We start from the raw sequence: 57,671 nt of genomic DNA, 5'->3' as shown, positions 1-57,671 counted from the left end.
ATTGCAACAACAGGAATACCTAGGTTGTTAGCTTCACGGATAGCAATGTGCTCGTGGTCAGCATCGATAACAAAGATCGCGTCTGGAAGACCGCCCATGTTTTTGATACCACCAAGGCTCTTTTCAAGCTTTTCCATTTCGCGGTTAAGCATTAACGTTTCTTTCTTAGTTAATTTCTCGAAAGTACCGTCTTGGCTTTGGATTTCAAGGTCTTTAAGACGCTTGATTGATTGACGTACTGTTTTCCAGTTAGTCAACATGCCACCTAACCAGCGGTGGTTAACGTAAAACTGATCGCTTGCGATAGCAGCTTCTTTAACTGCGTCGCTTGCTGCGCGCTTAGTACCAACGAAAAGAACTTTACCTTTGTTTGCAGCAGCGCCACTTAAAAACTTAAGTGCGTTGTTGAACATTGGTACAGTTTGCTCAAGGTTGATGATATGTACACGGTTACGAGTGCCGAAGATGAAAGGCTTCATCTTAGGGTTCCAGTAACGTGCTTGGTGACCAAAGTGAACACCAGCTTGAAGCATGTCGCGCATTGAAACGTTTGCCATTTTATAGATCCTCTATAGTTGTTTAGGGTTAGGCCTCCACATATCCCATAGCACCAACACCGAAGTATTTAAACTTCTAATGCACCCAAGTGTATGTGACGATACGTGTGTGTGTTAAAATCAAATTGTGTTTGCCTTAAATACAAAAAATCATTTAAGAATTTATTTGTAAAAAGACGGCGCGCTTTATACCATATTAAAATTAAATACTCAACATCGCGTGCAAAAATTATGCAGCGATAAAATGTTAGAAACGCAACTTTGGAGCCTCAATGAGCGCTATTATCAAGACCCCTGAAGAAATAGAGAAAATGCGTGTAGCTGGGCGTTTAGCAGCAGACGTACTTGAAATGATCGGCCCACATGTCGTGCCGGGGATCACCACTGATGAGCTAAATACTATTTGTCATGATTATATTGTTAACGAGCAAAAAGCAGTTCCTGCTCCTTTAAACTATCATGGTTTTCCAAAATCAATTTGCACCTCTGTTAACCATGTAATTTGTCATGGTATTCCTAACGACAAACCGTTAAAAGAAGGTGACAGCGTAAATATCGACATCACTGTTATCAAAGATGGCTACCACGGCGATACATCTAAAATGTTTCACGTAGGTAAACCAAACATTCAAGGTAAGCGTTTGGCTGAAGTAACACAAGAAAGCTTATATCTTGCCATTAAAATGGTAAAGCCGGGTGTACGTTTAGGTGATATTGGCGAAGCAATTCAAAAATACGCCGAGAGCTTCAACTACTCAATAGTACGTGAATATTGCGGCCATGGTATTGGTAGCGAATTTCACGAAGAACCACAGGTTATGCATTACGGTAAAGCCGGTACCGGTGAAACATTAAAAGCGGGTATGTGTTTAACTATTGAGCCTATGGTTAATGCGGGCAAGCGCCAATGTAAACTGCTTAAAGATGAGTGGACGGTTGTAACACGCGACCGCAGTTTGTCTGCACAGTGGGAACACACGTTATTAGTGACTGAAAATGGTGTTGAAATTTTAACGCTACGATCAGATGATACTATCGACAGGATTATCGAACACTAATAAACCTACGCAGTTGATAGTACGTTTATCAATGTGGAAGGTTCAATGAGGAGCCAGCCCACGTGGCATTACCCAACAAAGTAAAAAAGTTGCTTAGCGATGCTGAGCAACTAAGTGACTATCGCGATTGTTCCAGCTATTTTTACAAATGGTTGCATAACGAATTTTCAAAACAACCAGTTGGTAATTTAATTAATGCCCGGGCTGAGTTTATCGACCGCCTGTTGATCAAATTATTTCATGTTTATGATCTATCTCATGAGCCTGATTTAGCGCTGATTGCCGTAGGCGGTTACGGACGGGGTGAGCTTCACCCTTATTCAGATATCGACTTCTTACTGCTTGTAACAGAGCAACCAAATGAAGCGGTATGTGAAAAAATAGGTCAATTTGTCACTATGCTGTGGGATCTTAACTTAGAGATTGGCCACAGCGTTCGTACAATTGATCAAGCAATAGAGCAAAAACGCGAAGACGTCACTTTTGCCACCAGCTTGCTCGAAAGCCGACTAATTTTTGGTAATCATATTGAGTTTGAAAAGCTTAAAAACTTTATACTCGAGACGCCAGTATGGGGCTCTAACGACTTTTTTGAGGCCAAAGTACAAGAGCAAAATCTGCGTCACCGTAAATGTCACGGAACAGCTTACAACTTAGAGCCAAACATAAAAGAAAACCCAGGTGGTCTCCGCGATTTACAAACTATTATTTGGGTAGCCAAAAAGCATTTTAGAGCCGAAACCCTCCAAGAGCTCATAAACCATGGCTACTTAACCCATGAAGAGTTTCAAGAGCTTTCAGAGTGTTTAGAGAACCTATGGAACATTCGCTTTGCCCTGCACTTAGCTGCAGGACGATCAGAAAACCGTTTACTATTTGATCACCAACCCCTTGCTGCAGAAATACTTGGCTTTGGTAGCGATGGTAAAGCGTCGGTTGAACGTATGATGAAGCGCTTATTTCGTATAATGAGCCGTGTACGCGAACTTAACCAAATGCTGCTTTCGTATTTTGAGCAAAGTATTTCGCCACTAAGCAACGAAGCCGTTGTTGAAGTACTCGACAGAAATTTTGAGCGTGTTGGCCATCAAATTCGTGTTAAAGACCCATCTGTATTTTTTAGGCGCGATCAACTTTTTGTTCTGTTTGAGCACATTGCTGAAAATCCTGAAATTACCCATATTTACCCAAGCACTATACGCACTATTCGCCAAGTACGCCGTCGTTTGTTGGGTGACCTGCAAGATTACGCGGCCTGTCGTGAGGCCTTCTTACGTTTGGTAAAACACCCTAACGGTATGGGCCGCGCATTCACATTAATGCATAAGCACGGCATGCTGGCAGCATATTTACCGCAATGGCGTAATATTTTTGGGCAAATGCAGTTTGATTTATTTCATGCCTACACGGTAGACGAGCACACCCACAAATTAATCAATAATATTTACCAATACTTTGATAAAACGGGCGTGAGTGAGTTTCCAATTTGTAGTGAAATAGTCACTCGAATGGATAAACCCGAGCTTTTATATTTAGCCGGTATTTTTCATGATATTGCGAAAGGCCGTGGTGGCGATCACTCAGAGCTAGGGTCGGTCGATGCTATTGCATTTGCTAAGTTACATGGGTTCTCATCATCCGATGGCAAGCTTATCGCATGGCTTGTTGGTAATCACTTACTTATGTCGGTAACTGCACAAAGAAAAGACATAAACGACCCTACAGTAATCAAAGACTTTGCAACACGTGTAAAAACAGAGCGCCAACTCGATTACCTTTATTGTTTAACTGTGGCAGATATTCGTGCCACTAACGACAACCTATGGAACGATTGGAAAAACACCTTATTGCGCGAACTTTATTTGCACACACAACGTGCATTGCGTTTGGGCCTTGAAAACCCAATGGACCAACGCGACCAAATTCGTGATAAAAAGCACCAAGCAAAACAACGCCTGCTTAATTTAGGGTACCTTGAAGAAAAAATTGACTTAATTTGGAGCCGCTTTAAAGCAAACTACTTTACTGCATTTAGCGAGCAGCAAATATCGTGGCAAACCGAGCATTTAGTAAATAGCACCGATTTAAGTCAACCGAGTGTAATTGTGTCGAATGCGCCTATGCACGGCGGCACGCAAGTGTTTGTTTACAGCCCATACTCGGGTGCCCTATTCGCCCGTTTAGTAAACATAATTGGTACTAAAAAGGCACAGATCCAACACGCACAAGTACTGACCACCAAAGACGGTTATGTACTGTTTAGCTTTGTTATTCTTGAAGTTAGCGGCGACCCTATCGCAAGTAGCCGCGCGCAATCGATTAAACGCGGCCTTGAGCAAGCACTTAACGATCCGCGTAAAAAAATTCGCTTTAAAAAGAGTCGCTCACAACGTTTTAAAGACTTTAATATCAAACCCAAAATTGTGCTGCGCCCACATGCTAGAAAAGATCGCAGCTTAATTGAAATACAAGCGGTTGATATACCCGGTCTACTAACCAAAATAGCCGAAGTTTTCCAAGCACATTTACTCCATATTCATGCAGCCCGCATAACAACGGTAGGTGAACGTGCAGAGGATTTCTTTGTCGTATCAAATAACGAATACCAAGCCCTGACTGATGAAGAACAAGCAAAAATTCATCAGGCACTACGTAAAAAATTCAACGCCGAAACAGAATAAGAGGACACACATGTCAGATTTAAAAACAATGATCGAAAACGCATGGGATAACCGCGACAGCATTAGCCCAAGCACTGTATCTAGCGATGTAAAACAAGCTATTATTGACGCTCTAGAACTACTTGATAGCGGTGCTGCCCGTGTTGCTGAAAAAATATCAGGCGAATGGGTTGTACACCAATGGCTTAAAAAAGCAGTGTTACTATCTTTTCGTATTCGCGACAACCAACCAATGAACGACGGCGTTAATCAGTTTTACGACAAAGTACCGCTTAAATTTAGCGACTACACGCCAGAGCAATTTCAACAAGGCGGCATGCGCGTAGTGCCTAACGCAGTAGCACGTAAAGGCAGCTTTGTAGGTAAAAACGTCGTACTTATGCCTTCGTACGTAAACATTGGCGCATACGTTGACGAGGGCACCATGGTTGATACATGGGCCACTGTTGGCTCATGTGCACAAATTGGTAAGAACGTACACTTATCTGGCGGCGTTGGCATAGGCGGCGTTTTAGAGCCACTACAAGCTAACCCAACCATCATTGAAGACAATTGTTTTATTGGCGCACGTTCTGAAATTGTTGAAGGTGTAGTAGTAGAAGAAGGCGCTGTTATTTCAATGGGCGTTTATATCAGCCAAAGCACTCGTATTTACGACCGTGAAACCGGCGAAATTCACTACGGCCGCGTACCTGCAGGCGCAGTAGTTGTACCAGGTGCACTACCATCAAAAGATGGCACACACAGCCTTTACGCTGCAATCATTGTGAAAAAAGTAGATCAACAAACACGCGAAAAAGTAGGCATCAACGCCCTACTTCGCTCGATTGATGATTAAATAGAAAACAATGGCATTAGTATAAATTATTGATGAAAAAATAAGGCTCTGAACCTTTGTAGATTTAGAGCCTTACATTCTTTTAAAGTGTTCGTTTATATACGTTAATTCCCTAAAGCTACATCTACCATTTTGAATAGTGATCTTCTGCTAAGCCCCACTGCCCGTTAAGTGTTATCACTTCATTAGGAAGCGTTATTTGACCGAAATAACGACCGATTTTTTGTGTGAAATTCGTGGCCACAATGAGTAAATTAGTTTTATCAAAACGTTGGCTTACAGGTTCAAAAGTAAGATTAATCAGGCCGTCGTTTGAGTGGAGTTCCCACTTGTCACAATCAATTTCGTTACCATAACGATTAAACTTAAAATCAACCATATCAATTTTGTATAGCTTTCCGTCAAGCCAAATAGCATTTTCAGTAAATCCTGTTTCAATTACACCTGCTGAAAGGTTTACTCCCAAGTAGCGCCCATCAGGTAATTTGCAGGCAAGGCTTGCCCAATTCCAAAATGTTTCACGACGCATATAGCCTGCACTCCAATCTACACAGGCCAATGCGTTCATATGGCTAAAATCGTAGCGGGTATTTTTTAATAGAAGCGTGCCAGAGCAATTTAGCGCGGCCGATTTTTGGGTGAAATGGAAACCAGTATAACCAGCTCGAGCACATACACTCAAAGGAAGGTAATTATCTGACTCGTTAATTATTGCATCAAGGATCAGCGTGGTACTTATTTTAACTGTTACCTTTCGTTCACCGGGTCTATCTGTGGTATTAACGTAAACGCTGTTATCACCCTTTTTAAAATAACTATTGCCAGAATTTGGCAGCGGCTCAATTAATGTGTTTTTAGAAAATAAATTTACAAAGCTGTGCTCGTCTAACTGCTCTGTTTTTAAATTGTAAACATAAACAAAACAGTTGCTGGCAATTTTTAAATCAACGATTGCAAGCCCAATAACTAATTCATCGCAAGTAATGCTTATAAACTGAAACTGGTTAAACTTAAATCTTTTTGCAAGTTTACCGCATGGCTTATCCATTGCGTTTCTTAAATCAAAATCTAAGTAATTAATATGCTCAATCCCCTGTGGGAATAAACCAAAGTTAGCCTGACCATCAGGGTTAATCAGCTGCAGTTTTTTTGGCATGTAACTTATCCTTTCATTTACAGCCTATATTATTCTCGGGCATAAAATAATCAACCTAAGAAGATAATTACATGGTAAATATTCGTTTTGTTATCCATATGCTTTTCTCGTAACAATTTTGATAATAAAAGGCGGTAGTTTACCAACACAAATAAAAAAGCACTTATAAAAATAAGTGCTTTTAGGTTTGCTCAATTAATTTTTAATTACAGCGCGTTAAATACATCGTCTGTTTTAGCTGCACAAATAAAATCGTTTTTGTGCAAGCCTTTAATTGAATGGCTCCACCACGTTACAGTTACTTTGCCCCACTCGGTTAATAAACCAGGATGGTGGCCTTCGTCTTCTGCCATGTCGCCTACTTTGTTAGTAAACGCGATAGCTTGTTTAAAGTTTTTAAATTTATAAACACGCTCTAGCTGCATAATGCCGTCGCGTACTTCTGGTACCCAGTCTGGTATTTTTGTAATAAGCTGTGCAAGCTCTTCGTCAGACACTTTTGGTGCATCTACGTGGCAAGCTTCGCATTTTTGTTCACTTAATGAAGACATTTTAAATCCTTACTTTAGCGTTTCTTTTAAATTAAAGTTAACTGGCTAATTTTTCTTTTGGTGGAAATTTTGGGTCATGCAAGCCAAGCTCTTTAGCTTGCTCAACCAAAGTCATAATATCCATTTGCGATATATCAAACAGATCATGAATCGAATTAATGGTGTAGTACTGCGGTTGCATAATATCAATGCGATAAGGCGTACGCAGTACATCAATTACGCTCATAGGCGTTATTTCTGGTGTATCTGAATACACATACTGCGTTTCACCCGGGCTTGATAAAATTCCGCCACCGTAAATACGCAGGCCGTTTTCGGTTTGCATTAAACCAAACTCAACGGTAAACCAGTACATGCGTGCTAGGTAAACACGATCTTTTTTCTGCGCTGCGTACCCTAATTGCCCGTATTTGTGTGTGAACTCGGCAAAATCAGGGTTTGTTAGCATGGCGCAGTGGCCAAATATTTCATGAAAAATATCTGGCTCTTGAAGATAGTCAAACTCTTCACGGCTTCGAATAAACGTGGCAACCGGAAACTGTTTATTTGCTAACAATCTAAAAAACTCATCAAAATCGATAAGTGCAGGCACAGGCTCTACTTGCCAACCGGTGGTGGCAAGAAGTACCTCGTTAAGCTCGCTTAGTTGCGGTATACGGTCGTGTGGAAGATTTATTTTTTTAAGTCCTTCCATATACTCATCGCAGGCCTTGCCCTCTATGCACGCAAGTTGGCGTGCTACAAGCTCAGACCAAATTTTATTTTCTTCATCACTCCAATGTATAACACCATTTTCGTCTGGTGTTTTGGATGTGTATTTACTTGCTTTAGCCATAAGTACCTTCTGGGTTGTGAGCCCTAAATCGGTGTCAGTGTGATACTCAAACCTATTGAATATCGAGTGACCCCATACTATGTAAAAGTGAAGAAAAGTTTAATAGACAAGCTAACATCTGTACTTGGCGCGATCACCTCATTCGTAAAGTTAAAATTACACATGTGGCACATTAAAATTACAGCCACACATATAAAGGCTTTACAAGAAGTTTTATGTGTAAACAAATAAATACAGCTAAAAGATTTGAGTAAACGCCTGGTCTAAATCACTAATAATGTCGTTAACATCTTCAAGCCCAACAGAGAGCCTGATCAACCCGTCACTGATACCAGCGGCGGCTCTCTCTTCTGGTGAATAAGGAGAATGGGTCATAGATGCAGGATGCTGAATCAGTGTTTCGGCATCGCCTAGGCTTACAGCAAGTGTACAAAGCTTCATGCTATCAATAAATTGCGCACCTTGTTGTAAAGTACCTTTTATTTCAAACGCAATCACGCCACCTGCAGCTTTCATTTGATTACCAATAAATTTATTTCCTGGATGTGATTTAAGGCCGGGGTAATAAACAATATTAACTTGATGATGCGCCTCTAGGTATTCAGCCACTGTTTGTGCACTCTGACAGTGACGCTCCATGCGTATGGCTAAGGTTTTTAATCCGCGATTTATAAGCCATGCGTCGTGTGGGCTTATGGTTGCACCAATGTCTTTTAGTACGGTCATTTTTATCAAGGTAATATGCTCAAGCGATCCACACACAAGTCCTGCCACCACATCGCCATGGCCATTTATGTATTTGGTTGCACTGTGCATAATGATATCAATGCCATATTGTTTTGGTGATTGCAGCAATGGCGTTAAAAAAGTGTTGTCTACCACGCTAATTAAGCTGTGCTGTTTAGCGATAGCGCCAATAAGTGCTAAATCAATCACAGCCATTGTTGGGTTTATCGGTGTTTCTACAAATATCATTTTGGAATTAGGTTTAATGGCAGCCCGAAGCTCGTCCTCGCAGGTCATATCAACAAACGTAACTTCAATTCCCCAACGCGGTAACATGTGTGCAAAAAACGCGAACGTACAACCATATAATGCACTTGATGCTACAAGATGGTCGCCCTGTGATAAAAAGCTCAATACCGATGCCGATACAGCGCCCATGCCTGTAGCCGTTGCCGCAGCGGCTTCGCAGCCCTCTAGCTGTGCTATCTTTTGTTCAAGTTCGGTGGTCGTTGGGTTACCTAAACGGGTGTAAATATAACCGGGTTCTTCACCTGCAAAACGTGCAGCACCTTGTGCTGCATTTTCAAAATGAAAGGTGGAGGTTTGATATAAAGGCGACGTAAGTGCGCCATGCGGGTCGTTTGCTTTTTGCGGGCCATGGATACATTGTGTATGAAGATGATGCTTGGTCATTATCTTTGTGCTCATTTTTATTATGTGTTGTTAGTGACATAGATAAAAACGTACCACAGTTTAAATCACAAGCATGCCGGATGCTCAGATGGCTATTTGTGCAAAGTTTACCCACTTACCTGTACACAAATATTTCCATGTTATTGTATGGGCTCTGTTTTCCCTCGTTTTAAAATTTTACCTGCAATGCTCTGAACGGTCCCTTTCAACAGGCTGCGCTTGTGTTCTAGTTTAGGTAATGGGCGACTTAACTCCATTGCTTTATAGCCAATTCGCGCTGTAAAAATCCCTGCACTCACACCTTGCGCGGCTCGCCCAGATAGCTTACCAAGCAATTCTGCACTGAGCGCAGTGGCTGCTAAATCAGAGATAAGCTCTGCACTGCCTACAAACATCACTTGTTTTATAAGCATACGGTAAAGCTTAATCCGGCTTGCGTAACCAAAACCAATACCATAAATTTTACCTATTTGCTCAATTAACTTAGTACCACGCCAAAGCACAGCCATCATATCCACCAGGGCAATGGGGCTCAGTGCAACTAATAAAGCTGACTCTGTTGCAAAACGGTTTATAAGCTTTTTAGCTTGCGTGTCTTGCGTTATAAGCAAGCTATTTGCGTAAAGGGTCATTATTTCTTTATCACTGTGATGCTGTGCAACTTGCTTTTTAAAGCTGTCAAAATTATTAAGCTTTTGGTGCTTGTTTAGTTTTTCAAGCCACGGTAATGCGCCACCTACTTGCTCGCTATTTAAAAGTCTGTCGGCTTCGTGGCGGTGTAACTGATTACGCTTAAGGCTGCGCAACATTCTATATTCGCGCCATAACATGCGCCCAATAAGAAGCACACCACTTACCACTGCGGTTAAATACACACCGCCTAAAACAATCGACTGTTGAAATGCAAACACTAATGAATAAGCAAATTCAAGTAACACCAGTACTAAAAAGCTTATGGCAAACACACCTTTAAGCGTTTGCCATTTTGACTTTTTATATACTGGCTCTAGGTCTATTTCATCTTCTATAAACTCTTCATCAGGCTCTTCAATGTATTCACTTTGACCCTGGGTAATTATTTTTGCAGGAGCAAGCGTAGGCTCAACTTGCTCATCTGCTTGGGTATCAATTCGCCTACCTGCTTGAAAAGTTTGCTGTGTGTCGCTCATGATAATTTGTCTCCTAATAGATACTGCATCACATGATCAAGGCGAATATGTTTAAGTTGCTTGTCGGGGGTTGGCATAGGCGCAAACGACAAAAACTCAAATCCCTGCGCTGGCCACTCATTTTTATTAAGCATGCGGTTAGGTGGTTGTGGGGGTAAGTAGGTTAGCCAATCTTGCTCGTTAAGTGGCTTGCCATAAATACACTCTAGCGTTTGGCCTTTATCGGTAACTTGACGCGGCTGCGTTGCAGTAATTGACGACATAGCCATTGTTTCTATTTGTACGCCATCAAATTTTAAATAGTTAGTTTGCTCATGCACTAGCGAATCAAGTAGAAGTGCTAAGTCTTTGTGGTGCTTGGCACTTATGTGATCTGACTTATTGGCAGCAAAGAGTATTTTATCTATGTTGGGTTTAAATAAACGCTTAAAAAAGCCCGATTCGCCGTAATTAAAGTGAGCGAGTAATTGGTTGATTACGCTACTTTGCTCTTGTAGTGTTTCGTGGCCTTCGTTTAAAGCACTTAATACATCAACTAACACAATTTGGCGGTCAAAATGTTTAAAGTGCTCGTTATAAAAAGGCTTAACTACTTCTTTTACATAGGCATTAAAGCGCTTAATGAGATGCTCTAAATTAGACCCCGCAATAATATCATCGCTATTAACCTGCTTAAAATTAACAGGGAAAAACAATAATAGCGGCGCGCCTTTTAAATCACCAGGCATAAGCATTCGCCCAGGTTGTAACATAGCTAGTTTGGTGTCTTTTTTGAGACCCACAAGCATACTTTGATAAAGTTCAGCAATTTGCGCAAGTACGCTCTCATCTACAGGTGCGTTTAAATCAAGCTGATCAAGCGCATTTAAAAATTCACTAGAGGTGTTCACACGCGGGTGCTGTAATAACAGCGGGTACTGCTGCTCGCACCACTGGCTATAACTTTGCTCAAGCATAGGTAAATCAAGTAGCCATTCACCAGGGTAGTCAATAATATCTAAATACAACGTAGATTGTGGTGAAAAGTGCCCACGCAACCCTGAAGCACTTTGGTATTTTATTGCCAAACGCAAGGTGTTAATACGCTCGGTTGATGCAGGCCATGTAGGCATCCCATCACTTGGGAGTAAAGCATTGAGTGCTCGCGGATAGTCAAACGTAGGGACCTTTAACGCCTCTTGCGGTACAACTTTAGTGGCTATGTGGCGCTGCTCTCGCATTACATCAAAAAAAGGGAGGTTTTTATCGTTAGCTTGTGTAGTTAACTGCTTGACTAGAGCTGTAATAAAGGCGGTTTTACCGCTACCGCTTAACCCAGTTACAGCCAATTTTACATGCTGATCTAAACTACGGTGAAGGGCTTTTTGGGCATTGCCTTTAATACTTTTAAAGGTCTTTTTAGCAAATGAAGTACGACTCATAATGGGCTAGCACTTCATTGATGCTTAATCACCGAACAAAGTGCTATTAAATCCTTTAAAGTTTGTTGATTTCACGGCTTACCGTAAACTCGCTTGAGGTAACATGGCGTTCCATATCCTGAAGGCGTGTATCTACTCGCGCTAAACGCTCTTTTAAATCTTGTAAAGCGCGGCGCGGTGGCTCACCCTTTTGCCATACTTTAAATTTTACCTCTAACGGATCGTCAGCTTTTGTTGAGCTGCTCGCATGTGCAGTCGTTGGCTCTTTTTTGTCTAATATAAACCACGCTGCAATATACGCTACCACAAACAATGGGCCACCTGCTAGCAGTACCGCACTAACAAATATAATGCGAACTAACCATAACTCCATATTAAAGTAGTCACTTAATCCCGCACATACTCCGGCTATTTTACCGCGTTGTGGGTCTCTTAATAATTCGCGTTTGGCATTCATACTTTGCGTCTCCATTGTGGTGACTCTTGATCTAGCAATGCTTCAAGTGTTTCGACTCTATCAGCCATACGTTCAGCTTTGTGTGCTAGTTCTAATAACTGGCGATGTTCGTGCTCACTTAACCCTTGGCTTACTTGTTTTTTGCTACGGTAGTGTAAAATTAACCACAGTGGCGCAACAAAAATCATAAACAAGATAAATGGTGCAACTAGTATCTCTGGATCAAACATAACCCTCTCCTGACAATCCGTTCAAATATGTTAAGCAGTGGGGCACATTACATGCCCCTGCGTAAATTACTTATCAGCAAGCTTCTTTTTAAGTTCAGCTAGCTCATCATCAATTTTTTCATTTTTTTGTAAATCAGCAATTTCGTCTGCTAACGTTTGCTTACCTAAATCGTAAGACTCTATTTGAGATTCTAGTCCATCAATTTTAGTTTCGTAACGTTCAAAGCGATTAAGTGCATCTTCTACCTTCGAGCTATCAAGTGCTTTTTTCACTTCTAGGCGCGACTCAGCTGAACGCTGACGAAGAATTATTGCCTTTTGACGTGATTTAGCATCAGCTAACTTTTCTTGTAACGTGGTCACTTCTTGCTGAAGCTTCTCAATATGAGACTCTACATGCTCAAGTTCACCTTCAACAGCCGTCACTGCATCTGCCGACTTTTGCTTTTCGAGCAATGCTGAACGAGCTAAATCTTCGCGGTCTTTACTAAGTGCTAACTCAGCTTTTTCTTGCCAGTCACTTACTTGAACTTTAAGTGTATCTAGGCGGCGAACAATTTCTTTTTTCTCTGCCAGAGTTTTAGCTGACGTAGAGCGAACCTCTACTAGTGTATCTTCCATTTCTTGGATAATCAGACGCACCATTTTTTCTGGGTCTTCTGCTTTATCTAAAATGGCATTGATATTAGAATTAACAATATCTGCAAAACGTGAAAAAATTCCCATAACATTTACCTCTGTAATTAAAACTTAGTTAGTCTGCTTTAACTAGTATCAATATGCTTGCCAACTTTTTAAAAACTAAAATACACTGTATTTTCATTAAGTTAAACTAAATATACAAATTACTTTAGTTATTCACAATTATGAAATACACTAACAGTTAGTAAAAATGACTAAGACTTAGGGAATATGAGCCAATATCGCCAACAAGACAATTTACTGGGCCAATCAGACAGCTTTTTATCTGTGTTGGATCAAGTATCGCAACTAGCTAATCTAGATAAGCCGGTGCTTATTATTGGCGAACGAGGCACAGGTAAAGAGCTTATAGCTGCCCGCCTGCATTTTTTATCTAAACGTTGGGATCAAAACTACGTAAAACTAAATTGTGCTGCATTGAACGAGAACCTGCTCGAAAGTGAATTGTTTGGTCATGAAAGCGGCGCATTTACGGGGGCCAGTAAACGTCACGAAGGCCGTTTTGAACGAGCTAACAGCGGTACACTATTTTTGGATGAATTAGCAAATACTTCCGCCATGGTGCAAGAAAAACTCCTACGCGTTATAGAGTATGGTGAGTTTGAACGTGTTGGCGGCAAGCAAACTGTAAAAGTAGATACTCGCCTAGTATGCGCCACCAATGAAGACTTACCACACCTTGCTGAACAAGGTGAGTTTAGAAGTGATTTACTTGATAGATTAGCATTTGATGTAATAACGCTTCCCCCACTGCGTGAACGTCAAGACGATATTATGCTGCTTGCAGAGCAATTTGCGATGAACATGGCACGCGATTTAGAGTGGGAGTTATTCAGCGGGTTTACTCGAAGCGCTACAGAAACGCTTTTATCGTATAACTGGCCTGGTAATATTCGTGAGCTTAAAAATGTGGTTGAACGTAGCTTATATCGCCACGGAAGTGAACATATTCCCGTTCACCAGATTATTTTAGACCCATTCGAAAGTCCATTTAGACCTAAAGCGCGTATTAAAGCACCAATAACCACTCAACATGTTAGTGCTGAGCCTGTTTCTGTTGCAGCGCCTGTAAACGTTTCTGAGCAAAAAGTTGAAGCCAATATTCAATTTCCTTGTAGCTTAAAAGAACGCTCAAATGAATTTGAAATAAATATGATTAACAAAGCGCTGGAGCATAGCCAATTTAATCAAAAGAAAACTGCAGAAGTCCTTGGTTTAACGTATCATCAATTACGTGGGTATCTAAAAAAATACAATTTGTTGGATCAACAATAGTTAGAGGTTATGCGTGTGCATAAATTTTTACTTGCTTTACTAGCAGGCACTTTAGTTGGCTGCTTAGATAGTGAAGAACGCGTTATTGAAGAAAAAAACCAAGGCTTGGTCTATTGCGCCGAGGCAAACCCTGTGTCGTTTAACCCACAAGTGACAACCACAGGCTCAACTATTGATATTATTGCCAATCAGCTTTATGACCGCTTAATAAGTATTGATCCGGTTACTGCTGAGTTTCAAAGCGAACTCGCAACAGATTGGAAAGTAAGTAAAGATGGTAAATCGGTCACCTTTACTCTTCGAAAAGACGTACCATTTCATACCACCGCGTACTTTACACCTAGCCGCACTTTTAACGCCGATGACGTAATTTTTACCTTTAGCCGCTTATTTGATGTGTACAACCCTTATCATTTTGTGGGTGATGCCAGTTACCCTTATTTTCAAAGTGTAGGCGTTGATCAGCTTATTCGTAAAATTGTTCGCGTGTCTGACCACCAAGTTAGATTTGAGTTGTTTAATGCTGAAAGTAGTTTTTTAGCTAACATGGCCACTGACTTTGCGGTTGTTTTATCGGCCGAGTATGCAATGAAACGTAAAGCTGCAGAGCAAGAAGAATTTTTTGATCAATACCCTGTAGGCACTGGTCCTTATATTTATCGTGAATATCGCCGTGATAATTTAGTCCGCTTTTACCGTAACCCCGATTATTGGAAACACGACGTTGCCCTTGAACAACTCGTTTACGACATTACCCCTAATGGCACAGCCCGAATCGCAAAACTCCTTACTAAAGAGTGTGACTTAGCCGCTCATCCTAGTAGTGCTCAGTTGAGTATTTTAGCCCAGCGTGAAGATATTAATATTGAAAAAGAAACCAACCTCAATGTTGGATACTGGGCTTTTAACACAGAACGCCCACCTTTTGACGACATTCGAGTTCGCAAGGCGCTTGCACATGCAATTGATACAGATAAAATAATGCAAGCGGTATATTACGGTAATGGAACACGTGCCGAATCGATGTTACCACCAACCTCATGGGCTTTTAACGCTCAAACAAGTATGCCATCATTTGACCCTGACCTTGCTAAAAAGCTACTCGCTGAAGCCGGCTTTTCTGATGGGTTTGATATGAATATTTGGGCCATGCCAGTGAGTCGTATTTATAACCCCAATGCACGTAAAATGGCTGAATTAATGCAAAGTGACTTACGCAAAGTAGGTGTTAACGTCAGTATTGTAGAATACGAGTGGAATACGTTTATTCAGAGAATTGGAGAGCACAGACACGATAGCGTGCTCCTCGGCTGGGCAGCAGATACGCCAGACCCCGATAACTTCTTTAGCCCGTTATTAAGCTGCTCAGCAACATTTAGTGGCAAAAACCCAGCCAATTGGTGCAACCCTAAATTTGATTTATTACTGGCGCAAGCACTCGATACGACAGACTTAAATATGCGAAAAAAATACTACGCAGATGTGCAGTCGCTTATCATGGATGAATTACCCTTGTTGCCCATTGCTCATGGGTTACGGTTTCAAGCAAGCAGTGCCGATGTAGACGGCATAGAGCTTGGCCCATTTGGGGCTATTTCGTTAGCCAATGCGAGGAAAAAGTAATGATCCTCGATTATATTTTACGCCGCCTTGGTTTATTACTTTTTATGTTGCTCATGCTCAGCATTTTTACATTTTCGTTGGCGTACTTATTCCCTGGTGATCCATTAAGTAATTTAAGTGGGGTTCCGAGTAATAATTTTTCTCAAAATACGCAATTAGAAGATAAATACTTTTATAACAGTAATTATTTTATGCAATACCTCGCCTTTTTAGGGCGAGTTTTTCAGGGTGATTGGGGATTATCGTTTGCCTCTGGCGACAATGTTTTTTCACATATTCTTGATTTATTACCAGCGACGTTAGAGCTTAGTGTCTATGCACTTATTGTGTCTATATTTGTTGGCGTGCCTGCAGGTATTATAGGCTCAGCGTATTACAATCGCTGGCCAGATAAGCTTATTAATTCAACCACTATTGTGGGCTATTCTATGCCTGTATTCTGGTTAGCTTTATTACTAATTATGATTTTTTCGCTCAAATTGGGGTGGTTTCCTATGTCGGGTAGAATGGGGCTTCTTTATGAAATTCCAGCAGCCAGCGGGTTTATGCTCATTGATATCATGCTTGCCGGCTTTCCGTATAAAGGAATGGCATTTGTAGATGCATTACACCACTTAACACTGCCCACAATTGTGCTTGCCACATACCCAACCACCGTGCTTGTAAGATTTACCCGCGAATCAATGTTGAAAATAATGGATCAAAATTTTATTAAAACAGCACGCGCGAAGGGATTAAACAGACGCCAATTAATCATGCATCATGCACTGCGCAATGCGCTTTTACCGGTAATTAAAAAAATTGGCCTGCAATTCAGTACACTAATAACACTTGCTATGATCACCGAAGTTATTTTTTCGTGGCCTGGTATTGGCCGCTGGTTGATAGACAGTATTTACCAGCGCGACTTTCCTGCAATTCAGGGAGGCCTAATGGCTGTATCCTTATTTGTTATTTTAGCCACTATAACAACCGAACTTCTTTATAGTTTATTCGACCCACTCTCACGGAACCAAGCCCATGGCAAAGTTTAAGGTATTTTCTGAAGAGTCGAATAAATCGCCACTGGCGCGATTTTGGCGAAAATTTAAAAACAACCACCCTGCCCTTGTTGGTTTATGGGTGTTTTTGGCATTTGCCTTACTCGCTGCCAGCGCACCATTTTTAGCGCCTTATGGGGTAAACCAGCAGCACAGTGATGCGCTACTTATTCCACCCTCGTGGCGAGAAATGGGCGATGTGCGTTTTATTTTAGGCACTGATGATTTAGGACGTGATGTGTTGTCGCGTTTAATGAACGGCGCAACCTATACATTTGGTTTATCGGTCGTCGCTGCATTATTGACCACCATAATTGGTGTATTAGTCGGCACATTTGCTGGCATTAGTCGAGGTATGCGTTCAAGCTTTTTGAACCACTTACTTGATATCACTCTTTCAATACCGTCTTTATTATTGGCTATTATCATTATTGCAGTATTAGGCCCGGGCTTGATGAATACAGTATGGGCTATTATTTTAGCCTTACTACCGCAGTTTATTCACTCGATTAGAAACCTAATAGTAGAAGAGCTAAGCAAAGATTACATTACGGCTTTTAAGCTCGACGGCGCTTCAAATTGGCATATTATATCGCGCGGTATTTTTCCTAATATTTACGAACACATAGTGGTTATTTTTACTATGGCACTGTCTACGGCCATACTAGATATTTCTGCTTTGGGTTTTTTAAAGTTAGGCGCACAACCCCCAACCACTGAATGGGGTGCCATATTGGCAGAAAACCTTGGCCTAATTTATTTAGCACCTTGGACGGTTGCCTTACCAGGCGTATTATTATTTTTAGCGGTATTATCGACCAATTTAGTAGGCGATGGACTTAGACAAGTGCTAAAAGAGCGCAAGGCCGATTAAATGCAATTATTAGATGTTAGAAATTTAACCATTGAACTGCGCACTTCAGAAACAGTTATAAGAGCAGTTGACAGGGTCAGCTTTAGCTTAAAAGAAGGTGAAGTGCATGCGCTTGTAGGTGAGTCAGGCTCAGGTAAAAGCCTAATCGCAAAAGCAATCGTTGGTGTATTAAACGAACGCTGGAATATAACCGCTGATAGAATTCACTGGCGTGGTGTTGACCTAATGCGCCTCACTCCGGAGCAACGCAGACAAACGGTTAGCAAAGATATTGCAATGATCTATCAAGATCCTAGCCGTTGCCTTGACCCTACAGCGAAAATTTTTAATCAAATTGCTGAAACCTTACCTGAAGTCGCTCGCAAGGGGTTCTTTTTAAAACGAAATCGCGAACGAAAAGACCGCGTTAAAGCACTTATCCATAAAGTTGGTATCAAAAACCATGAAGCGGTACTAGACAGCTACCCTCATGAGCTCTCAGAAGGTGTGTGCCAAAAGGTAATGATTGCAATGGCAATTGCCCGAACACCTAAGCTATTGATTGCTGATGAGCCGACTACAGCACTTGAGAGTACTACCCGTGCGCAAGTGTTTAGGTTATTAAAAAGCCTTAATCAACTCAAGAATATGTCTATTTTAATGATTTCACACGAGCTTGAAGAGATTGCTGATTGGTCTCATGGGATTCATGTTTTATATTGCGGGCAAATGGTTGAAGCAGGTCCAACTCATAAAATATTTAAGCAACCTCGCCATCCATACACACAAGCACTTTTGAAAAGCTTGCCAGATTACGAGCAGGGCTTGGCTCATAAAGAACCGTTTTATGCGCTTAAAGGTACTATTCCTACTTTACAACATTTACCAATTGGTTGCCGACTTGGGCCACGTTGCCCACAAGCACAAAAAGATTGTGTAGTTACACCTGTCCTCACTAAACACAGTGGGCACAGCTACGCTTGTCACTTTCCGCTTATAAAGGAGGTGAAGTAATGCAGCCTACTCTTAAAGTACAAGCGCTATCTAAAACATTTGATGTGCGAGCGGGTTTATTTAAACGCAAAAAATTTGAAGTGCTAAAAAACATTTCTTTTTGTATTGGTAAAGGTGAAACCATTGCCGTAATTGGTGAAACAGGCTCGGGGAAAAGTACGTTAGCTAAGTTACTTGCCGGTGCCGATAACGCAAACACTGGGCAAATATTACTTGAAGGCAATGTAATAGAAGATAACGGTATTCGTGATAACCAATGTCGTCACATTAGAATGATTTTTCAAGACTCAGGGGCGTCGTTAAACCCAGGTTTAACTATTGGCGACATGCTTGATGATTGCTTGCAATACAATACGGACTTTGATGAAGAAGAGCGCTCAGAAAAAATAAATACAACACTCTCTAAAGTTGGATTGCTAGTCGATCACCAACATTACTATCCACATATGTTCAGTGTTGGACAATTACAACGTGTGGCTTTTGCCAGGGCGCTTATTTTAGATCCTAAGGTGATGGTACTCGATGAAGCCGTATCGTCTTTAGACCCATCTATACGAGCCCAAATAGTAAATTTATTACTCAAGTTACAACGTGAAACGGGTTTAACTTATGTCATGATCACCCATCACCTTAGTTTAGTACGCCATATTAGTGATCAAGTCATAGTGCTAGATAAAGGCGAGGTGGTTGAGTATGGTTTAACAGAAAATGTATTTAATAACCCTCAGTCAAAAATAACGCAGCGTCTATTAAGCTGTTAATGCAATTTTTTGTTATGTAAGTGCATTTTAGAAGGTCTTGTTATTAACTTTTACTTTTTAACAAGGCCACTCCATGCTCAAACACACACTACTTAGTATTACTCCCCTACTGATTTTATCAGCCTCTGCTATTGCCGAGCCCTCTAACAAAGTTAAAAACTGGGTTGGCGGAATTGATCATTTAGGTTTAACTGTTTCAGATTTAAATTCATCTAAAGCGTTTTTTACTGATGTGCTTGGTTTTAAAGTGCTGGGAAATGATCCAACTTATCCTGCGTACTTTTTATCTAATAAAAAAACAACCATTACATTGTGGCGAATTAAGAATAATGAAAAACGTGTAGAGTTTAATCGAGCAAAAAATGTGGGCCTGCACCATTTAGCACTCAGTGTTGAGAGTATTGAAAAGTTAAGCAAGCTGCATAAGCACTTAAAAATGCAAAATAATATTACTATAGAATTTGCACCAGAGAATTTGGGTAAAGGCCCTGCGCAGCACATGATGATAAGAGAGCCTAGCGGTAACCGTATTGAATTTATTGCAAGGCCTATCTAGCGCCCTAAAATGATTAGTATTATGACGCAGTGGTATAAGCACACCCGAATTTAAAGCAATAAAAAAGGCGCTCAGAGGCGCCTTTTTTAATAACCAAAATTAACTTATTCAGCAGCTTGTTCAACTACTGGTAAATTAAGTTCAGCTTTAGCTTTAAGCGACTCTATGAAAACCATATAGTTTTTGTTTGCTTGAGCCATTGTAATGCTTTGTTTAGCTTGTGGGTCAATATCAGCGGTTACTGTAGCATCTGTCACTGAGTTAAGTGCAACAATCGCTGCATCACCGTTATTTAAGTCAACAACATCTATCACTGCAGTGTCTGCTGGGTGAGCCATTTTAAATGCCTGAGTAACAATCGCAGGCGACACAGCAAAACTTTGACGATTTAGTTGTGACTCTTGACGAAGCGTTAAGTCTTGCTCAGTTGCAATATCATTCAAACTTTTACCTGCTTGAATTTCAGCAAACAAACTACGCGCTTTATCTTTGGCAAGCTCAGAGGTCTTGTCATTTACCAAGCGTGTTTTAATCTGTTCACTTACATCACTTAAAGGTTTGGTTGACGCTGGCTGATGCTCGTTAATACGCACGATAACAATGTGCTCATCGCCCAACTCAATAACTTCAGAGTTAACTCTGTCTTCAAGTAAGTCAACAGATGTTAGTGCAGTAATAACAGCCGGTGTATTTAACGGCTCAGGTAAAGCGTTCAATGCTAAAAGAGGGGTTGACTGAACTTCTAGTTCAGCAACTTCTGCTGCATCATCTAAACGATCTGAAATTTCAAACGCGATTGCACCCATTTCGGTTTGCTTATCGTAAAACGCATCAATTTTTTCAGCACGCTCTAATTCAGCACGTAAGTCCGCTTTTACATCATCAAATGGTTTAACTTGTTGTGGCTGAATATCAGTCAGTTTAATGATGTGATAACCGAACTCTGACGCAACCACTTCTGAAAAATCACCTTTCGCTTCAAGTGAAAATGCTGCATCTTCAAATGCAGGATCCATTACATCACGTTCAATCCAATCAATGTCACCGCCCATCTCTGCGCTAACGATATCATCAGATGAAGACTCTGCGAGTTCAGCAAAGTCTGCACCTTGTTGAAGCTCAGCATAAAGCGCATCGACTTTAGCTTTAGCTGCATCATCGTCTTCACTATTATCTATTAATATGTGTGACACACGGCGTTTTTCAGGCTCAACATATTGCGCCTTATTTTGCTCATAAGACGCTTTCACATCTTCTTCAGTCACTGAACCAACAACAATATTTTCAGCTTTCAATTCGACATAGTTCACCGAGATAAGTTCTGGTGATAAAAACTGCGATGCATTTAGGTCATAGTAATCTGAAACTTCTTGCTCTGATACTTCGACATTATCTGCAAGTGACTCTTTATTAATTACTAAGTAATCAATGCTACGAGTTTGTTGTTGAAGAGCAATAGCACTTTTAAGCTCGCTTTCAAGCGCAAAGTCTGTGCCTGCAACTGCTGATACTAACTGACTGCGCGTCATATCTTCGCGAAGGTATTCACGAAAAGTATCTGGTTGGAAGTTCATTTGACGAATTACTTGTAAATAACGATCGTTATTAAATTTATCGCCAAGTTGGAAGTAAGGCAATTCTAAAATTGTTTTACGAACTGTATCATCGCTTACGCGAAGGCCTAATTCTGCCGCTAACTGTGATTGCAATTCTTGTTGTACTAAGCGGTCAATTACACCTTGACGAATTTGTGCCATATAATTTGGATCTGCAGCAATTTGTGTAAAGTACTCACCAAATTGTTGCTCTAAACGATTACGTTCGTTTTGGTACGCGCGGTTAAATTCCGTTTGGCTAATTTTAACTCCGTTTACTTCAGCAACAGGTTGTTCCGTGGTTTGACCTAGGTAACTACCGATCCCTGCTAAAGCAAAAGATAAAATCACCGCGCCTAAAATTATTTTGGCTACAGGTCCTTGCGAACCTTCTCTGATTTTCTCAAGCATTTGTTTATCTCTTTTTGATCAAGGCTCAATACCTTGTCACATGTAAAAAAAGCGTATCTTACCAGATACGCTTTTTCACTTGAAGTAACTAGCGGTAAAGTTACTCAATTCAACTGTTAGGCTGATTAAGTAACTTTACTTTCGCCATAACTAATCTGTTTAAACTATTGATTAGTTTACTGCGTCTTTAAGCGCTTTACCGGCTTTGAAAGCTGGAATATTTGCAGCAGCGATTTGAATAGTTTCACCAGTTTGTGGGTTACGGCCAGCTCGTGCAGCACGTTCACGTACTGAGAAAGTACCAAAACCAACAAGTGCAACTGAGTCGCCATCTTTAAGCGCGCCAGATACAGATTCGATGAATGAATCAAGTGCACGACCTGCAGCCGCTTTAGAAATGTCAGCATCAGCTGCGATTTGATCGATTAATTGAGATTTATTCACAATATCATCCTCTTTCATTGTTATTATCAAGAGCGATGGTTTTTTAAACTAACATCACTTTTTTGAAAATTTTAGAGCAAACTTGTAATGCTCACATGATTATATTTTTCTTGAGCCTAGGCCACATAAGGCCTAGGCTTGAAAACCAGTGCTTAACTTATCATACCGTTTAGATTTGAAAAGCCCTAAAAAGCACTTTTTTTACGTTTTTTACTGCTTTTTCTCTGTTTCGACTGAAAAACTCTCAACAGGATGTACCAAAGCAAGTTTTAACACCTCATCAATCCATGTCACTGGGTGAATATCAAGACCTGCCAGTACGTTATCTGGGATCTCTTTTAAGTCACGTTCGTTAATTTTTGGAATAATAACGGTTTTTATTCCACCACGGTGCGCAGCTAGTAACTTCTCTTTTAAGCCACCAATAGGCAGAACTTCACCACGAAGCGTTATTTCGCCAGTCATAGCAACATCAGCTTTAACTGGGTTACCTGTTAAACTCGATACCAGACCAGTCACCATGGCTGCACCAGCACTTGGGCCATCTTTTGGTGTTGCACCTTCAGGAACGTGAACATGAATGTCACGCTTTTCATAAAAATCACTGCTGATGCGAAAAGTATCAGCACGATTACGCACAACGGTCATTGCTGCTTGAATCGACTCTTGCATTACATCGCCAAGTGAACCGGTGTAGGTCAATTTACCTTTTCCTGGCACGGCTGCACATTCGATTGTCAGTAAATCACCACCAACCTCAGTCCATGCAAGACCTGTAACTTGACCAATACGATCACCGTCTTCTGCTTTACCATAGTCAAAACGTTGAACGCCTAAGTACTCTTCTAAATTATCTTGATTAATAGTCACCGTTTTAGTGTCTTTTTCAATCAGAATATTTTTAACAGCTTTACGGCACAACTTAGAAATTTCTCGCTCTAGATTACGGACACCCGCTTCACGTGTGTAATAGCGAATAATGCCGATAATTGCACTATCGTCTATTTCAATCTCGTTGTCTTTTAAGCCGTTGCGCTTTACTTGCTTAGTGATCAGGTGCTCTTTTGCAATATTAAGCTTTTCGTCTTCTGTATATCCTGACAAACGAATAACTTCCATACGGTCTAAAAGAGGACCAGGGATGTTAAAACTATTCGAAGTAGCGACAAACATAACATCCGATAAATCAAAATCTACTTCAAGATAATGATCGGCAAAATGGCTGTTTTGCTCAGGATCCAGTACTTCTAACAATGCTGAAGCTGGGTCGCCACGCATATCTGAAGACATTTTGTCGATTTCATCTAATAAAAATAGTGGGTTTTTGACCCCTACTTTTGTCATGTTTTGAATTAGCTTACCTGGCATAGAACCAATATACGTTCTACGATGGCCTCGGATTTCGGCTTCATCACGAACACCGCCTAACGCCATACGAATATACTTACGGCCAGTAGAACGGGCAATCGACTGACCAAGTGATGTTTTACCGACACCTGGAGGTCCTACAAGGCACAAAATTGGACCTTTAAGCTTGTTAGTACGCTGTTGTACCGCTAGGTACTCTAAAATACGTTCTTTTACTTTATCAAGACCATGGTGTTCGCTGTCTAATATTTTTTGTGCACCAGCCAAATCTTTTTTAACTTTTGAACGTTTTTTCCATGGCACGTTAATTAATGTGTCGATGTAAGAACGTACAACCGTTGCCTCAGCGGACATTGGCGACATCATCTTAAGTTTATTAAGTTCTGTCGTGGCTTTTTCTTGTGCTTCTGATGACATACCCGATTCTTCAATACGCTTTTTGAGCGCTTCAAACTCATCAGGAACATCATCAAGTTCACCAAGCTCTTTTTGAATGGCTTTCATCTGCTCGTTGAGGTAATACTCGCGCTGAGATTTTTCCATCTGCTTTTTAACGCGGGTACGGATCTTCTTCTCAACCTGCAATAAGTCGATTTCACCTTCCATCAGGGCCATTAGGTATTCTAAGCGCTCAGTCACGCTTGAAATTTCTAACACTTTTTGTTTTTCAGGCACTTTTAACGGCATATGCGCAGCCATTGTGTCTGCAAGTCGCGCTGGTTCATCAATACCTGATACCGAAGTGAGCACTTCTGGTGGAATTTTTTTATTGAGCTTTACATAGCCTTCAAATTGGCTAATTGCGCTTCGAATAAATACATCTTGCTCTTGTTCATCAATTAAATCTGATTCAATAAATTGAGCATCGGCAACAAAAAACTCGTCGTTATCAACGAAGTCTTTGATTTCAGCGCGCTGTGTGCCTTCTACCAATACTTTTACTGTTCCGTCAGGGAGTTTTAATAATTGAAGTACAGTTGCAATAGTACCAATGCGATAAATATCATCTTGCTCTGGTTCGTCTACAGTTGCATCTTTTTGTGCAACCAAGAAAATTTGTTTGTCTTTATCCATTGCCGCTTCAAGGCATTTTATTGATTTTTCACGGCCTACAAAAAGCGGGATCACCATGTGTGGATACACCACAACATCGCGCAGTGCTAGCACTGGGATTTCGACTTGGTCGGTTCTCTCAAGCGTCATTATATTTCTCTTCGCACTTCATTTATTTAAAAGATTACTCAAGTATATGGGGATAACCACATTAAAGTTCAACAATTTTCCCCGACTCGTTTAAATTAATTATAAAAAAAGGAGCCCTAGGCTCCTTTTTAATGCAAATAGCTTAAAAACTATTCAGATGCTGCTTTATCTTGATTATTATTTTCATATATCAAGATTGGATCAGACTCACCTTTAATTACCGTTTCGTCAATAACTACTTTGCTGACATCATCCATAGATGGAAGTTCGTACATGGTATCTAGTAAAATACCTTCTACGATAGAGCGAAGACCACGTGCACCGGTTTTACGAACCATCGCTTTGTGAGCGATAGCAGATAAAGCATCATCACGGAACTCAAGCTCTACATCTTCCATACCAAATAACACTGAGAACTGTTTAGTAATCGCGTTTTTAGGCTCACTTAGAATCTGTACGAGTGCAGCTTCATCTAACTCTGTGAGTGTAGCAACTACAGGTAAACGGCCAATAAATTCAGGTATTAAACCGTACTTTACTAAATCTTCAGGCTCTACGTCTTTAAACGTCTCGCTTAAAGAACGCGTTTCTGCAGACTCTTTAACACTAACGCCAAAACCAATGCCAGTATTTTTATGGCTACGTTGCTCAATGACTTTATCAAGCCCTGAAAACGCACCACCACAAATAAACAAGATTTTAGACGTATCTACTTGTAAAAATTCTTGCTGTGGGTGTTTGCGTCCACCTTGAGGAGGCACAGAAGCAATCGTACCCTCAATCAGCTTAAGTAATGCTTGTTGCACACCTTCACCCGACACATCGCGCGTGATTGATGGGTTATCTGATTTGCGAGAAATTTTGTCTATTTCATCAATGTATACAATGCCACGCTGTGCTTTTTCCACATCGTAGTCGCATTTTTGCAATAGTTTTTGGATGATATTTTCTACATCCTCGCCCACGTAACCGGCTTCGGTAAGTGTCGTTGCATCAGCCATTGTAAACGGTACGTCAAGTAAACGAGCCAGCGTCTCTGCTAATAATGTTTTACCACTACCAGTCGGACCTATTAGCAAAATATTACTTTTGCTAAGCTCAATATCTTGCTTGGTTGATTGATTACGAAGACGTTTGTAATGGTTGTAAACAGCAACAGACAATACTTTTTTCGCATGGTCTTGGCCGATAACGTAGTCGTCTAGGTGTTTTCGAATTTCTTTTGGAACAGGTAGTTTATCAGACGAGTCATGCTTAGGAGCAATATCTTTGATCTCTTCCCTGATAATATCGTTACACAACTCTACACATTCATCACAAACGTATACTGAAGGGCCTGCAATTAATTTGCGTACTTCGTGCTGGCTTTTGCCACAAAAAGAGCAGTATAACAATTTATTACTTTTGTCGCCGTCTGTAGGAGTGTCAGACATTCAGCTACCTCATCTTATTACGTTGGCCACCAAGGTTTATGGTGGCTATTTCAATACGCTTAACTATAACAAAATTTATTGTTTTTCGCATAGTAACTAAAAGTGATTAACAGGTCCCCTGCTCACCAAGCGCTTACTTTTTATCGCGATTTGCAAATACTGAGTCAACTAAGCCATACTCTACAGCTTCTGAAGCGCTCATGAAGTTGTCACGATCAGTATCTTTTGAAATCACATCTAACGGCTGACCCGTGTGTTCTGCCATTAAGCGATTTAGCTTATCTTTAATAGATAGTATTTCTTTGGCGTGTATTTCAAAGTCAGACGCCTGACCTTGGAAACCACCTAAAGGTTGGTGGATCATTACACGTGAGTTAGGTAAGCAAAAACGTTTACCTTTAGCACCAGCGGTAAGCAAAAATGCCCCCATGCTCGCTGCTTGTCCTACACAAATAGTACTCACATCAGGTTTGATAAAGTTCATTGTGTCGTAAATTGCCATACCAGCAGTTACTGAGCCACCCGGTGAATTTATGTATAAGAAAATATCTTTATCAGGGTTCTCTGATTCTAAAAATAGCATTTGCGCTAAAATTAGGTTTGCCATGTTGTCTTCAACTTGGCCTGTTAAAAAAATAATACGCTCTTTTAAAAGTCGCGAATAAATATCATACGAGCGCTCACCTTTTGGTGTTTGCTCAACAACCATAGGGACCAATGCATTTAGGGGATCTGTAATACCAGTATTCATACTTATTTAATTCCTTATGCGCTTATACTTATCCTTATTATAAGGAAGCATAGTTATCGTTTTTCGCAAATTAAGAGCCAAAAACTAAAAATGGCCCGGGCACGCTGTTTAAACAGTGTAACACGAGCCATTTAATCGTTAGCGAGAGCTTAAGTCAATGACTTATTAAGCACCTTGCTGCGGATTCATGATGTCATCAAATGCTTTTTCAACGTCTGAAACATTTGCTTTAGCTAAAATAGCTTCAACAGCTTGCTCTTCCATTGCAACATTACGCATTTGTTGCATAAGTTGATCATTTGCTTTGTAGTATTCTACTACTTCAGTTGGATCTTCGTATGCAGAAGCCACTGTTGCAATTAATGCTTCAACTTTAGCATCATCAACTTTAATGTCGTTAGCTTTGATTACTTCGCCTAATAAAAGACCAGTTTTAACGCGTGTTACAGCTTGCTCATGGAACAATTCAGCTGGAAGCTCAGGCATGTTTTTAGCGTCGCCGCCAAAACGTTGAGCTGCTTGCTGACGCAATGCGTCAACTTCTTGATCAACAAGTGCTTTTGGCACTTCAATTTCGTTGTTTTCTAAAAGACCTTTGATTGCTTGGTCTTTAACGTTAGCTTTAACCGCTTGGTCAAGTTCACGCGTCATGTTCTTTTTAACTTCTTCTTTAAGCGCGTCTACGCCGCCTTCGGTAACACCGAATTTAGTTGCAAACTCTTCGCTTAATTCAGGAAGCTCTTGCGCTTCTACTTTTTTCACTGTGATAGTGAATTGAGCTGCTTTACCTTTAAGGTTTTCAGCATGGTAATCTTCAGGGAATGTTACATCTGCAACAACTTCTTCGCCTGCTTTTTTACCAACGATGTTATCTTCAAAACCTGGGATCATACGACCTTGACCAAGCTCTAATGGGAAGTCATCAGCTTTACCGCCTTCAAATACTTCACCGTCGATAGTACCTACGAAATCAACTGTTACACGGTCACTTTCGCCGGCAGCTGTATCAACTTCAGCCCACTCTGCATGTTGCTTACGAAGAGTTTCTAGCATGTTTGCTAAGTCTTCGTCAGTTACTGTTACCGCTGGTTTTTCAACAGCAATTTTGTCTAAACCTTGAACTTCAACTTCAGGGTAAACTTCAAATGTAGCTGAGAATTCTAAATCTTTACCTGCTTCAAGTGATTTAGGAGCGAATGAAGGCGCGCCAGCAGGGTTAATTTTTTCAGCAACGATTGCTTCAATGTAGTTACGTTGCATTACTTCGCCAGCAACTTCTTGACGAACTGCAGCGCCAAAACGCTTGTTAATTACAGATACAGGTACCTTACCAGCACGGAAACCATCTATACGCTGTGTTTTTGACAGTTGTTGTAGGCGTTTTTTTACTTCGGTCTCAACGTTCTCTGCAGGAACGGTGATAGTTATACGGCGCTCAAGGCCTTGGGTCGTCTCAACAGAAACTTGCATGATTTACCTCAATATTCAATTTTGGCGACTGTTCGCCTTCCTTACAAACAAAGTGATCTGCATGAGTCTTGATAAAGTTTAAGCGATTTTTCACACTTAAAAGCATCCGTCGCTACCATGAGATACCATTGCTGCTTTGCCCTTAGGGCACTATGTTAAACAATAGACGCGGCATTATAACCTAATATTTATGATAGTCGAGTATGGGGGGCAATTATTTGGAATAGATTGGGTACTACAGCACCTAACCGAGTAAAAAACAGGCTAACTGTTATTTTCAGTTGTTTAATTGAGTTTTATTTATTGCAATAGAAAAATAGATTTTAAAAAAATACAGAGGAGTTATAAATAAGAAAATGGTCGGCGATGCAGGATTTGAACCTGCGACCCCTTGGACCCAAACCAAGTGCGCTACCAAACTGCGCTAATCGCCGACATTGAAGGCTAAGCTTCTTTTTTCATACTGAACAATTAAACAGAGCGTTTAAAACCACTTTGAGAAAGTGGTCGGCGATGCAGGATTTGAACCTGCGACCCCTTGGACCCAAACCAAGTGCGCTACCAAACTGCGCTAATCGCCGATATTCTTGTAAATGGGGTGACTGATGGGGCTCGAACCCACGACAACCGGAATCACAATCCGGGGCTCTACCAACTGAGCTACAATCACCGCTATATTTACATGTTTTCAAATGGCGCACCCAGAAGGATTCGAACCTTTATATCCACCTAAACCAACCACTAAACTGTGGGTGGGTGGGTTAAAACATAAATTCCGTATAACAATCCTACAAGGAAAAATCCCTTTATTTATAACGCCTTCGAGACTCTCCGTGAGTTCTCTAAACAACGAGGCGCATTATATATAGCTCATTTCCAAAGTCAAACTTTTTTATGCACTTAATGCATAAAAAAACAAACAAACCCAGTGCATATATACGCACATATAAGTTAGGTAAAACGTTACTAGTTAATTGCTAATTATAGCTGTTCTTTTAGTAGAGAGTAAGGCAAGCGCTCTACCCTCTTAAACATTAATGCTTCAGTTCGGTGGTATATCAATCCCTAATGAGACGATGACTACACTATTTTACCCCATACGCATTGCGTATTAATTTTCTATGGTTACTTTATTTCTATACATATCTGCCCGTATATAGACAGTGGATATTTGCAACTCTAAATTTTTAATTTTTCTAGGTTACTTTCTCAAGTGAAAATTTCAAAAGCTGTATAAAAATTTCAAATAAAATATATAGTTATCGAACAATGCTAATTATTTGTTCACAGGCAGTGCTCATCGTGTATTATTTACTTTATACAAATCAATAGGTTAATATCAATTTATTGTTTAAAAAAATAAGATATAAACATGAAAGAAGATCAATTGCCCGTCGAGTCGATAGAAGAGCTAAATCGAACACTGCGGTCTTATCCAGAACCTGACTACACACTACAAATGCCCTCAAACGCAAAAGGTTATGTCGTAATAGGTAACTGCAAAGGGGCTAGAGAACAGCTTTTAATAAGTGAAATAATAGTAACCGTCGGCTAAACCACACCTAAACATTTATTTTATATTCGCTAAGCTCATTTCTTTTTAATAACAGGAGTGAGTTATGCAAACCAATCGAACACAACAATGGCTAGATTTAATTCACCGACAACCAGGCTCTGGTTTAAACATACAAGATTTTTGCCAGCAAAATAACTTAGCAACGTCCACTTTTTATAAGTACCGCAAACAATTAACCGCCCAATCTAGTTTCAGCAAAGTGACCATTCAAACTGAACAAACCCGTTTGCAAGAAATCGTTGAGCCTGCCCATATCACACTGACTTTGCAGGTTGGAGAATTAAAATTGCCAGGTTCAACCTCTGCACAGTATTTGTCTGATTTGATTAGAGGTTTAGTTAAATGAAAATGTTTGTTGAGCCAAGTGACATTTACCTGCACCGCCCAGTGGTGGACTTTCGAAAATCGATTAATGGTTTAGCTAATATTGTTGTCGCTGAAATGAATTTAAATGTGATGTCCGGTGCTTTATTTATCTTCTGCAACAAAAGCAAAGATAAACTCAAAATCCTTTACTGGGATAAAACGGGGTTTGCTTTGTGGCATAAGCGATTAGAAAACAATAAGTTTAAATGGCCGAATGCCGAGCATGAAAACCAGCTTGTTTTATCTGAGCAACAACTGCACTGGCTGCTCGATGGCTTTGATATTGTTGGTCATAAACCGCTGATTTTATCAAACTTGAGCTTATAACTTTAGCTCATACCTGATCAGCTTTTAATCTGAATAACATGCAGATAATCAGCGAGTTACAGGGTAAAATACCCCCTATGACTGAACTAGAGCAGCAACTTCTCAAACGCATTGCCGAACTTGAAAAACAAGTAACGGATAAAGATTCCAGAATCGCGTATTTAGAAGAACAATTCAAATTAGCCCAACAAAAACAATTCGGTAAATCAACCGAAGGCCACCCTGCACAAGGTGATTTATTTAACGAAGCGGAAGACATCGCTGAGTTAGAACGTGAAGTTGAAGCTGAAAACGAAACCGTTACTTACACCCGTAAAAAAGCTAAACGCACTGCGTTACCGGCTGATTTACCACGCGAAGTGATTGTGCACGACATCGAAAATAAAAGCTGTGACTGCTGCGGTGGTGAAATGCATAAAATGGGTGAAGATAAATCTGAAAAACTTGAATTTATTCCAGCTCAAATCAAAGTGATTGAACATGTTAGACCTAAATACAGCTGCCGAGCCTGTGAGCAAAACGAAACACAAGTTCAAATCAAACAAGCCCCGATGCCAGCGAGTCCAATTCCTAAAGGCATTGCAACACCAAGCTTACTCAGCCAAATCATCACCAGTAAATATCAATACGCTCTGCCGCTTTATCGGCAAGAAACCATGTTTAAACAACACGGCATTGAAATCAGTCGACAAACCATGAGTGACTGGATAATCAAATGTGCCAGTTTATTTAAACCACTGTATGACAAATTGCATCAAATCTTATTAGAGCAACATGTCATTCAAGCGGACGAGACCACAGTCAATGTGGTGAGTGATGACAAAACAAAATCCTATATGTGGTTATATTGCACAGGTACTGACACGCCTGTAGCAAATAACCCATTTAAAAATATCGTACTGTATGAATATCAGCCGGGTCGTTCAGGTTGTTATCCTGCGAATTTTTTACTTAATTATACAGGTTACCTTCAAGTGGATGGTTACTGCGTATTCTCATGCATCGCGATCACCTAATACTATCTAAGCCGATCACTTTTCGGTCAAAATGGTATTGAGTGATCGGCTTGAATGGTATCGTTCAATTTGTACACGTTTTTGTCTAGCCAGTAGGTGTTTTTAACCGTTATTCTTTTCATTTTTGATGATGAGAATGACCATGCCAACGGCACCTATTTCAATGCGTAAACTTAAAGAGATTTTAAGACTAAAATACAGCTGTAAACTCAGTCATCGTCAGATAGCAACAAGCTTATCTGTTTCACCCTCAATCGTGTCTAAATATGCCTGTAAATCAGCAGAGTTAGATATTACTTACTGGCCGCTTGATGAGAAGTGGGATGATCACGCTCTGCAACAAGCGTTCTTCAAAACAAAGCCTCGATTAAAGGGCTTTACCATTCCTGACTGGTCGTTAGTTCAGCAAGAGCTTCGGCCTAAAACCATGACGTTGTTGCTGCTTTGGGAAGAATACAAAGAGCGGCACGCGGAAGGTTTTTACAGTTACACTCACTTCTGCCGTCAGTACAAGGCATGGCTTAAATGCCAAAAACCCTCCATGCGACAAAATCATAAAGCAGGTGAAAAACTGTTTGTGGATTACTGTGGCCCAACCATGAGTATTGTTGATACAAGTACAGGCGAATGTCGTACTGCACAAGTGTTCGTTGCGGTCATGGGTGCATCAAATTATACCTATGCCGAAGCGACTTACAGCCAGAAACTCGAAGATTGGGTGATGAGTCACGCCCGTTGTTTTGAGTTTCTTGGCGGAGTTCCTGAGCTAATAATTCCTGACAACCTTAAAAGTGCCGTCACCAAACCGTGTCGATATGAGCCTGACTTAAATCCAACCTACCAACAACTAGCGACACATTACGATACGGTCATTGTGCCCGCTAGACCCTATAAACCAAAGGATAAGGCTAAGGCTGAAGTGGGTGTGCAAATTGTTGAACGTTGGATAATGGCGCGCCTTCGCAATGAAACCTTCTTTAGCTTGCGTCAATTGAACCTGAAAATACAAGCATTACTGGTCGATTTAAATCAACGTAAAATGAAAAAGCATCCTGGCTCACGGCTCAGTCAGTTTGATGCTATCGACAGACCTGCACTCAAACCACTGCCTACACAGCCTTACAGCTATACCTTAGTAAAACAGGTGAGCGTGCATATTGATTATCATGTGGAAATTGAAAAGCACTACTACTCAGTGCCACATACCTTAATTAAACAAAAGCTTGAAGCCCATGCCTCCGGGAAGTTGGTGACACTCTACCATCAAGGCATACAAGTCGCTGTTCACCCCAGATCATACCGAGAAGGTGCGCACACCACGCTTGATCTGCATATGCCTATCGCTCATCAAAAGCAGCAACAATGGACACCACAGCGGTTCGAACGCTGGGCGAGTAAATTTGGCACATCAACTGAGCAGTTTGTTATGCAATTGATGCAAGCTAAAAAACATCCAGAGCAAAGCTACCGTGCTTGTATGGGGTTATTAAGCCTAGGTAAAAAGTTTAGTGATCAACGTCTTGAAGCCGCCTGTCATCGCGCATTAACCACAGGTGTTACTCGCGTTAAACAAGTAAAGACTATCTTAGAAAAAGGCTTGGATAAACAACCCTTGCCACAAGCTCAAGGTGATTTACTACAAGATATTGATCATAAAAATATCCGTGGCAACCACTATTACCATTAATAAAAATTAACAAACCATAGGAAGACTTATGCAAAATATCAATCAACAAGTTAATAATCAGTTAAGTAATTTAAAGCTAAGCGGCATACGTGATGCGCTATTGCAGCAATACGAGCAACCCAATTTATACGTTGAACAAAGCTTCGAAGAGCGGCTAAGTTTATTGCTTGAACATGAAATAACGCAGCGTGATCAGCGTAAAATAGATCGCCTAACGCGACAAGCAAAGTTCAGAGTTGGCGGCACACTTGCCCAACTCAACTATGGCGCAGCACGACAACTCGATAAAGCTCAGATCCGTTCATTAGCACAAGGTGAATGGCTTCGTCTTCACCAAAACATCTTGATCACAGGAGCAACAGGTTGTGGCAAAACTTACCTCGCTTGCGCGCTTGGTCAAAACCACTGCCAACAAGGGAGTAGCGTTTATTATTTTAGGCTCAAAGAGCTATTAGAAAAGATGTTTCTAGCGCAAGCCGATGGTAGTTATCGAAAACTGATCAACAAGCTTAGCTCTGCCAATTTACTGATCTTAGATGATTGGGGATTAGAGCCATTAACGGCTCAACAACGGAGTGATTTACTGGAATTAATTGATGCAAGATATGATACAAAATCGACCTTAATAGCGAGTCAATTACCGATAGAAAATTGGTATGAAATGATCGGAGAATCGACACACGCGGATGCGATTCTAGATAGGCTTGTGCACGGGGCGATAAAGTTGGAATTAAAAGGCGAGTCGATGCGAAAAAAACTAAATTTCTTGACTGATGCCGATCACTCAAGTTAGATTTTACTGAGGTCTACTGACAGACAAAAAAGTGATCGGCTTGAATGGTATTGAGCGATCGGCATCATGGTATTACGCAGTTACCAAGGGTATGACCAAACTAAAGCTAAGCTTGCTGGCTGCTGGGCACATGCACGGCGTAAGTTTGATGAAGCTGAAAAAGCGCAACCCAAAGGAAAAACGGGCAAAGCAAATTGGGCGTTGAATCATATTCAAAAACTGTATCGAATTGAAACCAGAATCAAAGATAAAACAGCGCCTGAAAAACAAGCCATCCGGAAAAAAGAGTCGGAGCCATTACTTAACCAATATAAAGCTTGGTTGGAAAAATCTTTGCTCAATACCTTACCTAAATCCAAATTAGGGGAAGCGCTCAACTACAGCCTGAATCAATGGGATAAGTTGGTTCAATATGTTGAAGATGGTCATTTGTCTATCGACAATAATCGCGCTGAGCGGGCGATTAAACCCTTTGTCATTGGCCGCAAAAATTGGCTGTTTAGCCAAACAGCTAATGGGGCCAACGCCAGTGCAATGCTCTACAGCATAGTGGAAACGGCAAAGGCCAACGGACTAATACCTTACGATTATATTAGCTATTATTTAACCCAAATCTGCAAACCGGGTTGCCAAATCGATGATTTACTGCCTTGGAATATCAAAAGCTAGGTGTAGATTGCCGGACGCTTACAAATAATAAACAAGCTCCCTCCTTTAAAAAAAGTATTCATTATTTATGAGCAGCCTTTACAAGCTACTCCAGAGTTTGTCGCGGAAAATTTCAGTAGGCCAATTGAAAGAATCATTACGCTGGACGAACTCGATCATGTAAAAGGCGGTATTATTAATTTAAATTGGACTATACCCTCCCGCCTCAAAATACTTTTGATGCTTATCAATGCTATGTCTGATGAGTGCGTTGTTTTTTTCGCCACGGGGAGTCATGCAGAACAAGTAGAAGAACGAGTAAGTTTAGTTGCTCATCTTTGCGAAAAAATTGTCATTTCGTTAAATAAGCAAAACCCAAATTCACTTCGTGCAGGTTGGTTTCTATCTCATGCTCAAGGTATGCAACGAGCGAATTTCGCATTGTGGCAAAAAGTAAATTTGGAAGAAGGTTATCAATATAATTTAACTGTATTGACCTCTGAACAGATGAAGCAATTGAATGTTGTCTAAACCGTGCAATGATCAGCTCTCATATTATGTTAGCAGGTAACGTAAATGAACATATTATTTCTATGCACCTCCAACATTAATCGAAGCCGAACTGCGCAAGAGCTATTTAGCGCTCTAGATAACGGCAATATTTACAAGTCAGCAGGTTTGAGCAAAAAATATGTAAGCAAGGCAGGCACAACTCTTTGTACTGAAGATATGCTGGATTGGGCTGACAAAATCTATGTCTTTGAGAAAAAACAAATAGACAGAATCAGGAAACATACTGGCGAAAAAAATCTTCATAAAATTTCTAATTTGGACATTGAAGACAAATATCAGTATTTTCAAAGAGAATTAGTATTGTTGCTGTTACAAAAATTACTTAGAAACAGTAATGTTAGTATTTAGCTGGACACATTTATATAAACTGTCTCAAATCTAATCTGCCCATTTTTTAATTATCGATTCGATTAAATCGCACAGTTGTTTAGACCTGCTATGAGTGATCTATACATCGATCGGATAAATTCATTCTTGGACACAGTTGCGTTAGAGCGAAAACTCCATTTGGCTAAGACTTAAAAAGAAATTATTCCCTTACTGAAAAACAAAGTGACTTTAGCTTCAGCCTAAAACAAATCAACATCACCATCTTCAATAGTTTGAGCAGTTTGAATTTGAGATGTTTCTGTATTTGAAAAATACTTTAATGTATCAGGTCGTCTTGAAATAAGTTTTTTGTAAAGCGTCTCCCAAAACACATTTCCATGCTCTGACAACCTAGAAAAACTATTTATGATCTTTACATGAGCCATGATTTACACCTTCAACTAACGTCATCCATTGTTCAATAGGCAATGGCTTTGCATAATAATACCCTTGATAAACATCGCAATTATATTGTTTTAAGTACGCCAATTGCTCTTGGCTCTCAATTCCTTCGGCAACGGTTCTTAACTCCAAGCTCTTAGTCATGCTCAATATTGCCTTAATGATAGGTTCTGACTTATCTTCTTTTCCTATATTTTTGATGAATGTCCTATCGATTTTTAACTCACGTATTGGCATATGCATGATGTAATTTAGGCTTGAATAACCCGTTCCAAAATCATCAATGGAAAATTCAAAGCCGAGCTTAGTCAACTCATTCATTTTTGAATGAACCGACTCCAAACTAGAAATCAATACACTTTCTGTCACTTCTACCGTAATACTCGAAAAAGGGATATTTCTTAACTTGAACGCTTCTTTTAGTTTGGAGCAAAAGTCAGGTTGTAGAAGTTGTCTGGCACTTACATTTATAGCAACTTTTTGATATTTCTTAGTTCTTTCATATATGGCTGAAAGAACATCAGCCGTTTTATTGATGACAAAATCGCCAAGTTCAACGATTGAGCCAGACTCTTCTGCTAACGGTATAAACAAATCAGGCGGAACGTTTCCTAATTTTCGGTTATACCATCTTACTAATACTTCAGACGCAAATAGCTCCTCATTCTCATTAAATTGTGGCTGTAAAACAATACTAAGCTCATCAAGAAAATGGCCTGATTTCATTTCTTTCAAAGTTGAAGTTTTTAAATGGCTGTCTGCTAGGTCACTTTCTTCCAGAATTTTATAAAAACTGCTGTCATCTTGACTTGCTGCTTTTACGGTCGCTTCCAAAAGCTGGATAACTTCACTGCGCGAAGGAGAATACTTAAGAATATCAACAACACCTACAGATGCGGTAATTCCAACAGAATGCCCATTTAAATCGTAATTTTGACAGGTATCTTTCTGTAATAGATATAGTTTTTCTTGTACCGTATTTTCGGTGGTCGATGGATACAAAACTAAAAACTTATCACTCGAATATCGATATACACTACCAGTGTTTTTAAACGTCTCTTTTAAACAGACAGAATAAGCCTTTAACAAAGCATCACCAGTTTCTCTACCAAATGCCATATTAACCGATGAAAGTTTGTCTAGTTTAATAATGAATGCATACAGATGTAGGCTTGAATTCTCGGCTTTTCTTACCTCTAATTCAAAATCAACTTTAAAGCGGTTATAGTTGTTTAAGGAAGTCACTGAATCACTGAAAGCTACGGCTTCTATTTTCCTTTCTGCTTTTTTCTTTTCAGATATATCTTTGACTATACCTATGTACGCTTTTTCATTATCTATCAACACTTCAGACAGTGATAATTCCATTGGGAATTGTTCACCGTTTTTTCTTAACGCTGGAAGTTCTCGTCCAACTCCAATTATTTTGGCTCGCCCTGTTGTTTGGTATGACTGCATATATTTGTCGTGCAATCTAGCGTGTTTTTCAGGCATTAGAATATTGAGCTTTTTACCAATCAATTCATCTGGGCGATAACCAAATATGTTTTTGACCTTACTGTTTGCGGATAAAATAATCCCGCGCTTATCAGATGTAATTATACAATCGTTAACGTTGTCTAATATCGCTTTGTGGCTAATTCCAAGATTACTTTCAGATATGGTTAAGCGTTTAAATTCTGTAATGTCTTTAAAAGAGCCATAAACAAATTGAGCTACACTATTTTCTTTGTACAACTTTCCTGTTGTACTCACCCATTTCAAATTTTTATTACTATCAACAAATGACAACTCTAAATTATACTCTTTATTATTTTCTAAAAGGTCTTGAAACGCTGTTTGTATAATATCTCTTGCGTCTGTGTCATAGAAACTTATTGCCAACTCTGGCGTAATTTCTTTAGCATATGGTAACCCGTATATTTCGTAGGTTCGCTTAGTCCAATAAATTTCTTGTTTCGATATATCAAATAGCCAGCCTCCTATTTCACCTAGTTCTTCAATACTTTCAAATATTGCAAACAGCCCATTTACTGGCGTATCTAACTCCTCTGTATCTTTTGAAAAGTATGAGGATAGCTTTCTTTTTAAATTTGCTTCGAATTTTAATACTGCACTGGAATTCATCAGTCGATTTCTTACCTAAAGGTTGAGGCCAAAGAAACTAGCCTCTCGGTTTGTTTTTGGATTTTTTCACTATCAACGCTCACATTTGTAGCTTGATTTAAGTTCTCTTGCGATGCGTCACTGATATTTACAATGTTATTACTGATTTCATTCGAAACAGCACCTTGCTCTTCTGCTGCCGTTGATATTTGTATTGTCAAATCTGAAATCTCAGAGATGATATTGTAAACTTCCGCTACTTCTGTATTTGCCGTATGCGCTTGCTCTACACATAAGTCAGCGGCCTCTTTTCCTGCATTCATTTTGAAAGACCAATTAAGCAAAGTATCTTGTATTTCTTTTATTGAAGAGTGTATTTGCTCTGTTGCTGAATGTGTTCGACTAGACAATGCTCTTACTTCATCGGCTACTACCGAGAACCCCCTACCATGTTCACCAGCTCTGGCTGCTTCAATCGCAGCATTAAGCGCCAATAGGTTCGTTTGGTCAGCAATACCCTGAATTTCATTCATTATGCTACCTATTTTTTCAGCTTCTTCTGCTAAACTGCCAGCAGAGCGAGCTGACTCTTCTACCTCTTTAGCTAACCCTTCAACCTGTTTCATATTTTCTGACATTACACTAGCAGCCGTTTGGCATTTTTGGTGTGCCAACTGAACTTTTGAACTTGTTGTTACAGAATTTGAAGCTACTTCATTTATGGTTGCTGTCATCTCTTCCATTGCTGTTGATACCTGATGGATTTCTGCTGATTCTTTATCAACGCCATCTTGCGTATTTTTTGCTGCCGAAGACAAACTCATCGCTGTTTTCTCTAAACTTCTTCCACCATCGACTATACGACCAACAATGGTTTTAATTTTCCCTTCTAAAATTCTGAAGTGAAATTCAGCAATGCTATATGGCGTGTTTTCACAGAATACGAGTCTTGATACGCTATCGTATTGTTCTTTAGTCTTTTTCCAAAAAGCTTGGGTTTCAATGAGTTCTGAATAAAAAACTAAATATGTAAGAGGAAGGAGCATTAATCCCCAGTAATTGGAGCTTATAATTTGAGACAATAAAGCGATGAGTATAAATAATATATGTTTGAATTTAACGTCTTTAATAAAAGAAAGATTCTTCTTTTCGTTATTAACGTCCGAGTAAAACTTAATTGCTCTATCTCTATATTCAGGCGCTAAGTTGGTTCTAACAGATTGGTATCCAACAAGTTCATCGTTTTCATAAATAGCTGTTACAAACGCATCTACCCAATAGTACCGACCGTCTTTACATCTATTTTTTACTGCACCACGCCACGGCTCTCCTCGTTTTAAATGCTCCCACAAGTCTTTAAATGCAGCCTTTGGCATATCAGGGTGCCTGACAATATTATGATTTTTTCCTACTAACTCATCGAGTTCATAACCCGCCACATCACAAAATGCTTTGTTCGCATAGGTAATTACGCCTCTCGTACCTGTTGTAGATACAAGCTCTACTCCGTTAGGAAAACTAACCTCTTCATCTACAATGTGAATCGCCCCGAGTTCATCGGAGACCAGTTTGTTTAAGTCAGGCCACTTTACCTGACTCGTTTAAATTATCATAGTAGTCTGTTTCATATTGAGCTGGTGAAATATACCCAATTGAAGATAATAAGCGTTGATTATTAAACCAATTGACCCACTCTAACGTTGCGTATTCAACAGCATCAACATTCTTCCACGGGCCATTTCTGCGAATAATCTCTGTTTTAAATAATCCATTTATTGTTTCAGCCAATGCATTGTCATAAGAGTCACCCACACTGCCTACAGACGCTTGAATTCCAGCTTCAGCAAGTCGCTCAGTGTATCGTATAGACAAATATTGGCTGCCTCTGTCGCTGTGGTGAATTAACCCTTCGGGGTTGCCACGATGCCAAATAGCTTGCTCTAACGCATCAAGAATAAGCTCTGTGTGCATTGTCGTTGATACACGCCAACCTACAATGTATCGTGAAAAAACATCTATCACGAAAGCGACATAAACAAACCCACTCCATGTGGCAACATAGGTGATGTCAGCTACCCAAAGTTGATTTGGCTGCTCAGCAGTAAATTGACGATTAACTAAATCAAGTGGCTTATCTTGTTGCTCGTCAGGTATCGTTGTCTTATGTGCTTTACCCCGACGAACACCTTGAATTCCCATAACTCGCATCAATCGTTCGACTGTACAGCGGGCGACTTGATGGTCGTCAAGCTGTAGCTGCTTCCATATTTTTCTTGCACCATAAACTGACATATTATCCTCCCACACTTCGCGAATGAGTATTATCAGCTCAGCATCACGCTTTTTGCGGTTAGACAGTCGCTCAGGCTCTCTTTGTATCTGTTTATGAGAATAATACGTTGATGGTGCAATCGGCAATTCCTTGCAAATTGACTCGACACCGTAATGCTCTCTGCAAGCATCAATAAAATCCACTATTACTTCTGTTTGCGGTCGAGCTCCGCTTGGGCGAAAAAAGCGGCAGCTTGCCTCAGGATATCATTCGTTCGCTTGAGCTCTTTATTCTCGCGCTCTAAGACGGCAAGGCGTTCTTCAGTTGATTGCGTATTAGAAGAGGGTTTAGACGGTTGAGCTTGAGATTTCTTGACCCATGCTCTAAGTGTTTCTGGGGTACATCCCAGTTTATCTGAAATCGATACTAGCGCAGCCCAAAGAGAAGGGTATTCATGCTGTTGTGTGGTAACAAGCCTAATTGCACGTTCACGAAATTCTGATGTATAGCGATTTGATTTTTTCATAGTTCCAGTTTCTCAAGTTATTGAGTCTCTGGCAAACACGGGGCGATTCAATGAATTCATTTCTTTTAGACATACAAACCACTTCTAATATTATAATAATTTGATTATGATGTTGTTAATAAAATAAAGTAATAGAGTTTATAAAATTTGCTCAAATGGTAAAATTTAGTACACCCTTATCCAAAAGTAAACTTTAATCTTAGAAATTAATAAAGTACATGTACTTTATTTGATATCAAACTTAAGTTCGTGTGTTCTTAAAATACCAAATAAAAAACTCTGGGCAAGTATCATAAGGTATAACTAATTCTTCATCACCAATAGCAGAAGCTAAATCATAAATCCCAGTATCCTTAACTTCAAAATCATCAACATGTTCCAGCAGCAGGAGAATCACCCTAAATGATGAATCATCAACTTGAAATTCTTGAACACCATCAATTCTGTTTTCTAATGATAACGTTTTTAAAGACGACACTTGACCGAGCAGTTTAGAAATTGTCTCTTCGGCAGTAACCAGTTGTTGTTCCAAAGTATAATTCTCGCCTTCAGAAATCATTAATTCTTCTTCCAGTCTTGATAATTCAGTTTCTTCAGAAAGAACTTCACCGTTGCTATTTTGGAACTTATCTAGTCTTTTTCGGTACTTTTTATTTCTTCTCAAAGTTGATGGAGAAATCACTTCTGAATATTTCTCTTCAAATTTTTCAGAAACATATTCTGATAATGCAGTAACATTAACGAAAGACAGCTTCTTCATTCCTTTCAAAATGTCTATTAATCTAGCATCCCTATCATTTACAACTTTCTGCTTAGACTTTTTTAAAGCAACCCCCCTCTGATCAGACATTTAGTATCTCCAACAATTTCTTATTATCATCTGAAATCAATTTTTCCTTGCCATCTAATAGCTCTTCTAGCGATATTTCTTTGATTTCTGCGACCATTTTAAGTGATGTTAGCAAAAATGAAACGGGATCATCTTCAACTTCCCCCTCAATAGACTCAAGCATTTCAGCCAATTCAGGAACTACTTTATTCAACTTTCTTACCATACGATTTGAAATTCTTTTTAATTTATCACTCTGTAAAATTGGAATATTTTCTGCTTCTTTAAGGCGTAACCACAAGTTATGTTTAAATGTCCCCGGCACCTTATACTTCATTCGGTTAACAACTTCCTCCTTATCGCCAATTGCAATTCCGTACTTATCAATGATATCTTTTCTAACTTTCCAACAACTCGCTTGTTGTAACTTATTTTTGATCTCATAATTAATACCACCTATGTCTGCACTCGAAACATTAACATTGAGTTTTTGAGCAGTCAGATCCGCAACATCGTCTAATAACTTTTTAATTTTAAGTGCAATTGCTGGTGCATGATGCCTTGTACTGATTGCTTTAGGACAAATATGGCAGTTCATTCGCCCAATTGTTCTTACAACCTCATTAGGACAATCATTTCCAAACGGACATAGATGTGTCCAATTAAGCGCAAGGTCATCTTTTGAACTTAAATCATATAAACCTGAACCAACTTCATTAGTCATATGTGTAGTAATTGGCCTATACTTTTTAGCAAATTCTCGGTAATCTATCGTTTGTTCAAGATGATCCTCTTTAAACGCAACCGCTTCTGGCAATACTAAATTTTTTACGACTAACTCTTTGTGTTTTCCAATTTCGCTTTCAATCTCAGGAGTACTATCAGAATAGTAACCAACGGTAGCTTCAGATTGACCAGTTATCATTCCTATAGCTTCCCTGTCACCGATTAGAACATCAAATACTGTTACTAGCTGCTTACGTAATGAATGGACTGTAATTGAACTTTTATACTCTACCGAACTAAAAGGAACAAAATCTTCACTTTGATTATCACGAATGTAGTAGCTATAAGATAAGGGAACACTTCCAAGTCTCGCAAAGTAAAAGAAGTCCTGCGGTGGGACATTTACAGGGCCAAAACGAAGCTGGCTAACAAATTCAATTTCAGAGTCAATCAAACACTTTTCAAATATTTCCAAAAAAAGTACAAGATTATAATTTTGAACAGAATTGGAATTGGAATTTTGTAACAACGGCTTAAGTTTTCCGAACTTGCTATGCTCATTTCCTTGATATTTGATGGGGTTTACATAATTAGTATTTCGATTGAGACCTCTTAATTTTCTAGCCAATAGAAGTATTTCCATAACTTCTTTTGAGATTAAGCTTTCAAACCCTGCTGGCTTACTTTTGTCTGTATGAATTCTAATGTCTACCAATGACTCCATAGGAAGATTGTTATCCTGCACATAGTCAGCATCGAAGTTATTGGCATCTAACCAACTTGCATTGGAAGCCCTCTGTGCAGCATAGGCACTTACCACAATCGAAGCAAAGCTTTGATAATCTGAGTGCTGGCATACCAACCCCATATCAGTTAGCTGTATAGACTTTCTCTTGAACTTGCTTAAATCAACACCAAATATTTTTAACGGCCTATAACCATCTATCAGTTCAATGACTTTATTGATCGGAAGATAATTTTCTACTGGAATTTGCTTATTTGCGTCTTCTTTATTTATCGATTTTTCAGTTTTGTTTATAAATTCAGAAATCTCAGTTTCTATACTTTTAACATCAGCGGCAATCTCATCAAAATCATTTTTCTTACAATACTGATAGCACTCTTCTGCCGACTTGCGTATTCTCATGACTTTGATCACCGATTCTCATCAGCTTTGATCGCTTGATTTATCATTTTGTAGAGCCATTTTTAAATTAACTTAACTGATCATCATCAGTCAATTCATTTAACTGTTTTCGTATCGATTCTCCTTTTAAATTCAACTTAATTGCACCATGAATCAGCCTATCTAAAATAGCATCAGCGTGCGTTGATTCGCCGATCATTTGGTGCCAGTTTTCCTGTGGTAACTGACTAATGATGATGTGTGATTTATAACCATATCTAGCATCGATTAATTCAAGTAAGTCGCTTCGTTGCTGAGCACTGAGTGGCTCTAGCCCCCAATCGTCTAAAATAAGTAAGTCGTATTTAATGAGTTTACCCAATAATTTTCGATAACTGCCATCGGCCTGTGCTAGAAATAGACTTTCAAGTAATTCTTTTAATCGAATATAGAAGACACTTTTTCCTTGTAAACAGTGCTCGTGACCCAATGCACACGCGAGGTAGGTTTTGCCACAGCCTGTGGCGCCTGTAATTAATATATTCTGATGTAAACTCAGCCAGGTGCTTTGGCTGAGGCCGCGTATTTGTGCTTTATCTAGATTACGCTTCGGCGAGTAAATGAGTTGATTTAACTGACCCGGTACGCGGAATTTTGCTTGTCGCACCAGTCGCTCTATTTTTCTTTGGTTACGCGTATCAATTTCATGCGTTAGCAATAAACTGACGCGCTCTATAAAGCTTTGTTCTTGATATAGGTTTGGCTGTTCAAGCTGCTGCTTGAGTGCTTGCTTTATACCCGATAACTTGAGCAATTGAAGTTGCTGATTAATTGTTTCTATCATGTTTACATTCCTTAATGGTAGTAATCTGTGCCACGTATGTTGCTGTGTGTAATTGGCTTTTCTGGCTCTGTTTGGAGTGTGGGTAATGGTTGTTGGTCTAACCCTTTTTGCAGCATTTGCTTAATAGATCTGTGTGTGGTCGTATTCATGCAAATTGCTCGGTAACATGCTCGCTCGAGGCGTTCTTTTGAATACGTTTTAGCTAAACTTAATACCCCTAAACAGGTGCGATAAGCTTGCTCTGGATGACGTTTGCTATTAAGCAATAATTCAACGACTTGATGAGTATAATCACCGATACTCAATGCCCATGAGCGTAAATTTATCGGTGACTGCTCATGCTGTTTTTGATGCGCCTTTGGCATATGATGTGTCTGTGTCGTATGTCCGCCTAAACGGTTTGAGCGAGGATGCTGTGCTATTAAAGTGCCGTCATAATAAAGCTGCACGAGTTGATTGGATATGTGTGCGCGTAATTGTTTTTTAACCCACAGATAAGGCACGCTGTAGTAATGTTTTTCTATTTCAACATGGTAATCAATATGCACACGTACTGTTTTGATTTGTGTATATTGATAGGGCTTTTCAGGCAATGGCTTTAATGCGTTTTTATCCACCATATCAAATAGCTGTTTGCGTGATTGTTGATATTGCTTCATCACCTTATTGTTCATCATATCCAGTAGCTTTGCTATTTCATGATTGAGTTGCGCTAAGCTGTGGAAGGTTTGGTTACGTAAGCGTGCCATGATCCAACGCTCAACAATTTGTACGCCGACTTCAGCCTTCGATTTATCTTTGGGTTTATAAGGTCTAGCCGGAATGACAGCAACGTTAAAGTACTCGGCTAACTGGTGGTACGTCGGATTTAAATCAGGCTCGTAGCGACAGGTTTTACTGACAGCACTTCTGAGATTATCGGGAATAACAACGTCAGGAACGCCGCCTAAAAATTCAAAGCAACGCGCATGACTCATTACCCAATCTTCAAGTTGCTGACTATACGTTGCTTCAGCATAGGTATAATTTGATGCACCTAGTACAGCAACGAATATCTGAGCAGTGCGCTTTTCTTGTGTCGTCGGACAAGTAATGGTAATTGTGGGGCCACAATAATCCACAAACAGCTTTTCACCCCCTTTATGCTGCTGACGCATTGAGAGTCGCTGGGTACCTAACCATTGTTTATAAGCTCGGCAGAAGTGACTGTAGCTGTAATAAGGCTCACCCACTTTTTCAAGTAACTCATCAAATACGAGCTGTAATGTTAGGTGTTTATGTTGTTTTAAGTCTTTATTGATATTTAACCAGTCAGGCGTTGGGTGTCTTTTTTTACGCGTTGAGAAGCGCTTGAGTTTGGTGTTGAAAAATGTATTTTGCTGTTTATCCTCTGGTATTGGCCATTGATTTAAGCCTAACTCATTGGCCTTTTTAAGGTAATTAGCCACAGTACCAGGTGAAATATTTAAACTTCTGGCAATCTCTCGATGGGATAATTGTGCTGAGTACTTCAGCCGTAAAATGGAATGTAATTTACTCATAGATATAGGTCTTGTTGTCATTGTTGTTATCCTCATCAAACGATTCAGATAACGGTTTAACACACCTACAAAAATGATAAAACGTGAACTCGGTTACGAGTGGTATTAAGCTTTGATCGGCAAAATCATTAAGAGCATAAATGTGATCATTTACAAGTGATTTTAGTGATCAAAGCTTAATGAGAATAAGCGATCAAAGTTAATGCAATTGGGTGATCAAAGCTGGAGAGAATATGCACCGACTTCAACATCAAATGCTTAGTGACAGTCTTCATGAACACTCTAAAATAGATCCAGTAGTTGAGATCCAACATAGCCTTATTGCTTTTGTAGTATCTTGTACCTACCTTTTTCTTGTTGGCGTCCAAAGGATTAGATTTTAGTTTTAATCCATCAATGTTACTGAAATTGGTAAGTATGTATTCAAAATACCTGCTTATCGTTGCAAGGGTGTCTCTAAGTACATTGTTATGATCCGTTGAGTTCATTTTTCTCATATCAACAAACAATGATGTAAAATCGATGAATGAAAAAGGATAGATAACTTTTTGTTCAGGTTTGAAGGCTACGTTCTCCATGACCAATGAAGGTTTAATAAATAAATAACCTAAGAACTTTTCAGGCATATCTGGGTGCGGAATAGCCGTTTCGGTTTTACTAAAGAAATAAGGTAAATAATCAAAAAGATAAGCATTTAAATATCTAAGTGCGTTATTCCTTTGTTTCTTGGTGCTTTTTTCTGGTGAATCATGATTTACATAATCTTCTTGAGACTTGTACCACATAGAAGATTTATCTATCGAACCTATAGTGTAATTAGCCAAATTAGATATATGGAAAGAGTAATCGCCAATGCAAATATTGTCTTTCTGAGCCTTAGGTGCCAGTACGCATAAGTTTTTTCCTTTTAAGTATCGGAGTTTTTCAAGTTAGTTGTCGCCTCAAGTTAAATTTTATGCCGCCCGCATTTCTTCTTTTTTCTCAGGGTTTAAATTTACTTCATTTATCATTGACCAGTCTCGTGACTTCCCTGACCAACGGCTTGGGTTATTCAATTTAGCTGCGTCGTTTACCTGCTGACGCTTAGCTAATATTTCTTTATCTAAACCTGAATGACGTTGGTTTGGCGTCACAAATTTTATACCACTGTGTAGGTGCTCATTATTGTACCAATCAACGAACCCACTTACCCATTCTCTTGCTGCGCTTATATCTTCAAATGCCTTTTCTGGGTATTCTGGGCGATACTTTAACGTTTTAAATAACGACTCAGAGTATGGATTATCATTACTTACTGACGGTCGACTAAATGATGGCACAATCCCTAACTCCTGTAATGTTGCCAGTAATGTCGCGCCTTTCATTGGGCTACCATTATCTGAGTGTAACGTAACTTGCTCGCGCTTTATTTGCTCCCGACTGCAAATATCCTTCATTAAATCTGCGGCTAATTCACTTAACTGTGTGTCGTAAACTTGCCAGCCAACAACCTTTCGACTAAAAATGTCCATCACTAAATATAAGTATAAAAATTGCCCTTTTACGCTCGTTGGTAAATAGGTGATATCCCAAGTGTAGACTTCATTTGCACGCACTGCTTTCAATGCTCTTGGCTTTTTCATCGGCTTAGCTGGCTTTACTTTTTCTCTATGCGTTAATAAGTTATGTGCCTTCATGACACGATAAAACGAACTTTCAGACGCTATCCATATGCCCTTATCAAGCAGCTTAGGGACTATTTTACTGGCCGGTAAATGCCCATATTCGGCTGAATTAGCCGTATTAATAATGCGCTGCCGCTCTAACTCTGTGAGACGGTTTGGCGGCTGTTTTTTCGTACTCGTCCGTTTGTCAGTCATATCGCCTGCTTCAATCCACCGCTGAACGGTTCTTAGTGTCAGTCCAAGTAACTCACATGCCTTTTCTTTCCTTGCCCCTGAAGCCTGTGCGTTTGTGATAAGCGTTATTAATTCATGTCGCTCAGTCGCTGTTGTTAATCGTCCTCGTTGAAACCCCAAAGTGCATCCGCTTTTTTTTTGAGTACAAGCAGAGCGGCTGTTTCAGCTAAGGCCTTATCTTTGCGATTCAGTTCTTTTTGCAGTTGCTTTATTTCTTGCTTAAGCTGTTTACTGTCTGACTTTACTGTTTTATTTGAAGGTGGTGTTACTAAGTCTTTCTTCCATTGCTGAATATGATGCGGATAAAGCCCTATATTACGGCAGTATTCATTTATGGCGGCTTCATCTAAACTTCCACACTCAATGACCGCGTTGAGCCTTTCTTCTAAACTCCAGTCTTGTGGTCGTTTTTCTGCTGTCATTTGGCTACCCGTCTGGTGTATTTCAAGTTGATGCTTTTTTGCCAGTGCTATCCAACGTTGTAACGTTGAATAACCGACACCTAAATCATCTGCAATATCTTCTAAGCGAACATCATCACATTGAGATAATGCTTTTTCAACAGCTTGAACTTTAAATTCTTGTGTAAATTGACGTCTCATTTTATTTGCCTCTGCTAAATGTTAGAGGCGACAACTATCCTGACACAGGGGGGTATGGGCTTGAGGCATCTATCGCCTCTTTCGGACCTAAACTTCTAAATTTTGAGTCATCGTAGTCAAGGTTATTCTTAACATTACTCTTAACCTCGACCTTGATATTTCTTCGCGCTAATTTTTGCGTTTTGCTCACTAATTCAGTTTGAAACTTATAGTCAAAAAATGAGATAGCAGGAATCCATGACATTACTCCTTGGCTATATCTCAATCTATCTACTCGATAGTTATCTATAATTTCTGGCGATAACTCCTTTGGTTTTTCTATTCCGTGAGCACATAGTAAGTTGAATACATCAACAGCAGATTTGTTCCACGTCTTGTAATGTGTGAAGTTGTCTTCAACCCCCTTCCAATCAATTTTGAACGTGTGTTTACATTGGTCAAATCTCGCACGGGTAGCTGTTAAAAGTAGTTCTCTTGCAAACGAAGGAAACAAGCGTATAAAGTAATTATTAGATAAAAACTGATTTTGAGGCTTTGTAAATGCCTTGTTAAAGTAATAATCTGCGGGAATAGAAATAATTTTCTTTTTTGCTAATGAAGAAAATAAACCTGAAAATATGACCCTCAAATAACTCTTTTCAGCATTGTTGCTAATTGTAACCTCTAACAGTTTAAAAATACTTTGTTGCTCGATCTTCCAATTATTATCATTCTTAGTTGAGTGATAAAATTGATGTATATTTTCAGGGGTTACATTCATTAAAAACGTCAATAAGGCATGTGAAAAATACCCATAATAATCATGCCCTTTCCGAGAGTCTGGGCTTGCCACCGGAAGAAGATCATTTACAAATGATGTCTTAATTTCCTCAAAGTACTCTCTTATACTACTTAATTCCAAGAAGCTTTTCCTCCGCCAAAGATAGCTGATAATTGATTGCTTCTACTGCTAACCTCTTAACATCACCTTTATTCTTCAATAACAAATTATTAGCCGCTGCCAACATTGACTCTAAAATAACCTTATCAATAATTGCATAGCCCTTGGTAGAAACCTCACTACTATGTCCCATTAACGACTGAACTGTAGCTGTATTCAAACCAACAGTACCATCTTCTAGTGGTAAATAGTTTCGACAAAAAGTGCCATAATAATGCCTAAAGCTATGTAAAGTGTATGTTTTTTCCATCCCTAATTTCTTTTGAGCACGTTTAAATGACTTATTTAGAGACTCATTACTAGCAAGAAAATATGGCTTTCCTTTATTTTCATTATCTAAATTTACAAACAGGAGCTTATGGCTACAACTAGTCCTTCCTCGCTCTATCAAATATTTAGGTAACGTATTAAAAAATATGGTTTTAAAAGGCTCTAAAAAATATACCGTTTTAATATTCCGTCCTTTCCACTGTAGTTGTGCTCGTTGCTCGCTGCTCAATGTAAGATAAGCTAGGGGACGGTCTTCAGGGTTAATTGTATAAACTATGCGTTTACGAGTATTAACATCTGACAATAGCAGTTGTAACGCTTCAGATTGACGAATACCCCCACCCGCTAATAAAGCCCATAGACAAATATCTCGATAATTTGATATTTTTCCAATAACATCCTCAGCTAAATCAAGAGGGAAAGCCTTGTTGTATAAATCTTGATTGTCAGTAGCAGAGCCAATAGTTTTAAATAATGAACTTTGCACATACTTTGGGCCACCAGACAGTACTCCAGACATCATCGAACGGGTAATTAGTGAATTAGCTTCAACTTGGTTCAAAACTTTTCTTTTAGTGAGTTCTGAGAACATAATGTCCGCTTGAACATCAATATTAACCAATCCATTTTCTTTCATCAAAGTAAGTTCGGATTGCAAAATTGCAGAATCCTTTACAAATTGACTAACTGAGCTAAGCATTCTAGAACATGTTTTGGCTTTTTTAGGCTCTTGACCTGTAAGCTTTGCAATCTCACCTATAAAGCCTCCTGCAAATTTGCCTTCTTTAAGATAAATTGGATACGAAAGAATAAGGTCAGCCAAAACAGTTCTTGATAATCCCCCTTCTTTAAGACTTTTGTAATTTTCTCTAACTAATGGAAAAGTGTAGATATACTCAAAGAATGTTTTTAGATCTTGAGCAACGGCTTTGATGGTGTTTAATGGTTCTTGAGCTAGTGCAAGTGCTTCAATGTATTGCTTAGGTTCTTCTAATATTCCAAGCTCATGATGGAAAAAAGCATATGATGAGAAGCCGTTAGGAACTTTATACTCGATTTTTTTGATCATTATGTATGCACTAAGCTTATTAAGGTTCGTTTTAAACCTATTATAGTGCATAAAGGTGCATATAAAAGAAATATCTATAAAATACTTAAAAGTTGTGTTCTTGATTTAAATGCTTGATAAATAATGAGTAAAAGAGGGATTAAGATGGCGTCCGTTCAGGGATTCGAACCCCGGACCGATGCCTTAGAAGGGCATTGCTCTATCCAGCTGAGCTAAACGGACTTTATATTATCTTTTCAACATGCACTAACACAGTAGGTTGATATAAGAACCTTCGACCGACGCCTTAGAAGGGCGTTGCTCTATCCAGCTGAGCTATGGGCGCATCGAAAACTTCATAGTTTACCAATAAGCTATTCGATTATAATTAAATTATAAAAAAATGGTCGGCGATGCAGGATTTGAACCTGCGACCCCTTGGACCCAAACCAAGTGCGCTACCAAACTGCGCTAATCGCCGTTACTTACTATTCTCTACGAGTGACCTCGTTGACAACGGGGTGCATAATAGTGATTTGACGGGGTTAGGTCAAACGTTTTTTTAAGAAAACAAATCAAGTGGTCATTTTTAGCCCACAATGGCTAAATATTATAATAGAAGACTGAAATTTAAACTATTTAATTACTCTAGTACTATATAGATGAAAAGCAACTTGGCGCTGCAATGCTTTTCTGCGAAAATAGCTTAGGTAATATTAAATGAAAAAATAAAGTTATTATTCTCTTTATAAGCATATGCCCCTTTTTATTATGCGTTCATTTGTAAAGTATCGGTATCTAGTTAATTAACCCCAATTAAAGGTCAACCATGACGGCAAACATCATTGATGGTAAAGCAATCGCAAAACAAGTACGTAGTACAGTTGCACAACGCGTAAGCGAACGCGTTTCTAAAGGATTACGCGCCCCCGGACTTGCAGTAGTCCTTGTAGGACTTGATCCAGCAAGCCAAGTTTATGTTGGTTCAAAGCGTAAAGCCTGTGAAGAAGTTGGTTTTATTTCAAAATCATTTGATTTACCTGCAGACACAAAAGAAGATGCTCTTTTAAGTTTAATTGATGAGCTAAATAATGATGCTGAAGTAGATGGCATTTTGGTGCAGTTACCTTTACCTGATGGACTCGATGCAGAGAAAATTTTAGAACGCATTACACCACACAAAGACGTTGATGGCTTTCACCCATACAATATAGGTCGTTTAGCACAGCGTATGCCTGCGCTTCGTCCTTGTACCCCAAAAGGGATTATTACTTTACTCGATTCTACCGGTGTTCGTTATAAAGGCATGCATGCGGTTGTGGTTGGCGCATCAAATATTGTGGGCCGCCCTATGTCGTTAGAGCTATTACTGGCCGGTTGTACGACTACTGTGTGCCATAAATTTACACAAGATTTAGAAACTCATGTGCGACGCGCAGACCTGTTGGTTGTAGCTGTGGGCAAACCTGAATTTATCCCTGGAGATTGGGTAAAAGAAGGCGCCATTGTTATTGATGTAGGTATAAACCGTTTAGATACAGGTAAATTGGTAGGAGACGTTGAATACAGCATTGCAGAGCAAAAAGCTCACTTTATTACTCCTGTTCCTGGCGGGGTTGGTCCAATGACCGTGGCCAGCTTAATTGAAAATACATTAGAAGCATGCGAAAAATATCATAGCTGAATGTAATTCAAATAAAAAAGGGTTGCCATTCGGCAACCCTTTTTTATTGCAAGCGAGTAGTATTAAGCCTTACGCCACGTTGTTTTACCGGCTGAATCTTCAAGTATTACACCTAATGCATTAAGCGCATCACGTGCTTCATCAGCAGCAGCCCAGTCTTTACTCGCACGTGCTTCATTACGTTTTACTATTAAGGCTTCAATCGTTGCAACTTCATTATCATCTTGCCCGCCTTGTAAAAAAGCCTCAGGCGCTTGTTGTGCAACGCCTAATACTTCGCCAATAGTACGTAATATAAACGCAAGTTGACCCGCCTGTATTGCATCGCTTTCTTTTACGCGGTTTAGCTCTTTTGCCAGCTCAAATAAAACAGGTAAAGCCTCTGGAGTATTAAAATCATCATCCATTGCTTTTCTAAATTTAATCACGAACTCGTTACTCTCAAGCTCACACTCGATAGGTTTAACGTCACGTAAAGCAGTATAAATACGCTCAAGCGATGAACGCGCTTGGTCTAAGTTTTCTTGCGAGTAATTAAGTTGGCTGCGGTAATGACCTGATATTAAAAAGTAACGAACCGACTCAGGGTCGTACTCTTTTAGCACATCGCGAACAGTAAAAAAATTATCTAACGATTTAGACATTTTTTCTTTATTTACTTGTACCATACCCGTATGGATCCACGTATTTACATACTCACCATTATTGGCACAGCATGACTGCGCAATTTCATTTTCATGGTGCGGAAACTGTAAATCAGACCCCCCACCATGAATATCAAAATGTTCACCTAGATGCTTTGAGCTCATAGCGGAACATTCAATGTGCCAACCTGGGCGCCCTTCTCCCCATGGAGATGACCATGAAGGCTCGCCGGCTTTGGCTTTTTTCCATAAAACGAAGTCCAGTGGGTCGTCTTTATCTTGTGCCACTTCAACACGTGACCCTGACTGAAGCATGGTTAAATCTTGCTGAGAAAGCGCGCCGTATTGCTCAAACGTTGAAACATCAAATAACACGTCACCATCAGCTGCTACATACGCATGCCCTTTAGCTATTAAACGCTCAACCATTTCAATAATTTCACCCATGTGCCCTGTCACTGTTGGTTCTACATCCGGGCGTAACATGTTTAGGCTATCAAAATCTTCATGCATGGCTTTGGTCATGCGCAGTGTTAAATCGTTTATTGACTCTTTATTTTCATTTGCACGTTTAATAATTTTGTCGTCAACGTCGGTAATATTACGCACATATTTTAAATTGTAACCAATATGGCGAAGGTAGCGAACAATGACGTCAAAGCCAACAAATGTACGCGCATGACCGATATGACAGTAATCGTAAATGGTGATACCACACACATACATGTCGATTTTACCATCGACCATAGGTTTAAATTGTTCTTTTTGTCGCGTGAGTGTGTTGTATATTTGTACCATTTAGTTGGTGTCCTTCACTATTATCAAGAAAATGTATGTTACCACTTGAAAAGCATGGGCTCTAGCGCTTTGTTAATCTTAGCTAACTAAGATAAAATAGTGCGACTATTTAAACCAGATATAGGAAAGCACATGGTTGTTCTACACACAAACTTTGGTGACATCACCATTAAAATGTTTGAGCAAGAAGCTCCAAACACAGTAAAAAACTTTTTAGAGTATGCAAACGCAGGTTTTTACAACGGTACAATTTTTCACCGTGTAATTGATGGCTTTATGGTTCAAGGTGGTGGCTTTGTTTCAGGTATGGAGCAAAAAGACGTTAACGACCCTATTCAAAACGAAGCTAACAACGGCCTGTCTAATAAAGTAGGTACTTTAGCTATGGCACGCACACCAGATCCACACTCTGCTACAGCACAGTTTTTTATTAATGTTAACAACAATGATTTTTTAAACCACAGCAGCGAAACGTCTCAAGGCTGGGGTTACTGTGTGTTTGCTGAAGTAGTTGAAGGCATGGACATTGTAGAAAAAATTAAAGGTGTAGCTACTGGTAGCAATGGTTTTCACCAAGATGTTCCTCTTGAAGACGTGATCATCGAAAGCGTTACTGTTAACTAATAGTTCGCTTACCCACATAACGTGGAGTATCAGCGGGTGTCATTGCAACATGCATGCGCCCGCTTTATTTTTATCGAAAAGATATCCCTATGACTAAAAAAACGTATTTTATCGCTGATTTACATTTAACTGAAAACAGACCTGATATTAGCGCTGCTTTTTTTAAGTTTTTAGAATCTAACATTTTGAATCAAGACGTTGATGCGCTTTACATTTTAGGTGACTTTTTTGAAGTATGGGTAGGTGATGACTACGTCACTGAACTTGCGCGCAGTGTAGCTAAAAAGCTTAAAGCAGTAAGTGATTCAGGTATTCCCGTCTATTTTATTCATGGTAATCGCGACTTTATCCTGCGAAAACACTATGCAAATTTAGCAGGTATGACACTGTTAGATGAGCAAACTGTTATAGACCTTTACGGCACACCCACTGTTATTTTACATGGGGATGAAATGTGTACCCAGGATATTGAGTATCAAAAATTTCGTAAAAAAAGCCGCGGTTGGTGGTGGCCAAAATTAATGCTTGCCATGCCATTATGGTACCGAAAAAAAATAGCTCGCAATGCCCGTGAAAAAAGTAAGCTTAGCCAAGCAGATAAACCGATAGAAATTTTAGACGTTGTTGATGATGCTGTCCTTTCGACATTTACGAAGCACAAAGTTGTTAACATGATCCATGGTCATACGCACCGACCAAATATTCATACATACTCACTAAATGGACAAACGCTTACACGCACTGTTTTAGGTGACTGGTACGAACAAGGCTCCTACTTAATTGTGACACCTCAAGAACAAAGGCTAATAAACACACCATTTAAATGAGCTATATAAAGCCATTTTTAGAGCCTCAATCCCTAAGTGTAGTCCCTTTAAGGCCCTATATAGCATTTAAATAATACGTTAAAAATTGAATGTGGGTACTCACTTAATTTTTAGGCAACGTAATTGTAAATCGAGTTTTAAATTTATCTTCCCATTTAGGATCAGACTCTAAAACCAACTGCCCTTTTAAAATTTTGGTAACCCATTGAGAAACCATATAAAGCCCAAGCCCTATGTTTCCTTTACCGCGCGCTGATGTATGAAAGGGCTCAAAAATAACAGATTGCTGCTGCTGATTAATCCCGCATCCGCTGTCTGATACTATAATATTTACATCTCCCTTATCACTTTTCTCAACCTTAATTTCAATCTCTCCAGATTGATTCTCTTCAAAAGCGTGGTTAAGCGCATTCATTATAAGGTTTTCAATAACCTGTGAGATAATCCCAGGGCGACTTTTAAGCGTGCAGCTATCATTAAACAAGGTTTTAATTTTAACCTTTGAAGTTTTTAATCGAGAGTTTAGCGTAACCAACAACTCTTTTATTATTGCTTCAATATTACACTCAATAAATTCTTCATTGTTTCTATCAATAGCCATTTTTTTAAAGCTTTTTACAAGTACAGCAGCTTTATCTAGGTTTACTCTGGCTAAGCCTAAATTATCATCTAAGCTTGATACGCTGTTCTCTAGTAGAGACTTTGTTAAGCCAGTTTTTATACCTTCATTTAGGCGGCTCATCACCGACTCAGCATTAGTAACAGAAATAATAGCACCGCCAATAGGCGTATTCATCTCATGAGCTACACCCGCAACAAGCATGCCTAATGAAGATAATTTTTGCGCTTCAACAAAGCTGTCCTGCAAAAGTTGCTGCTGCCTAATGGTATTTGAAAGTTGATTATTGACAGAATCCAGCTCCAACTTTTCAGCGCGTAACTGGTCAAATAAATCTTTTAGCGTTTTTGTATAACAATACTCTCTATATAAAATAAAGCCACCAATAAACAAAAGAATAATACCGCTAGTACCAGCATAACCTAGTGCCGTAAAGTGTATTTTATTCATCAACTTATCTTTACTTTTGATGTAAATATAAATGACTTCATTAAGGGTTTCATTATGCCTTTTTGAAAAAAGTGCGGGCAGCTTGTCTAACGAATAAATGTTTGAATCAAAATGTCTTACTGTATTTTCTTGTTGGTTTTGCATAGACTCCCAGAGCAATGGGTTATAAGTAGCAATTGTTAGCTCTGGCAATCCAAGCATAAACCCCCACTCTTTAGATTTATCATTGTTAAAAATCCAATATCCATCTTTGTTTACAATATTAATCTGAGCGTTTTCAGAAGAGTAATTTCTAATTTTCTGAAAAAAGTCAGATAAGTTAAAATTAATTATAATGAGGCCATCAACTATATATTCGCTTGAGCTGGTTCGATAAGTAACTCTAATGGTGGGTTCGTATGGCTCAACTATTGAACCATACTCCATATTTAAATCAATTCTTGATAAAAACGAATCAGGTGCCTCTATCGATATACCTTGCCTAAAGTAATAGCGCGACATTTTGTTTTGGAGCTCTTTTTGCTTAACAACTTTTGCCTCACCGTTTTTAAAGTCAACTCTAAAACGTTCGTTCCCGGTAATATCAATCCACCGAATTTGCGAAATGATAGGCGATAATAACCCAAAATTAACGAAGTAATCATTTATGCTTCGTATGGATTCTCGGTC

The 57,671-nt window shown here is 39.5% G+C and carries 49 protein-coding genes, 5 tRNA genes, 2 pseudogenes and 1 other annotated feature (2 of these 57 running past the window's edge); of the genes and pseudogenes, 22 read left to right on the top strand and 34 right to left on the bottom strand.

All coding sequences use genetic code 11. From position 1 onward, the window contains the following. A protein-coding gene (rpsB, locus tag PS1M3_RS05035; protein ID WP_006793636.1) for a 30S ribosomal protein S2 crosses the window boundary here: on the bottom strand, window positions 1–557 show its 5' portion. The gene continues 172 nt to the left of window position 1, outside the view; only the first 557 of its 729 coding nucleotides appear in the window; the start codon lies at window positions 555–557; its stop codon lies off the left edge, out of view. Window positions 558–829: 272 nt separating this feature from the next. On the opposite strand from rpsB, the gene map reads away from it, so the two are divergent. The 3 genes from map (at window position 830) to dapD (ending at window position 5,134) form a co-directional block, all read left to right on the top strand. Continuing rightward, window positions 830–1,615 (top strand): type I methionyl aminopeptidase, encoded by a 786-nt coding sequence (gene map, locus PS1M3_RS05030; protein ID WP_006793637.1) that lies wholly within the window; start codon window positions 830–832, stop codon window positions 1,613–1,615. A gap of 62 nt (window positions 1,616–1,677) precedes the next feature. After that, window positions 1,678–4,296 carry a [protein-PII] uridylyltransferase gene (glnD, locus tag PS1M3_RS05025; RefSeq protein WP_203986572.1) on the top strand — a complete coding sequence of 873 codons (2,619 nt, stop codon included), beginning with the start codon at window positions 1,678–1,680 and terminating at the stop codon, window positions 4,294–4,296. Between the two features lie 10 nt (window positions 4,297–4,306). After that, on the top strand, window positions 4,307–5,134 hold the full coding sequence (gene dapD / locus PS1M3_RS05020; protein ID WP_010557180.1) for a 2,3,4,5-tetrahydropyridine-2,6-dicarboxylate N-succinyltransferase: 828 nt from the start codon (window positions 4,307–4,309) through the stop codon (window positions 5,132–5,134). A 124-nt stretch (window positions 5,135–5,258) separates the two neighbouring features. On the opposite strand, the gene PS1M3_RS05015 is transcribed toward dapD, so the two are convergent. From PS1M3_RS05015 to pspA, 9 genes are all read right to left on the bottom strand, one after another. Beyond that, on the bottom strand, window positions 5,259–6,290 hold the full coding sequence (locus PS1M3_RS05015) for a DUF2804 domain-containing protein (protein WP_203986569.1): 1,032 nt from the start codon (window positions 6,288–6,290) through the stop codon (window positions 5,259–5,261). 206 nt (window positions 6,291–6,496) lie between these two features. Next, a complete protein-coding gene (locus PS1M3_RS05010; RefSeq protein WP_006793641.1) occupies window positions 6,497–6,841 on the bottom strand; it encodes a 4a-hydroxytetrahydrobiopterin dehydratase in 345 nt (114 codons plus the stop codon). A gap of 37 nt (window positions 6,842–6,878) precedes the next feature. After that, the gene (phhA, locus tag PS1M3_RS05005) at window positions 6,879–7,676 is read right to left on the bottom strand and encodes a phenylalanine 4-monooxygenase (protein WP_203986566.1); all 798 of its coding nucleotides are present in this window, start codon (window positions 7,674–7,676) and stop codon (window positions 6,879–6,881) included. 237 nt (window positions 7,677–7,913) lie between these two features. Further along, window positions 7,914–9,095, bottom strand: a complete 1,182-nt coding sequence (megL, locus tag PS1M3_RS05000) for a methionine gamma-lyase (protein ID WP_203986563.1) — start codon at window positions 9,093–9,095, stop codon at window positions 7,914–7,916. A gap of 140 nt (window positions 9,096–9,235) precedes the next feature. Then, window positions 9,236–10,264: a TIGR01620 family protein gene (locus tag PS1M3_RS04995; RefSeq protein WP_203986561.1), complete on the bottom strand. Its 1,029-nt coding sequence runs from the start codon at window positions 10,262–10,264 to the stop codon at window positions 9,236–9,238. Continuing rightward, window positions 10,261–11,685, bottom strand: a complete 1,425-nt coding sequence (locus tag PS1M3_RS04990) for a YcjX family protein (protein ID WP_203986559.1) — start codon at window positions 11,683–11,685, stop codon at window positions 10,261–10,263. Before PS1M3_RS04990 ends, PS1M3_RS04995 begins: the two co-directional genes overlap by 4 nt. Window positions 11,686–11,740: 55 nt before the next feature. Then, complete coding sequence (pspC, locus tag PS1M3_RS04985; protein ID WP_006793646.1) at window positions 11,741–12,142, bottom strand: envelope stress response membrane protein PspC; 402 nt, start codon at window positions 12,140–12,142, stop codon at window positions 11,741–11,743. Beyond that, entirely contained in the window at window positions 12,139–12,372 is a 234-nt protein-coding gene (gene pspB / locus PS1M3_RS04980; RefSeq protein WP_006793647.1) for an envelope stress response membrane protein PspB, read from the bottom strand. The genes pspC and pspB overlap by 4 nt, the downstream gene beginning before the upstream one ends. A 66-nt stretch (window positions 12,373–12,438) precedes the next feature. Beyond that, window positions 12,439–13,098 (bottom strand): phage shock protein PspA, encoded by a 660-nt coding sequence (pspA, locus tag PS1M3_RS04975; RefSeq protein WP_006793648.1) that lies wholly within the window; start codon window positions 13,096–13,098, stop codon window positions 12,439–12,441. A gap of 186 nt (window positions 13,099–13,284) precedes the next feature. Between pspA and pspF the strand changes: the two genes are divergently transcribed. From pspF to PS1M3_RS04940, 7 genes are all read left to right on the top strand, one after another. Further along, window positions 13,285–14,349 carry a phage shock protein operon transcriptional activator gene (gene pspF, locus PS1M3_RS04970; protein WP_008126638.1) on the top strand — a complete coding sequence of 355 codons (1,065 nt, stop codon included), beginning with the start codon at window positions 13,285–13,287 and terminating at the stop codon, window positions 14,347–14,349. Window positions 14,350–14,364: 15 nt separating this feature from the next. Beyond that, entirely contained in the window at window positions 14,365–15,972 is a 1,608-nt protein-coding gene (locus tag PS1M3_RS04965; RefSeq protein ID WP_008126635.1) for an ABC transporter substrate-binding protein, read from the top strand. Beyond that, a complete protein-coding gene (locus tag PS1M3_RS04960) occupies window positions 15,972–17,006 on the top strand; it encodes an ABC transporter permease subunit (RefSeq protein ID WP_008126634.1) in 1,035 nt (344 codons plus the stop codon). The genes PS1M3_RS04965 and PS1M3_RS04960 overlap by 1 nt, the downstream gene beginning before the upstream one ends. After that, entirely contained in the window at window positions 16,993–17,886 is an 894-nt protein-coding gene (locus PS1M3_RS04955) for an ABC transporter permease subunit (protein ID WP_006793652.1), read from the top strand. Before PS1M3_RS04960 ends, PS1M3_RS04955 begins: the two co-directional genes overlap by 14 nt. Next, entirely contained in the window at window positions 17,887–18,879 is a 993-nt protein-coding gene (locus tag PS1M3_RS04950) for an oligopeptide/dipeptide ABC transporter ATP-binding protein (RefSeq protein WP_006793653.1), read from the top strand. It begins immediately after the preceding gene. Beyond that, window positions 18,879–19,640 (top strand): ATP-binding cassette domain-containing protein, encoded by a 762-nt coding sequence (locus tag PS1M3_RS04945; RefSeq protein WP_008126631.1) that lies wholly within the window; start codon window positions 18,879–18,881, stop codon window positions 19,638–19,640. The genes PS1M3_RS04950 and PS1M3_RS04945 overlap by 1 nt, the downstream gene beginning before the upstream one ends. 73 nt (window positions 19,641–19,713) lie before the next feature. Then, window positions 19,714–20,196, top strand: coding sequence for a VOC family protein (locus PS1M3_RS04940; RefSeq protein ID WP_203986557.1), 483 nt, complete (start codon window positions 19,714–19,716; stop codon window positions 20,194–20,196). A gap of 104 nt (window positions 20,197–20,300) precedes the next feature. Here the strand turns inward: PS1M3_RS04940 and PS1M3_RS04935 are convergent, their stop codons facing one another. From PS1M3_RS04935 to PS1M3_RS04895, 9 genes are all read right to left on the bottom strand, one after another. Further along, window positions 20,301–22,202 carry a SurA N-terminal domain-containing protein gene (locus tag PS1M3_RS04935; RefSeq protein WP_008126628.1) on the bottom strand — a complete coding sequence of 634 codons (1,902 nt, stop codon included), beginning with the start codon at window positions 22,200–22,202 and terminating at the stop codon, window positions 20,301–20,303. A 171-nt stretch (window positions 22,203–22,373) separates the two neighbouring features. After that, complete coding sequence (gene hupB, locus PS1M3_RS04930; protein WP_008111035.1) at window positions 22,374–22,646, bottom strand: nucleoid-associated protein HU-beta; 273 nt, start codon at window positions 22,644–22,646, stop codon at window positions 22,374–22,376. Between the two features lie 210 nt (window positions 22,647–22,856). Further along, window positions 22,857–25,217, bottom strand: coding sequence for an endopeptidase La (gene lon / locus PS1M3_RS04925; protein ID WP_203986554.1), 2,361 nt, complete (start codon window positions 25,215–25,217; stop codon window positions 22,857–22,859). 149 nt (window positions 25,218–25,366) lie between these two features. Then, entirely contained in the window at window positions 25,367–26,650 is a 1,284-nt protein-coding gene (gene clpX / locus PS1M3_RS04920; protein ID WP_006794855.1) for an ATP-dependent protease ATP-binding subunit ClpX, read from the bottom strand. A gap of 133 nt (window positions 26,651–26,783) precedes the next feature. Beyond that, window positions 26,784–27,401 (bottom strand): ATP-dependent Clp endopeptidase proteolytic subunit ClpP, encoded by a 618-nt coding sequence (gene clpP, locus PS1M3_RS04915; protein WP_008126622.1) that lies wholly within the window; start codon window positions 27,399–27,401, stop codon window positions 26,784–26,786. A gap of 165 nt (window positions 27,402–27,566) precedes the next feature. Continuing rightward, entirely contained in the window at window positions 27,567–28,871 is a 1,305-nt protein-coding gene (tig, locus tag PS1M3_RS04910) for a trigger factor (RefSeq protein WP_008126620.1), read from the bottom strand. A 357-nt stretch (window positions 28,872–29,228) separates the two neighbouring features. Next, window positions 29,229–29,305 (bottom strand) — tRNA-Pro (locus tag PS1M3_RS04905). 70 nt (window positions 29,306–29,375) lie between these two features. Further along, window positions 29,376–29,452: transfer RNA gene (locus tag PS1M3_RS04900), tRNA-Pro, on the bottom strand. 13 nt (window positions 29,453–29,465) lie between these two features. Further along, a tRNA-His gene (locus PS1M3_RS04895) sits at window positions 29,466–29,541 on the bottom strand. Window positions 29,542–30,243: 702 nt separating this feature from the next. Between PS1M3_RS04895 and PS1M3_RS04890 the strand changes: the two genes are divergently transcribed. The 9 genes and pseudogenes from PS1M3_RS04890 (at window position 30,244) to PS1M3_RS04850 (ending at window position 36,205) form a co-directional block, all read left to right on the top strand. After that, window positions 30,244–30,426: a hypothetical protein gene (locus PS1M3_RS04890; protein ID WP_203987339.1), complete on the top strand. Its 183-nt coding sequence runs from the start codon at window positions 30,244–30,246 to the stop codon at window positions 30,424–30,426. Between the two features lie 64 nt (window positions 30,427–30,490). Then, window positions 30,491–30,793: an IS66 family insertion sequence element accessory protein TnpB gene (locus PS1M3_RS04885; protein ID WP_138741057.1), complete on the top strand. Its 303-nt coding sequence runs from the start codon at window positions 30,491–30,493 to the stop codon at window positions 30,791–30,793. Beyond that, entirely contained in the window at window positions 30,790–31,140 is a 351-nt protein-coding gene (gene tnpB / locus PS1M3_RS04880; RefSeq protein ID WP_036956871.1) for an IS66 family insertion sequence element accessory protein TnpB, read from the top strand. Before PS1M3_RS04885 ends, tnpB begins: the two co-directional genes overlap by 4 nt. A gap of 77 nt (window positions 31,141–31,217) precedes the next feature. Then, a pseudogene (locus tag PS1M3_RS04875) lies at window positions 31,218–32,126 on the top strand (IS66 family transposase); the annotation flags it as partial. A gap of 172 nt (window positions 32,127–32,298) precedes the next feature. Then, entirely contained in the window at window positions 32,299–33,843 is a 1,545-nt protein-coding gene (istA, locus tag PS1M3_RS04870) for an IS21 family transposase (RefSeq protein WP_008111092.1), read from the top strand. Window positions 33,844–33,871: 28 nt separating this feature from the next. Continuing rightward, window positions 33,872–34,636 (top strand): IS21-like element ISShfr5 family helper ATPase IstB, encoded by a 765-nt coding sequence (gene istB / locus PS1M3_RS04865; protein ID WP_008111090.1) that lies wholly within the window; start codon window positions 33,872–33,874, stop codon window positions 34,634–34,636. 78 nt (window positions 34,637–34,714) lie between these two features. Next, window positions 34,715–35,305 (top strand): annotated as a pseudogene (locus PS1M3_RS04860) (IS66 family transposase); the annotation flags it as partial. Window positions 35,306–35,539: 234 nt separating this feature from the next. Then, entirely contained in the window at window positions 35,540–35,815 is a 276-nt protein-coding gene (locus PS1M3_RS20025) for a hypothetical protein (RefSeq protein ID WP_239104482.1), read from the top strand. 45 nt (window positions 35,816–35,860) lie between these two features. Beyond that, entirely contained in the window at window positions 35,861–36,205 is a 345-nt protein-coding gene (locus tag PS1M3_RS04850; protein WP_203986552.1) for a hypothetical protein, read from the top strand. 381 nt (window positions 36,206–36,586) lie between these two features. On the opposite strand, the gene PS1M3_RS04845 is transcribed toward PS1M3_RS04850, so the two are convergent. The 13 genes from PS1M3_RS04845 to PS1M3_RS04785 all read right to left on the bottom strand — a co-directional run bounded on the left by PS1M3_RS04845 (window position 36,587) and on the right by PS1M3_RS04785 (window position 51,837). Beyond that, complete coding sequence (locus PS1M3_RS04845; RefSeq protein ID WP_203986550.1) at window positions 36,587–38,755, bottom strand: GGDEF domain-containing phosphodiesterase; 2,169 nt, start codon at window positions 38,753–38,755, stop codon at window positions 36,587–36,589. 11 nt (window positions 38,756–38,766) lie between these two features. After that, complete coding sequence (locus PS1M3_RS04840; RefSeq protein ID WP_256438047.1) at window positions 38,767–40,272, bottom strand: PAS domain-containing methyl-accepting chemotaxis protein; 1,506 nt, start codon at window positions 40,270–40,272, stop codon at window positions 38,767–38,769. 40 nt (window positions 40,273–40,312) lie between these two features. Then, a protein-coding gene (locus PS1M3_RS04835; RefSeq protein ID WP_223230517.1) for an IS3 family transposase occupies window positions 40,313–41,532 on the bottom strand; the annotation gives its coding sequence in 2 pieces (ribosomal slippage) (window positions 40,313–41,244 and window positions 41,244–41,532; 1,221 coding nt in all). Beyond that, window positions 41,138–41,254: a sequence feature (AL1L pseudoknot), on the bottom strand. Its footprint overlaps the gene before it by 117 nt. 241 nt (window positions 41,533–41,773) lie before the next feature. Continuing rightward, window positions 41,774–42,382 (bottom strand): hypothetical protein, encoded by a 609-nt coding sequence (locus PS1M3_RS04830; RefSeq protein WP_203986547.1) that lies wholly within the window; start codon window positions 42,380–42,382, stop codon window positions 41,774–41,776. Next, window positions 42,375–44,234, bottom strand: coding sequence for a hypothetical protein (locus PS1M3_RS04825; protein WP_203986544.1), 1,860 nt, complete (start codon window positions 44,232–44,234; stop codon window positions 42,375–42,377). Before PS1M3_RS04825 ends, PS1M3_RS04830 begins: the two co-directional genes overlap by 8 nt. A gap of 67 nt (window positions 44,235–44,301) precedes the next feature. Continuing rightward, entirely contained in the window at window positions 44,302–45,057 is a 756-nt protein-coding gene (istB, locus tag PS1M3_RS04820; RefSeq protein WP_203984839.1) for an IS21-like element helper ATPase IstB, read from the bottom strand. 11 nt (window positions 45,058–45,068) lie between these two features. Further along, window positions 45,069–46,619, bottom strand: a complete 1,551-nt coding sequence (gene istA, locus PS1M3_RS04815; RefSeq protein ID WP_008466912.1) for an IS21 family transposase — start codon at window positions 46,617–46,619, stop codon at window positions 45,069–45,071. Window positions 46,620–46,774: 155 nt separating this feature from the next. Continuing rightward, a complete protein-coding gene (locus PS1M3_RS04810) occupies window positions 46,775–47,383 on the bottom strand; it encodes a hypothetical protein (protein ID WP_203986541.1) in 609 nt (202 codons plus the stop codon). A gap of 168 nt (window positions 47,384–47,551) precedes the next feature. Continuing rightward, window positions 47,552–49,098 (bottom strand): IS3 family transposase gene (locus PS1M3_RS04805; protein ID WP_203986539.1). Its coding sequence is split into 2 segments (ribosomal slippage): window positions 47,552–48,618 and window positions 48,618–49,098, totalling 1,548 coding nucleotides; the frame shifts between segments, so codons are not numbered across the junction. A 34-nt stretch (window positions 49,099–49,132) separates the two neighbouring features. Continuing rightward, window positions 49,133–49,999 (bottom strand): hypothetical protein, encoded by an 867-nt coding sequence (locus PS1M3_RS04800; protein ID WP_203986536.1) that lies wholly within the window; start codon window positions 49,997–49,999, stop codon window positions 49,133–49,135. Next, window positions 49,986–51,377 carry a site-specific integrase gene (locus PS1M3_RS04795; RefSeq protein ID WP_203986533.1) on the bottom strand — a complete coding sequence of 464 codons (1,392 nt, stop codon included), beginning with the start codon at window positions 51,375–51,377 and terminating at the stop codon, window positions 49,986–49,988. The genes PS1M3_RS04800 and PS1M3_RS04795 overlap by 14 nt, the downstream gene beginning before the upstream one ends. 145 nt (window positions 51,378–51,522) lie before the next feature. After that, window positions 51,523–51,599 (bottom strand) — tRNA-Arg (locus tag PS1M3_RS04790). A 161-nt stretch (window positions 51,600–51,760) separates the two neighbouring features. Beyond that, window positions 51,761–51,837, bottom strand: a tRNA-Pro gene (locus PS1M3_RS04785). Window positions 51,838–52,185: 348 nt separating this feature from the next. Between PS1M3_RS04785 and folD the strand changes: the two genes are divergently transcribed. Further along, window positions 52,186–53,040 carry a bifunctional methylenetetrahydrofolate dehydrogenase/methenyltetrahydrofolate cyclohydrolase FolD gene (gene folD, locus PS1M3_RS04780; protein ID WP_008127813.1) on the top strand — a complete coding sequence of 285 codons (855 nt, stop codon included), beginning with the start codon at window positions 52,186–52,188 and terminating at the stop codon, window positions 53,038–53,040. Window positions 53,041–53,102: 62 nt separating this feature from the next. Here the strand turns inward: folD and cysS are convergent, their stop codons facing one another. Next, a complete protein-coding gene (gene cysS / locus PS1M3_RS04775; RefSeq protein ID WP_010557191.1) occupies window positions 53,103–54,482 on the bottom strand; it encodes a cysteine--tRNA ligase in 1,380 nt (459 codons plus the stop codon). A 132-nt stretch (window positions 54,483–54,614) separates the two neighbouring features. On the opposite strand from cysS, the gene PS1M3_RS04770 reads away from it, so the two are divergent. Both PS1M3_RS04770 and PS1M3_RS04765 read left to right on the top strand, forming a co-directional pair. After that, window positions 54,615–55,106 carry a peptidylprolyl isomerase gene (locus PS1M3_RS04770; RefSeq protein ID WP_008128620.1) on the top strand — a complete coding sequence of 164 codons (492 nt, stop codon included), beginning with the start codon at window positions 54,615–54,617 and terminating at the stop codon, window positions 55,104–55,106. 89 nt (window positions 55,107–55,195) lie between these two features. Beyond that, the gene (locus tag PS1M3_RS04765) at window positions 55,196–55,933 is read left to right on the top strand and encodes a UDP-2,3-diacylglucosamine diphosphatase (RefSeq protein WP_203986531.1); all 738 of its coding nucleotides are present in this window, start codon (window positions 55,196–55,198) and stop codon (window positions 55,931–55,933) included. A gap of 103 nt (window positions 55,934–56,036) precedes the next feature. Here PS1M3_RS04765 and PS1M3_RS04760 read toward each other — a convergent pair whose 3' ends face one another. After that, on the bottom strand, window positions 56,037–57,671 hold the 3' portion of the coding sequence (locus tag PS1M3_RS04760) for a sensor histidine kinase (protein ID WP_203986529.1). It continues 279 nt past the right edge of the window; the window shows 1,635 of its 1,914 coding nt (coding positions 280–1,914); its start codon lies beyond the right edge, outside the window; its stop codon occupies window positions 56,037–56,039.

The sequence above is a fragment of the Pseudoalteromonas sp. PS1M3 genome (assembly GCF_016865405.1).
GTDB classification, from domain to species: domain Bacteria; phylum Pseudomonadota; class Gammaproteobacteria; order Enterobacterales; family Alteromonadaceae; genus Pseudoalteromonas; species Pseudoalteromonas marina.
This window is presented reverse-complemented; position numbering and strand designations above follow the sequence as displayed.

Coding starts and splice junctions, on each gene's coding strand:
- PS1M3_RS05015 (WP_203986569.1), bottom strand. CDS start 6,290: ATGCCAAAAAAACTGCAGCTGATTAACCCTGATGGTCAGGCTAACTTT.
- PS1M3_RS04825 (WP_203986544.1), bottom strand. CDS start 44,234: ATGAGAATACGCAAGTCGGCAGAAGAGTGCTATCAGTATTGTAAGAAA.
- pspC (WP_006793646.1), bottom strand. CDS start 12,142: ATGAATGCCAAACGCGAATTATTAAGAGACCCACAACGCGGTAAAATA.
- PS1M3_RS04770 (WP_008128620.1), top strand. CDS start 54,615: ATGGTTGTTCTACACACAAACTTTGGTGACATCACCATTAAAATGTTT.
- PS1M3_RS04845 (WP_203986550.1), bottom strand. CDS start 38,755: ATGAATTCCAGTGCAGTATTAAAATTCGAAGCAAATTTAAAAAGAAAG.
- istB (WP_203984839.1), bottom strand. CDS start 45,057: ATGATAGAAACAATTAATCAGCAACTTCAATTGCTCAAGTTATCGGGT.
- PS1M3_RS20025 (WP_239104482.1), top strand. CDS start 35,540: ATGTCTGATGAGTGCGTTGTTTTTTTCGCCACGGGGAGTCATGCAGAA.
- PS1M3_RS04990 (WP_203986559.1), bottom strand. CDS start 11,685: ATGAGTCGTACTTCATTTGCTAAAAAGACCTTTAAAAGTATTAAAGGC.
- megL (WP_203986563.1), bottom strand. CDS start 9,095: ATGACCAAGCATCATCTTCATACACAATGTATCCATGGCCCGCAAAAA.
- istA (WP_008466912.1), bottom strand. CDS start 46,619: ATGACAACAAGACCTATATCTATGAGTAAATTACATTCCATTTTACGG.
- pspB (WP_006793647.1), bottom strand. CDS start 12,372: ATGTTTGATCCAGAGATACTAGTTGCACCATTTATCTTGTTTATGATT.
- map (WP_006793637.1), top strand. CDS start 830: ATGAGCGCTATTATCAAGACCCCTGAAGAAATAGAGAAAATGCGTGTA.
- PS1M3_RS04885 (WP_138741057.1), top strand. CDS start 30,491: ATGCAAACCAATCGAACACAACAATGGCTAGATTTAATTCACCGACAA.
- phhA (WP_203986566.1), bottom strand. CDS start 7,676: ATGGCTAAAGCAAGTAAATACACATCCAAAACACCAGACGAAAATGGT.
- clpP (WP_008126622.1), bottom strand. CDS start 27,401: ATGAATACTGGTATTACAGATCCCCTAAATGCATTGGTCCCTATGGTT.
- istB (WP_008111090.1), top strand. CDS start 33,872: ATGCAAAATATCAATCAACAAGTTAATAATCAGTTAAGTAATTTAAAG.
- PS1M3_RS04955 (WP_006793652.1), top strand. CDS start 16,993: ATGGCAAAGTTTAAGGTATTTTCTGAAGAGTCGAATAAATCGCCACTG.
- istA (WP_008111092.1), top strand. CDS start 32,299: ATGCCAACGGCACCTATTTCAATGCGTAAACTTAAAGAGATTTTAAGA.
- PS1M3_RS04795 (WP_203986533.1), bottom strand. CDS start 51,377: ATGATCAAAAAAATCGAGTATAAAGTTCCTAACGGCTTCTCATCATAT.
- PS1M3_RS04890 (WP_203987339.1), top strand. CDS start 30,244: ATGAAAGAAGATCAATTGCCCGTCGAGTCGATAGAAGAGCTAAATCGA.
- PS1M3_RS04950 (WP_006793653.1), top strand. CDS start 17,887: ATGCAATTATTAGATGTTAGAAATTTAACCATTGAACTGCGCACTTCA.
- PS1M3_RS04935 (WP_008126628.1), bottom strand. CDS start 22,202: ATGCTTGAGAAAATCAGAGAAGGTTCGCAAGGACCTGTAGCCAAAATA.
- pspA (WP_006793648.1), bottom strand. CDS start 13,098: ATGGGAATTTTTTCACGTTTTGCAGATATTGTTAATTCTAATATCAAT.
- pspF (WP_008126638.1), top strand. CDS start 13,285: ATGAGCCAATATCGCCAACAAGACAATTTACTGGGCCAATCAGACAGC.
- PS1M3_RS04830 (WP_203986547.1), bottom strand. CDS start 42,382: ATGTCTGATCAGAGGGGGGTTGCTTTAAAAAAGTCTAAGCAGAAAGTT.
- PS1M3_RS04810 (WP_203986541.1), bottom strand. CDS start 47,383: ATGTGGTACAAGTCTCAAGAAGATTATGTAAATCATGATTCACCAGAA.
- PS1M3_RS04945 (WP_008126631.1), top strand. CDS start 18,879: ATGCAGCCTACTCTTAAAGTACAAGCGCTATCTAAAACATTTGATGTG.
- clpX (WP_006794855.1), bottom strand. CDS start 26,650: ATGTCTGACACTCCTACAGACGGCGACAAAAGTAATAAATTGTTATAC.
- PS1M3_RS04960 (WP_008126634.1), top strand. CDS start 15,972: ATGATCCTCGATTATATTTTACGCCGCCTTGGTTTATTACTTTTTATG.
- PS1M3_RS04940 (WP_203986557.1), top strand. CDS start 19,714: ATGCTCAAACACACACTACTTAGTATTACTCCCCTACTGATTTTATCA.
- folD (WP_008127813.1), top strand. CDS start 52,186: ATGACGGCAAACATCATTGATGGTAAAGCAATCGCAAAACAAGTACGT.
- PS1M3_RS04765 (WP_203986531.1), top strand. CDS start 55,196: ATGACTAAAAAAACGTATTTTATCGCTGATTTACATTTAACTGAAAAC.
- PS1M3_RS05010 (WP_006793641.1), bottom strand. CDS start 6,841: ATGTCTTCATTAAGTGAACAAAAATGCGAAGCTTGCCACGTAGATGCA.
- PS1M3_RS04995 (WP_203986561.1), bottom strand. CDS start 10,264: ATGAGCGACACACAGCAAACTTTTCAAGCAGGTAGGCGAATTGATACC.
- tig (WP_008126620.1), bottom strand. CDS start 28,871: ATGCAAGTTTCTGTTGAGACGACCCAAGGCCTTGAGCGCCGTATAACT.
- dapD (WP_010557180.1), top strand. CDS start 4,307: ATGTCAGATTTAAAAACAATGATCGAAAACGCATGGGATAACCGCGAC.
- lon (WP_203986554.1), bottom strand. CDS start 25,217: ATGACGCTTGAGAGAACCGACCAAGTCGAAATCCCAGTGCTAGCACTG.
- PS1M3_RS04850 (WP_203986552.1), top strand. CDS start 35,861: ATGAACATATTATTTCTATGCACCTCCAACATTAATCGAAGCCGAACT.
- tnpB (WP_036956871.1), top strand. CDS start 30,790: ATGAAAATGTTTGTTGAGCCAAGTGACATTTACCTGCACCGCCCAGTG.
- cysS (WP_010557191.1), bottom strand. CDS start 54,482: ATGGTACAAATATACAACACACTCACGCGACAAAAAGAACAATTTAAA.